The 56,119-nt window shown below is 61.9% G+C and carries 54 protein-coding genes (2 of these 54 cut by a window edge); 34 read left to right on the top strand and 20 right to left on the bottom strand.

Annotation, left to right across the window (positions count from 1 at the left end):
* The 5 genes in view from rnd to lhpI are tightly spaced (at most 9 nt apart) and all read left to right on the top strand, a layout consistent with a single transcriptional unit that may run on beyond the window.
* A protein-coding gene (rnd, locus tag ACT53S_RS07530; protein ID WP_476066485.1) for a ribonuclease D crosses the window boundary here: on the top strand, positions 1 to 887 show its 3' portion. 259 nt of this gene lie to the left of the window's left edge; only the last 887 of its 1,146 coding nucleotides appear in the window; its start codon lies beyond the left edge, outside the window; it ends in the stop codon at positions 885 to 887.
* A gap of 3 nt (positions 888 to 890) precedes the next feature.
* Complete coding sequence (locus ACT53S_RS07525; protein ID WP_476066484.1) at positions 891 to 1,388, top strand: GNAT family N-acetyltransferase; 498 nt, start codon at positions 891 to 893, stop codon at positions 1,386 to 1,388.
* A gap of 9 nt (positions 1,389 to 1,397) precedes the next feature.
* Positions 1,398 to 2,375, top strand: coding sequence for a small ribosomal subunit Rsm22 family protein (locus tag ACT53S_RS07520; protein WP_476066483.1), 978 nt, complete (start codon positions 1,398 to 1,400; stop codon positions 2,373 to 2,375).
* Complete coding sequence (locus ACT53S_RS07515; protein WP_476066482.1) at positions 2,372 to 3,382, top strand: DUF2891 domain-containing protein; 1,011 nt, start codon at positions 2,372 to 2,374, stop codon at positions 3,380 to 3,382. The genes ACT53S_RS07520 and ACT53S_RS07515 overlap by 4 nt, the downstream gene beginning before the upstream one ends.
* Positions 3,382 to 5,064: a cis-3-hydroxy-L-proline dehydratase gene (gene lhpI, locus ACT53S_RS07510; protein WP_476066481.1), complete on the top strand. Its 1,683-nt coding sequence runs from the start codon at positions 3,382 to 3,384 to the stop codon at positions 5,062 to 5,064. Before ACT53S_RS07515 ends, lhpI begins: the two co-directional genes overlap by 1 nt.
* 14 nt (positions 5,065 to 5,078) lie before the next feature.
* Here lhpI and ACT53S_RS07505 read toward each other — a convergent pair whose 3' ends face one another.
* A complete protein-coding gene (locus ACT53S_RS07505; protein WP_476066480.1) occupies positions 5,079 to 5,486 on the bottom strand; it encodes a DUF2000 family protein in 408 nt (135 codons plus the stop codon).
* Here ACT53S_RS07505 and ACT53S_RS07500 point away from each other — a divergent pair.
* Together ACT53S_RS07500 and ACT53S_RS07495 are read left to right on the top strand one after the other, a co-directional pair.
* Positions 5,485 to 6,387, top strand: coding sequence for an AraC family transcriptional regulator (locus tag ACT53S_RS07500; protein WP_476066479.1), 903 nt, complete (start codon positions 5,485 to 5,487; stop codon positions 6,385 to 6,387). The two genes, ACT53S_RS07505 and ACT53S_RS07500, sit on opposite strands and share 2 nt — an antisense overlap.
* Positions 6,388 to 6,467: 80 nt before the next feature.
* Positions 6,468 to 7,826 carry an esterase-like activity of phytase family protein gene (locus ACT53S_RS07495; RefSeq protein WP_476066478.1) on the top strand — a complete coding sequence of 453 codons (1,359 nt, stop codon included), beginning with the start codon at positions 6,468 to 6,470 and terminating at the stop codon, positions 7,824 to 7,826.
* 58 nt (positions 7,827 to 7,884) lie between these two features.
* Here ACT53S_RS07495 and ACT53S_RS07490 read toward each other — a convergent pair whose 3' ends face one another.
* The 5 genes from ACT53S_RS07490 to ACT53S_RS07470 form a co-directional block, all read right to left on the bottom strand.
* Positions 7,885 to 8,571: a glycoside hydrolase family 19 protein gene (locus ACT53S_RS07490; protein ID WP_476066477.1), complete on the bottom strand. Its 687-nt coding sequence runs from the start codon at positions 8,569 to 8,571 to the stop codon at positions 7,885 to 7,887.
* Between the two features lie 108 nt (positions 8,572 to 8,679).
* Complete coding sequence (gene ppx / locus ACT53S_RS07485) at positions 8,680 to 10,200, bottom strand: exopolyphosphatase (RefSeq protein WP_113378095.1); 1,521 nt, start codon at positions 10,198 to 10,200, stop codon at positions 8,680 to 8,682.
* A 12-nt stretch (positions 10,201 to 10,212) separates the two neighbouring features.
* Positions 10,213 to 12,405, bottom strand: coding sequence for an RNA degradosome polyphosphate kinase (locus ACT53S_RS07480; protein WP_142069666.1), 2,193 nt, complete (start codon positions 12,403 to 12,405; stop codon positions 10,213 to 10,215).
* A 61-nt stretch (positions 12,406 to 12,466) separates the two neighbouring features.
* Complete coding sequence (gene hdaA / locus ACT53S_RS07475) at positions 12,467 to 13,180, bottom strand: DnaA regulatory inactivator HdaA (protein WP_476066476.1); 714 nt, start codon at positions 13,178 to 13,180, stop codon at positions 12,467 to 12,469.
* Positions 13,181 to 14,335 carry an AI-2E family transporter gene (locus ACT53S_RS07470; protein WP_476066475.1) on the bottom strand — a complete coding sequence of 385 codons (1,155 nt, stop codon included), beginning with the start codon at positions 14,333 to 14,335 and terminating at the stop codon, positions 13,181 to 13,183.
* A gap of 241 nt (positions 14,336 to 14,576) precedes the next feature.
* Between ACT53S_RS07470 and purM the strand changes: the two genes are divergently transcribed.
* The 3 genes from purM (at position 14,577) to ACT53S_RS07455 (ending at position 17,343) form a co-directional block, all read left to right on the top strand.
* Entirely contained in the window at positions 14,577 to 15,650 is a 1,074-nt protein-coding gene (gene purM / locus ACT53S_RS07465; protein WP_476066474.1) for a phosphoribosylformylglycinamidine cyclo-ligase, read from the top strand.
* Positions 15,647 to 16,303, top strand: coding sequence for a phosphoribosylglycinamide formyltransferase (gene purN / locus ACT53S_RS07460; protein ID WP_476066473.1), 657 nt, complete (start codon positions 15,647 to 15,649; stop codon positions 16,301 to 16,303). Before purM ends, purN begins: the two co-directional genes overlap by 4 nt.
* Before the next feature lie 116 nt (positions 16,304 to 16,419).
* The gene (locus ACT53S_RS07455; RefSeq protein ID WP_476066472.1) at positions 16,420 to 17,343 is read left to right on the top strand and encodes an omptin family outer membrane protease; all 924 of its coding nucleotides are present in this window, start codon (positions 16,420 to 16,422) and stop codon (positions 17,341 to 17,343) included.
* Here ACT53S_RS07455 and ACT53S_RS07450 read toward each other — a convergent pair.
* The gene (locus tag ACT53S_RS07450) at positions 17,340 to 17,939 is read right to left on the bottom strand and encodes an NUDIX domain-containing protein (protein WP_476066471.1); all 600 of its coding nucleotides are present in this window, start codon (positions 17,937 to 17,939) and stop codon (positions 17,340 to 17,342) included. The two genes, ACT53S_RS07455 and ACT53S_RS07450, sit on opposite strands and share 4 nt — an antisense overlap.
* 2 nt (positions 17,940 to 17,941) lie before the next feature.
* The gene (locus ACT53S_RS07445; RefSeq protein ID WP_476066470.1) at positions 17,942 to 20,098 is read right to left on the bottom strand and encodes a molybdopterin-containing oxidoreductase family protein; all 2,157 of its coding nucleotides are present in this window, start codon (positions 20,096 to 20,098) and stop codon (positions 17,942 to 17,944) included.
* Between the two features lie 33 nt (positions 20,099 to 20,131).
* Between ACT53S_RS07445 and ACT53S_RS07440 the strand changes: the two genes are divergently transcribed.
* Positions 20,132 to 20,995, top strand: a complete 864-nt coding sequence (locus ACT53S_RS07440; RefSeq protein WP_113378087.1) for a 23S rRNA (adenine(2030)-N(6))-methyltransferase RlmJ — start codon at positions 20,132 to 20,134, stop codon at positions 20,993 to 20,995.
* Positions 20,996 to 21,025: 30 nt separating this feature from the next.
* Here the strand turns inward: ACT53S_RS07440 and ACT53S_RS07435 are convergent, their stop codons facing one another.
* Positions 21,026 to 21,967, bottom strand: coding sequence for a lysylphosphatidylglycerol synthase domain-containing protein (locus ACT53S_RS07435; RefSeq protein ID WP_476066469.1), 942 nt, complete (start codon positions 21,965 to 21,967; stop codon positions 21,026 to 21,028).
* A 238-nt stretch (positions 21,968 to 22,205) separates the two neighbouring features.
* Between ACT53S_RS07435 and ACT53S_RS07430 the strand changes: the two genes are divergently transcribed.
* Positions 22,206 to 22,961 (top strand): ribonuclease T2 family protein, encoded by a 756-nt coding sequence (locus tag ACT53S_RS07430; protein ID WP_476066468.1) that lies wholly within the window; start codon positions 22,206 to 22,208, stop codon positions 22,959 to 22,961.
* A 28-nt stretch (positions 22,962 to 22,989) separates the two neighbouring features.
* Positions 22,990 to 23,586 (top strand): glutathione S-transferase, encoded by a 597-nt coding sequence (locus tag ACT53S_RS07425; protein ID WP_142069684.1) that lies wholly within the window; start codon positions 22,990 to 22,992, stop codon positions 23,584 to 23,586.
* A 73-nt stretch (positions 23,587 to 23,659) separates the two neighbouring features.
* Here ACT53S_RS07425 and ACT53S_RS07420 read toward each other — a convergent pair whose 3' ends face one another.
* A complete protein-coding gene (locus tag ACT53S_RS07420; RefSeq protein WP_113378083.1) occupies positions 23,660 to 24,319 on the bottom strand; it encodes an outer membrane protein in 660 nt (219 codons plus the stop codon).
* Positions 24,320 to 24,686: 367 nt separating this feature from the next.
* Between ACT53S_RS07420 and ACT53S_RS07415 the strand changes: the two genes are divergently transcribed.
* The 5 genes from ACT53S_RS07415 (at position 24,687) to ACT53S_RS07395 (ending at position 28,942) form a co-directional block, all read left to right on the top strand.
* The gene (locus tag ACT53S_RS07415) at positions 24,687 to 25,445 is read left to right on the top strand and encodes an SDR family oxidoreductase (RefSeq protein ID WP_476066467.1); all 759 of its coding nucleotides are present in this window, start codon (positions 24,687 to 24,689) and stop codon (positions 25,443 to 25,445) included.
* Entirely contained in the window at positions 25,442 to 27,469 is a 2,028-nt protein-coding gene (uvrC, locus tag ACT53S_RS07410) for an excinuclease ABC subunit UvrC (protein WP_476066466.1), read from the top strand. The genes ACT53S_RS07415 and uvrC overlap by 4 nt, the downstream gene beginning before the upstream one ends.
* A gap of 118 nt (positions 27,470 to 27,587) precedes the next feature.
* Complete coding sequence (gene pgsA / locus ACT53S_RS07405; RefSeq protein WP_142069690.1) at positions 27,588 to 28,169, top strand: CDP-diacylglycerol--glycerol-3-phosphate 3-phosphatidyltransferase; 582 nt, start codon at positions 27,588 to 27,590, stop codon at positions 28,167 to 28,169.
* 1 nt (position 28,170) lies between these two features.
* Positions 28,171 to 28,425, top strand: coding sequence for a molybdopterin converting factor subunit 1 (moaD, locus tag ACT53S_RS07400; RefSeq protein WP_113378079.1), 255 nt, complete (start codon positions 28,171 to 28,173; stop codon positions 28,423 to 28,425).
* A gap of 37 nt (positions 28,426 to 28,462) precedes the next feature.
* On the top strand, positions 28,463 to 28,942 hold the full coding sequence (locus tag ACT53S_RS07395; RefSeq protein WP_476066465.1) for a molybdenum cofactor biosynthesis protein MoaE: 480 nt from the start codon (positions 28,463 to 28,465) through the stop codon (positions 28,940 to 28,942).
* On the opposite strand, the gene ACT53S_RS07390 is transcribed toward ACT53S_RS07395, so the two are convergent.
* The gene (locus ACT53S_RS07390) at positions 28,932 to 29,828 is read right to left on the bottom strand and encodes a branched-chain amino acid ABC transporter permease (RefSeq protein ID WP_476066464.1); all 897 of its coding nucleotides are present in this window, start codon (positions 29,826 to 29,828) and stop codon (positions 28,932 to 28,934) included. The genes ACT53S_RS07395 and ACT53S_RS07390 overlap by 11 nt on opposite strands.
* 58 nt (positions 29,829 to 29,886) lie before the next feature.
* On the opposite strand from ACT53S_RS07390, the gene ACT53S_RS07385 reads away from it, so the two are divergent.
* Both ACT53S_RS07385 and ACT53S_RS07380 read left to right on the top strand, forming a co-directional pair.
* Positions 29,887 to 30,438 carry a CGNR zinc finger domain-containing protein gene (locus tag ACT53S_RS07385; protein WP_476066463.1) on the top strand — a complete coding sequence of 184 codons (552 nt, stop codon included), beginning with the start codon at positions 29,887 to 29,889 and terminating at the stop codon, positions 30,436 to 30,438.
* A complete protein-coding gene (locus ACT53S_RS07380) occupies positions 30,435 to 30,977 on the top strand; it encodes a hypothetical protein (RefSeq protein ID WP_476066462.1) in 543 nt (180 codons plus the stop codon). Before ACT53S_RS07385 ends, ACT53S_RS07380 begins: the two co-directional genes overlap by 4 nt.
* Here ACT53S_RS07380 and ACT53S_RS07375 read toward each other — a convergent pair.
* Together ACT53S_RS07375 and ndk are read right to left on the bottom strand one after the other, a co-directional pair.
* Entirely contained in the window at positions 30,970 to 31,464 is a 495-nt protein-coding gene (locus ACT53S_RS07375) for an RICIN domain-containing protein (RefSeq protein WP_476066461.1), read from the bottom strand. The two genes, ACT53S_RS07380 and ACT53S_RS07375, sit on opposite strands and share 8 nt — an antisense overlap.
* 183 nt (positions 31,465 to 31,647) lie before the next feature.
* Positions 31,648 to 32,070 carry a nucleoside-diphosphate kinase gene (gene ndk, locus ACT53S_RS07370; RefSeq protein ID WP_062274915.1) on the bottom strand — a complete coding sequence of 141 codons (423 nt, stop codon included), beginning with the start codon at positions 32,068 to 32,070 and terminating at the stop codon, positions 31,648 to 31,650.
* A 150-nt stretch (positions 32,071 to 32,220) separates the two neighbouring features.
* On the opposite strand from ndk, the gene ACT53S_RS07365 reads away from it, so the two are divergent.
* Positions 32,221 to 33,087, top strand: coding sequence for a helix-turn-helix transcriptional regulator (locus tag ACT53S_RS07365; protein WP_476066460.1), 867 nt, complete (start codon positions 32,221 to 32,223; stop codon positions 33,085 to 33,087).
* Positions 33,088 to 33,129: 42 nt separating this feature from the next.
* The gene (locus ACT53S_RS07360; RefSeq protein WP_476066459.1) at positions 33,130 to 33,678 is read left to right on the top strand and encodes a YbhB/YbcL family Raf kinase inhibitor-like protein; all 549 of its coding nucleotides are present in this window, start codon (positions 33,130 to 33,132) and stop codon (positions 33,676 to 33,678) included.
* Between the two features lie 16 nt (positions 33,679 to 33,694).
* Here ACT53S_RS07360 and ACT53S_RS07355 read toward each other — a convergent pair whose 3' ends face one another.
* A complete protein-coding gene (locus ACT53S_RS07355; protein ID WP_476066458.1) occupies positions 33,695 to 34,378 on the bottom strand; it encodes a glutathione S-transferase family protein in 684 nt (227 codons plus the stop codon).
* Positions 34,379 to 34,512: 134 nt separating this feature from the next.
* Here ACT53S_RS07355 and ACT53S_RS07350 point away from each other — a divergent pair, with 134 nt between their 5' ends.
* From ACT53S_RS07350 to ACT53S_RS07330, 5 genes are all read left to right on the top strand, one after another.
* Positions 34,513 to 35,019: a DinB family protein gene (locus ACT53S_RS07350; RefSeq protein WP_113378070.1), complete on the top strand. Its 507-nt coding sequence runs from the start codon at positions 34,513 to 34,515 to the stop codon at positions 35,017 to 35,019.
* Positions 35,020 to 35,139: 120 nt separating this feature from the next.
* Entirely contained in the window at positions 35,140 to 36,198 is a 1,059-nt protein-coding gene (locus ACT53S_RS07345) for a GGDEF domain-containing protein (protein WP_476066457.1), read from the top strand.
* A 71-nt stretch (positions 36,199 to 36,269) separates the two neighbouring features.
* Positions 36,270 to 38,162, top strand: a complete 1,893-nt coding sequence (locus tag ACT53S_RS07340; protein WP_476066456.1) for an ABC-F family ATP-binding cassette domain-containing protein — start codon at positions 36,270 to 36,272, stop codon at positions 38,160 to 38,162.
* A 67-nt stretch (positions 38,163 to 38,229) separates the two neighbouring features.
* Positions 38,230 to 38,490, top strand: a complete 261-nt coding sequence (locus ACT53S_RS07335) for a type II toxin-antitoxin system VapB family antitoxin (RefSeq protein WP_476066455.1) — start codon at positions 38,230 to 38,232, stop codon at positions 38,488 to 38,490.
* Complete coding sequence (locus ACT53S_RS07330) at positions 38,477 to 38,869, top strand: type II toxin-antitoxin system VapC family toxin (RefSeq protein ID WP_476066454.1); 393 nt, start codon at positions 38,477 to 38,479, stop codon at positions 38,867 to 38,869. The genes ACT53S_RS07335 and ACT53S_RS07330 overlap by 14 nt, the downstream gene beginning before the upstream one ends.
* 39 nt (positions 38,870 to 38,908) lie before the next feature.
* Here ACT53S_RS07330 and ACT53S_RS07325 read toward each other — a convergent pair whose 3' ends face one another.
* Positions 38,909 to 39,358, bottom strand: coding sequence for a DNA polymerase III subunit chi (locus ACT53S_RS07325; RefSeq protein ID WP_476066453.1), 450 nt, complete (start codon positions 39,356 to 39,358; stop codon positions 38,909 to 38,911).
* A 19-nt stretch (positions 39,359 to 39,377) separates the two neighbouring features.
* Complete coding sequence (locus ACT53S_RS07320) at positions 39,378 to 40,874, bottom strand: leucyl aminopeptidase (protein WP_113378064.1); 1,497 nt, start codon at positions 40,872 to 40,874, stop codon at positions 39,378 to 39,380.
* A gap of 303 nt (positions 40,875 to 41,177) precedes the next feature.
* On the opposite strand from ACT53S_RS07320, the gene ACT53S_RS07315 reads away from it, so the two are divergent.
* The 6 genes from ACT53S_RS07315 (at position 41,178) to rsmA (ending at position 48,699) form a co-directional block, all read left to right on the top strand.
* Positions 41,178 to 42,344, top strand: coding sequence for an LptF/LptG family permease (locus ACT53S_RS07315; RefSeq protein ID WP_476066452.1), 1,167 nt, complete (start codon positions 41,178 to 41,180; stop codon positions 42,342 to 42,344).
* Positions 42,341 to 43,423 (top strand): LPS export ABC transporter permease LptG, encoded by a 1,083-nt coding sequence (gene lptG / locus ACT53S_RS07310; RefSeq protein ID WP_113378062.1) that lies wholly within the window; start codon positions 42,341 to 42,343, stop codon positions 43,421 to 43,423. The genes ACT53S_RS07315 and lptG overlap by 4 nt, the downstream gene beginning before the upstream one ends.
* Positions 43,423 to 45,756 carry an LPS-assembly protein LptD gene (locus tag ACT53S_RS07305; RefSeq protein ID WP_476066451.1) on the top strand — a complete coding sequence of 778 codons (2,334 nt, stop codon included), beginning with the start codon at positions 43,423 to 43,425 and terminating at the stop codon, positions 45,754 to 45,756. Before lptG ends, ACT53S_RS07305 begins: the two co-directional genes overlap by 1 nt.
* Positions 45,757 to 45,881: 125 nt before the next feature.
* On the top strand, positions 45,882 to 46,832 hold the full coding sequence (locus ACT53S_RS07300; RefSeq protein ID WP_476066450.1) for a SurA N-terminal domain-containing protein: 951 nt from the start codon (positions 45,882 to 45,884) through the stop codon (positions 46,830 to 46,832).
* A 17-nt stretch (positions 46,833 to 46,849) separates the two neighbouring features.
* Positions 46,850 to 47,872 (top strand): 4-hydroxythreonine-4-phosphate dehydrogenase PdxA, encoded by a 1,023-nt coding sequence (pdxA, locus tag ACT53S_RS07295; protein WP_476066449.1) that lies wholly within the window; start codon positions 46,850 to 46,852, stop codon positions 47,870 to 47,872.
* Positions 47,872 to 48,699, top strand: coding sequence for a 16S rRNA (adenine(1518)-N(6)/adenine(1519)-N(6))-dimethyltransferase RsmA (rsmA, locus tag ACT53S_RS07290; RefSeq protein WP_476066448.1), 828 nt, complete (start codon positions 47,872 to 47,874; stop codon positions 48,697 to 48,699). Before pdxA ends, rsmA begins: the two co-directional genes overlap by 1 nt.
* Positions 48,700 to 48,706: 7 nt before the next feature.
* Here the strand turns inward: rsmA and ACT53S_RS07285 are convergent, their stop codons facing one another.
* Both ACT53S_RS07285 and ACT53S_RS07280 read right to left on the bottom strand, forming a co-directional pair.
* Positions 48,707 to 50,899: a methyl-accepting chemotaxis protein gene (locus ACT53S_RS07285; RefSeq protein ID WP_476066447.1), complete on the bottom strand. Its 2,193-nt coding sequence runs from the start codon at positions 50,897 to 50,899 to the stop codon at positions 48,707 to 48,709.
* Positions 50,900 to 51,040: 141 nt separating this feature from the next.
* Positions 51,041 to 51,952, bottom strand: coding sequence for a LysR family transcriptional regulator (locus ACT53S_RS07280; RefSeq protein WP_476066446.1), 912 nt, complete (start codon positions 51,950 to 51,952; stop codon positions 51,041 to 51,043).
* Between the two features lie 97 nt (positions 51,953 to 52,049).
* On the opposite strand from ACT53S_RS07280, the gene betC reads away from it, so the two are divergent.
* On the top strand, positions 52,050 to 53,567 hold the full coding sequence (gene betC, locus ACT53S_RS07275) for a choline-sulfatase (protein ID WP_476066445.1): 1,518 nt from the start codon (positions 52,050 to 52,052) through the stop codon (positions 53,565 to 53,567).
* Positions 53,568 to 53,634: 67 nt separating this feature from the next.
* Here the strand turns inward: betC and ACT53S_RS07270 are convergent, their stop codons facing one another.
* Positions 53,635 to 55,818, bottom strand: a complete 2,184-nt coding sequence (locus tag ACT53S_RS07270) for a methyl-accepting chemotaxis protein (protein ID WP_476066444.1) — start codon at positions 55,816 to 55,818, stop codon at positions 53,635 to 53,637.
* 114 nt (positions 55,819 to 55,932) lie between these two features.
* A protein-coding gene (gmk, locus tag ACT53S_RS07265; RefSeq protein WP_476066443.1) for a guanylate kinase crosses the window boundary here: on the bottom strand, positions 55,933 to 56,119 show its final stretch. It continues 461 nt past the right edge of the window; only the last 187 of its 648 coding nucleotides appear in the window; the start codon falls outside the window, past its right edge; its stop codon occupies positions 55,933 to 55,935.

The following is a 56,119-nucleotide window of genomic DNA, read 5'->3' as shown; positions in this document are numbered from 1 at the left end:
TCCATCTCGGCGATCTGATCCCGCATCCGATCTTCGATACGCAGGTTGCGGCCATGGTCTGCGGCTTCGGCGACTCGGTTTCCTACGACCAGCTCGTGCAGAAGGTGAAGAACGTCCATATCGACAAGACCTCACGCTTCACCGACTGGAGCCGCCGTCCGCTCTCCGAAAAGCAGCTCGATTATGCGCTGGCCGATGTCACCCATCTGCGCGACGTCTATCTGAAGCTCAAAAAGCAGCTGGAAGCCGAAGGCCGCGCCGGGTGGCTGACCGAAGAGATGGCCATCCTGGAGTCGCGCGACACCTATGACCTGCATCCCGATCAGGCCTGGCAGCGGCTGAAGATGCGGCTGCGCAAGCCGACCGAACTTGCCGTCATGCAATATGTCACCGCATGGCGCGAGCGCGAGGCTCGCTCGCGCAACGTGCCGCGTTCGCGCGTGCTGAAGGACGACGCGATTTACGAAATCGCCCAGCAGCAACCGAAGGATGTGGAGGCACTCGGGCGCCTGCGCACCATTCCCAAGGGGTGGGAACGCTCGAGTTCAGGCGCGGCGATCATCGAGCAGGTGAACACCGCCCTCGCCCTGCCGAAATCGGAGATGCCGCACCTGCAGCGCCACACGCATGCGCCCGAGGGCACGCAATCGGCCGTCGAACTCCTGAAGGTTCTGCTCCGTCTCACATCGGAAAAGCACGGTGTGGCCGCCAAGGTCATCGCGAACAGCGACGACCTGGAAAAGATCGCGGCCGAAGGCGACAAGGCGGACGTTGCAGCTCTTCAGGGCTGGCGCAAGGACCTGTTCGGGGACCTCGCGCTAAAGCTGATTTCCGGCGGGGTCGGCCTGCGCTTCGTCGACAAGCGCGTCGAAGCGGTGGAGTTCTGATCCGTGCCGGCGCTATCCCTGCGCCGTGCGACGGAGGCCGACATCCCGTTCATCATGGAGACCGAGCGCAAGCCGGGCTACGACCAATTTATCGGGCGTTACAGTCTCGAAGAGCACGTTGCGCAGCTCGCTGACCCGGCTTTCGCCTATCTGATCGGCGAGACTGCCGAAGGTTCGGCGCTCGGCTTCGTCATTCTGATGGATCTCAACCGGCGCGATGGCAATGCCTGCGTCAAGCGCATCGCGGTCTCCAGCCCGGAAAAGGGCGTGGGCACGCCGCTGCTCGCCGGCGCCGTCGACTTTGCCTTCCGCGAGACCAATGCCCATCGCCTCTGGCTCGATGTGGTGAGCGGCAACTTGAGAGCGCAGTCCGTCTATCGCAAGGTCGGCTTCATCCAGGAAGGCGTGTTGCGCGAGGCGGCGCTGCTGCCGGATGGCAGCCGTTCGGATTTCTTTCTCATGTCCATCCTCCGCCCCGAATGGGCGGCACGGCGCGGCTGAGGACACCCCATGGAACTTCCCGCCCCTCTCCGCTTAGCCGTCGACCAGATGCTCTCTGGCGAGCCCTTGGAACGGCTTGCCAAGGCGAGCGCCATTCTCTCGGATCGCTATCGGCGCGAGGTGCGCGACGGGCGGTTTCACATCGATGATGCGCTGGCCGCCAAGGCCTATCTCGCGACCCGCCTTCCCGCCACTTTTGCCGCCGTTCGCGCGGCACTGGCCATGGTCGAGGATGCGGCACCGGACTTTCAGCCGGAGACACTGATCGATCTCGGCTGCGGCCCCGGCACCGCCCTCTGGGCGGCGGCGAATACGTGGGGCAGTCTGGCATCTGCCGAGATGGTGGAAGCGAGTGGCGCAATCCGCAGCGTCGGCGAAAAACTCGCCTCCTCCGGCAGCGTGAAAAGCCACTGGCAGGCGGGTGACGTGACGGGGAAGATCCCGGCGCTCGCTGCGGCTGACCTCGTGACGCTTGCCTATGTCCTGGACGAGTTGCCGCCGACGACCATCGCAGCCGTCACGGAAAAGCTTTGGGCGCTGACCAAGGGCATGCTGGTCATCATCGAGCCGGGCACACCGGCCGGCTGGCAGCGCATTCTCACAGTTAGAGATAAGCTCCGATCCCTCGGCGCCCATCTTGTCGCCCCCTGCATGCATTCTGACGACTGTCCGATCGTGGCTCCGGACTGGTGCCACTTCTCACGGCGAGTGGCGCGCTCACGCGTGCACCGGATGGCCAAGGGCGCCGAAGTGCCGTGGGAGGATGAGAAGTATATCTTCATCGCCGCGTCCCGGGAGCCTGTGTCACTCGTCGGCGACCGGGTGCTCGCTCCGCCGCGCGTCAATGGCGGTGTCGGGCGGGTCAAGCTCTGTCGCACCGATGGCACGGCTGCCGAGCTGACGCTCAGCAAACGCGACGGCGAGGCCTTCAAGGAGATCCGCCGGGCCGACTGGGGCGACCGGCTCGAGTTGGGAGATAAGGGATGACCACGCGGCTGACATCCGAGTTTGCCTCTCGCCTTGCGACAATCGCCCTCGGCCACGTCACCCGCGAATATCCCAATCATATCCTGCATGGGCTCGAAGGGCCGGAGGATGCGAAGACGCCGTCCGAGCTTCATCCGGTCTTTTACGGTAGCTACGACTGGCATTCCTGCGTGCATGGCTACTGGATGTTGGCGCTGCTCTTGCGCCTCCATCCCGAGATCCCGGAGGCGCAGGCGATCCGTGATCTCTTCGCCACGATGCTGGTGCCCGACAGGGTAGCCGGGGAATGCGCCTATTTCGACCGGCCGATGGCGCGCGGTTACGAGCGCCCCTATGGCTGGGGCTGGTTGCTGAAGCTTGCCGCCGAGTTGCACGCCCATGAGGAGGCGCGATGGGGCGAGGCGCTGTCGCCGCTGACGGAGCGCATCGTCCGGCGTTTCCGGGATTTTTTGCCGCTTGCCACCTATCCGGTTCGCGTCGGCACGCATTACAATACCGCCTTTGCGCTGAGGCTTGCCGCCGACTATGCCGAGACCGTCGGAGACGAAGCCCTCTTTGAACTGCTGCGCGCCACGGCGCAACGCTGGTACGGCGCTGACACCGCCTGCCCCGCCTGGGGAGAACCCTCGGGGGACGACTTCCTGTCGCCGGCTCTGATCGAGGCGGAATGCATGCGCCGGCTTCTGCCCGCCACCGAGTTCGCCCGCTGGTTTGATGGTTTCCTGCCTGACATCGCAGCCAGCCAGCCGCGCACGCTGTTTACGCCCGCCTCCGTTTCCGATCGCTCGGATGGCAAGATTGCTCATCTCGATGGCCTGAGCCTCAGTCGCGCTTGGTGCTGGTCATCGCTCGCCAGCACGCTGCCCTGCACGGACCCGCGCCGACCCGTGATGATCGAGGCAGCGTATGAGCATCTCCAAGCCGGGATCGCGCATGTGGCTGGCGACTATATGGGTGAACACTGGCTGGCGAGTTTTGCGGTCCTGGCGCTTTCGGAGACGGAATGATGAGCAGCCTCCATGACACCGTCGACATCAGTGGACGCGTGCTCGTCTCAGGCTCCGCCGAGGGCGAGGTGTTGTACACCGATACCGCGCTCAGCTTCTGGGGCGGTGCGGATGCCGTAACCGGCGAGATCATCGACCGGCATCACCCCTTGAGCGGCGAACGGTTGACCGGCCGCGTACTGGCACTGCCGACAAGCCGAGGCTCCTGTACCGGCAGCGGCGTGATCCTTGAACTGATCCTCAACGGAAAAGGGCCTGCCGCGATCGTGCTCGAACATCCCGAGGCAATCATCACGCTCGGCGTCATCGTCGCGGAGGAGGTGTTCGGGCGTTCAATTCCGGTGATTGCGGTCGGCAAAGAGACATTTGCCGCATTGAAGACAGCCAGGCGGCTCCGGATCAGCGATGCCGTTGCAGGGATTGGTTCGGACATCGCACTCACGGATCAGGACCAGGCCATTCTCGCAGGCGAGCGAGGCGAAGCGGCTGCCGTTGCCATGCGGATCGTGCTGCGGATGGCGGCGCTCGAGGGCGCGACGGAACTCATCGACATCACCCGCGCCCATATCGACGGCTGCATCTATACAGGTCCTGGCGGCCTCGCCTTCGCAGAGAAGCTCCGCGATCTCGGCGGTCGCGTCGTGGTGCCGACGACGCTGAATGCGATTTCGGTCGATCACCGGCGCTGGCAGGCGCAGGGTGTTCCGGAAGCGCTCGGGCGTCCGGCAGCGGCTGTGGCAGATGCCTATGTGGCGATGGGGGCACAAGCCACCTTCACCTGCGCGCCCTATCTGCTCGACGACCGGCCCGCGCGCGACGAGCAGATCGTCTGGGCGGAATCGAATGCCGTCGTCTATGCCAACAGCGTGCTCGGCGCACGGACGATGAAATATCCTGACTATCTCGACATCGCGATCGCGCTGACGGGCCGGGCACCCAAGGCGGGCTGTCATCTGCCGGAGGAGCGCGCACCGCAGGTCCGGGTCACCGTGCCACCGCTTGAGGGCGCCGATGACAGTCTCTGGCCGCTCATCGGCTATCTGATCGGGACCGTTTCGCCCGATGCCATTCCGCTGGTCGAGGGGGTGTCCGGGCACCGCCCTGATACGGATGCCCTGAAAGCCTTCGGCGCAGCGTTTGCCACCACCTCGGCGGCGCCGATGTTCCACATCGCCGGCGTCACGCCGGAGGCACTTGAGCCCAATTCATTCGCAGGCCTCGACCTTCCGACCATCTCACTCACCCACCAGGACCTGCTGCGGGCCTGGCAAGAGCTGAACGGCGCAGAGGCCGGCCCGGTACAGCTTGTATCGCTCGGAAATCCGCATTTTTCTGCCACCGAACTGGCCGCACTTGCCGCGCTCTGTCGGAACAAGACACGGGCTCCGCACGTGCCACTGGTCGTCACCTGCGGGCGCGCGGAGATGGCGAAGGCGGAGGCTTCGGGCGATGTCGCCGTGCTCACCGCCTTTGGTGTCACCCTCGTGAACGACACCTGCTGGTGCATGGTGACCGAGCCTGTCATCCCCGTCGATGCTGAGGTCATCATGACCAATTCCGGCAAATATGCCCATTACGGCCCGGGCCTCACCGGACGGGCCATGCGTTTCGGCAGTCTTGCGGCCTGTGTCGAGGCTGCCGTCACGGGCGAGGATCGCGGTACCTTGCCAGTATGGCTCTGAGCATCCCTTTTCACTCACGAATGCATCTTTGCGCCCTTGGTGATCTTGTCTGCGATCTTCCTCTCGGCGCGGAGCGCAAGACCTACAACAAGGGCCGTCTCAGGATCGAACTGGGCGAACACCGCACGGTTGTCGATGTCATTGCCGGTCGAGAACATCTCCTCGACATAGAGTGATGCCTTCACCTCACGCTCCAGGGCGCGACGATGGATCGTCCTGAGCGTTTCCCGGTCGCAAGACAACACCACCATTGGCTGGATGCAGAGGGCGTTGTAAACATGTCCGGCGGCATCGCGATATGGCTCGCCGATCAAGCTTGTGTTCGCGCCGACGATGCCGCTGACCAAAAAAGCGGTAACATTGAGTTTCTGCCAGATGAGCAGATCCTCTCTGAGGACGATGACGATTTTGGTGTCGAACATGAAGCACTCCATGGCGGGCTGGACGAAAACTGAAACCGGGCTAGCAGCCACGGGAGGTCAGCGTCTTGAACGTTCGTGCAGCACCGACGACACGCTGGTGACCTCCGAGGACAGCCACGGCATCGAACGCATCGAGGCTCGGTTTTACGGGAACCGCTTCTCGCCGCACCGGCACGATACCTATGCGCTCGGCCTGACCCTGAGCGGCGTCCAGACCTTTTCCTATCGCGGGGCCTCCCGTTTCAGCCTGCCGGGAAATGTCATCGTGCTGCATCCGGACGAAATTCATGACGGGAGTGCTGGAACAGATGCGGGACTGCGCTATCGGATGATGTATGTGCCGCCCGAACAGGTCCAGGCAGCCAGCCAGGAAGGCGCAGTCTCGCTGCCCTTCGTCTCAGAGCCTGTTTTGGATGATGCCCGTCTGGCGCAGGCGCTTGGGGAGGCACTGGCTGACCTCGACACCCCGATCTGCGACCTTGCCTATGCGGACCTGATGGCGCGGATCGCCGATGGCCTCGGTCGGAATGCCGGTGCCCAGCAGAAGATCGGACCAAGGGCCGAACGAGCGGTGCGCGCCGCGCGGGCCTATTTGCGGGACAATGTCAGCAAGATCATCTGGTCGGAAGAGCTCGAGGCCGTTACCGACCTCAACCGCTATTCTCTGGCGCGGCAGTTTCGCCTGGCGACCGGTACAAGCCCACATCGGTATCAGATCATGCGTCGCCTAGAGAACGCGAAACGGCTGATGCTGAAGGGTGTACCGCTTGCGGAAACTGCAGCCGAGGTCGGCTTTGCCGACCAGAGCCACCTGACCCGACACTTCAAGGCATCCTATGGCATTACTCCCGGGCGATGGCTTTCGCTCACCACAGGTCAGCCGGGCATTCACAGTCATTGAAATTTCACCTGATCGCAATCGGTGCGACATGAAGCCTGAATAGCACTCTGGCGTTTCCTCCTTCCCAACAAGGTGACGCCATGACCAAAGCTCTTCTGACGTCTGCTGCCCTCTTCGTTCTCTTCGTCTCCCAGGCCTCGGCCGAGGAGAAGGCCTTTCCGGCCAAGCTGGTGAATCAGGCCATCCTGCCGGCGAACACCATCATCGCCGCTCCGGCCGATGCGCCGGCCTATCTCAAGACCTCCGGCAAGTTCTCGACCGCTGACCGCAAGCGTGCGGACGCGCTCGGCAGCGTGCCCGGCAAGGACGGCGTTCGCCTGACCGGCCTTTCGCTGCCCTTCGACGGTCAGCCGCTGCAGGGTTTCTCCGGCATCAAGGCCATGCCCGACGGCAGCTTCTGGAGCCTGTCGGACAACGGCTTCGGTTCGAAGACGAATTCCACCGATGCCATGCTGATGCTGCATCACCTGACCTTCGACTGGGATGCCGGCACGGTAAAGGTCGAAAAGACCCTGTTCCTCACCGATCCCGACAAGAAGGCACCCTTCCCGATCACCATGGAAGGCTCGGACAAGCGTTATCTGACCGGGGCGGATTTCGACGTCGAATCAATCCAGCCGGTCGCGGATGGTTTCTGGGTCGGCGAAGAACTCGGTCCCTACATCCTGAAGTTCTCGACCGAGGGCGTGCTAACCGACGTCATCGCGACCAAGGCCGGCGAGATCGACGTGAAATCGCCCGACAATCCGACCATCGTCGTCCCGGCCAATCCGGCCGCCAAGATGCCGGCCTTCAACCTCAAACGCTCCGGCGGCTATGAGGGCCTCGCCATGTCCAGGGACGGCACGAAGCTCTATGGCCTGCTGGAAGGCCCGCTTTATCTCGAAGACGGCTCTGTCGAAAAGGCCGATGGCCTCACCGCACTGCGCATCATCGAACTCGACGCCGCCTCCAAGGCCTGGACCGGCAAGACCTGGCTTTATCCGCTTTCCGAAGGCGGCGAAGCGATCGGCGATTTCAACATGATCGACGAGACGACGGCGCTCGTGATCGAGCGCGACAATGGTGCGGGCGTGGCGACACAAGCCTGCGCCGATCCGAAGGCGCCGGCGGCCGACTGCTTTGCCGTTCCGGCCAAACACAAGCGCATCTACAAGATCGAGATGACGCAAGAGAACGCCGGCAAGGCGGTGCGCAAGATCGGCTATATCGACCTGATGAAGATCGAGGACCCCGACAACAAGAAGCGCCAGGGCGGCGGCGAGGGTTTTTACGACATGCCCTTCGTCACCATTGAGAATGTCGACGTCGTCGATCCGACCCACATCATTGTCGGCAATGACAACAACCTGCCGTTTTCGGCCGGTCGTGCGCTCGACAAGGCAGATGACAGCGAGTTCGTCCTGCTGGAAGTCGGTGATTTCCTCGCGGCGAAGTAACGCCTATCTTTATCACGCGAGCGCTCGGAAAAACCGGGCGCTCGCTTCCGAGGGTCCGTCAGGCGATGTTTTCGAGTTTCGGCAAGAGAGCTGCAACGCTCTTCAGCCGGCCGATAATCGGATCGTTGGCCGCGAGGTGCGCTTTCCGGTCGGCCAGCCCATTGGTCCCACCGTTCCAGGCCTTCACACAGCCGATGAAGTCGCCAGCGTCGGCATACTTGTTCAGGTTCTTCCACGACCAGAATGCGGACAGGAGGGCAGGTTGAACCTGTGCCTCACAAGCCATATCCGGATTGTTCACTAGGTCTAAGCCGCAGCGTTTTCCCACTTCCTTGTAGCCGTCGCGACCGGTGACCTGTGGCCCGCCACGCCCGATATAGGTAGAACCGTCGCTCGTGCCCGGACGGTTCCCCATTCGGTCGCCATAGATCTCGTCGAAGGCCTTCTTTTGCCAGCCGGGCTTCGTGCCAAATCTGTTTCTGACATCGTCAGCCGACTGGAAGCGGTTGGGCCAGACCGTGGCCATGCGCTCGGCCGTGTACCTGATGTTCTCGATCAGGCCCGGTATGGCGAACCCGCCGCATTCATGCTCGACATTGGCGAGCGCGTAGGCAAGCCTCGTTCTCGTCTCCGTAATCCCGGCCCTCGCAAGCGAGTCTGGGTCCTGTGCAAACGCTACGATGACAGGCTCTGGCGCCTTGGGAAACAGGGCCCGCCAATCTGATGCCGTCAAAACAAATGTCATGACACCCCTCCACCACCCGCATAAGTGGCAGAGTAAGTCGAACAATCGAATTTGGCGACGGCTTTTTTTGGATGGGAGACGCTTGGCGAAAAAACGAACGGCGAAACGCTACTCGAACACAAAGGCAAGCCGCTTGCCCGTCAACTTGGCGAGTTGCGTCAGGCGACCGTCCAGGCGTTCCCCGGCGAAGACCTCGTGGGCCTTGGGCACGACGAATTCGAGATCGAGCTCGGGATTGTCGGAGCGGCGGAAGGTCAGATCGTTCACGATGCCGGGCATGGAAGCCGAGAAGAGATAAACGACGCGCAGCATGCCGCCGACGAGCTTTGCCCGGTCGAGCAAGCGCTCGGTGGCGATTGCCGCGAGAGGGCCGGTCTGACCGTCGTCATGCAGGCCTTCGAAGCGATAGTAGTTGGTGAGCGCGATGAAGGCGCGTCCGGGATGGGTGATGCCGACGAAGGAGGAGTGGGCAATCACGTTCAGCGCCTGCAGCCCGCGATAATCCGGATGGGCGCGCCAGCTGATGTCGGCGAGCAGGCAGGCGGCCTGGCGGTAGCGACTTTCCTCTTCCGTTTCCTCGATATCGAAGAACGGCATCATGCGACCGGTCCAGTCGGCCAGTTCGCGGGCGTGTTCGGGCGAGCGAGCGCGCAGGATGGCCAGTTCGTCGGCCGCTTCCAGCAGCGGGTCGAGGGCCTGCTCCTCTTCCAGGAGCAGCGAATAGAGGTAGCCTTCGCGCACACCCTGGGCCGAGAAGCAGACGCTTTTCGGCCGCATGACCTCGATCACCTCGCGCAGCGCAATCGCACCAAAGGGGATTAGGTTGCGACGGTTCTTCGAGATCGAGGCCCAGGCAGGATCACGGGCGTTGGCACCAGAGATGATCTCATCGAGGAAAAAGGCGATCTCGTCATAGGGCAGCTCGTAGCCCTGCATCATGTGCAGCGGATATCTGCGGATCTCCATGTGCAACTTGGCGATGTTGCGCCAGGTTCCGCCGACGGCGTAGAAGGTACGCCCCTGTCCCTTGGAGAGAAATTTTGCTCCCAGGAGCAGCTTCTTGGCCATGGCCCGGGCCTTGGGCAGGGATCCGTCCACGGCTTCCGAGAGGCGCAGCCCCCCGAGCGGCAGGGTGATGCCTTTGCCGAAGGTCTTGCCGCTGATATCGATCAGTTCGAGCGAGCCGCCGCCGAGATCCCCGGCGATGCCGTCAGCATCGTGAAAGCCGCTGATGATGCCGAGCGCGGAGTACTTCGCCTCCTCCTCGCCGGTCAGGACGATGATCTCGTGGCCGAGGATTTCCTCCGCGCGTGAGATGAAATCGGGGCCATTGGAAGCCTCGCGTGCGGCTGCGGTGGCAAGCACATACATGCGTGTCGCCTGCGCCTGTTCGGACAGCGCCCGGAAGCGCCGCAGGGCGGCCAGCGCCCGCTCAACGCCCTGCTCGTCCATGCGGCCGGTCGTTGCGACCCCCTTGCCGAGACCGCAAAGCACCTTCTCGTTGAACAAGACCGTCGGGGCGCGCGACAGTCCCTCATAGATCACAAGGCGGATCGAGTTCGAGCCGATGTCGACGACGGAGACAGGGGCAATACCGGGAAGGCGCCCCTGCGCTTCAGATCTTGTCATGAGGTACCAGTGTTAGCGTTTCCTACCGGAAATCAGGCCGGCGATCAGTTTCGGTGCACTCGACTTCAAGGCTTCACCCCGGCCCGACAGGCTGGGATTGGTCATGAAATAGTGCTGGGCGTTGAAAGGTTCCTCACCCTGTCGCACCTCGATGCGGCGTGACGTTCCGTCGGCCAATATCTCGTAGCTCTGCTGGTTGTCAATCAGGTTGCCCAGCATGATCTGTGACAGCACCTGCTCATGCACCGTCGGGTTGATCAGCGGCACCAGAGTCTCGACGCGGCGGTCGAGGTTGCGCGGCATCATGTCGGCCGAGCCGATATAGACGAGCGCCTTGTCGGACGGCAGGCGATGGCCGTTGCCGAAGCAGAAGATGCGGCTGTGTTCCAGGAAGCGGCCGACGATCGACTTGACCCGGATGTTGTCCGAGAGGCCCGCCACGCGTGGGCGCAGGCAGCAGATGCCGCGGATGACGAGATCGATCTCCACGCCGGCCTGGCTTGCGGCATAAAGCGCATCGATGATCTCGGGGTCGACAAGGGAGTTCATCTTCATCCAGATCTGCGCGGGCCGGCCGGCCTTGGCGTGCTCGATCTCCTCGTTGATGTGGCGCAGGATGCGCGGGCGCAGCGTGTAGGGCGAGACCGCCAGCTTCATACCCTCTTCCGGCTCGCCGTAGCCGGTGATGAAATTGAAGACATTCGCCATGTCATGGGCGATCTTCGGGTTGCAGGTGAAGAAGGACAGGTCGGTGTAGATCTTCGCCGTGACCGGGTGATAGTTGCCGGTGCCGAGATGGCAGTAGGTCCTGAGCTTGCCGTCTTCGCGGCGTACGACCATCGACATCTTCGCGTGGGTCTTCAGTTCGATGAAGCCGAAGACGACCTGCACGCCAGCGCGCTCCAGGTCGCGCGCCCAGCGGATGTTCGCCTCTTCGTCGAAACGGGCCTTCAGCTCCACCAGCGCGGTTACCGACTTGCCCGCCTCGGCGGCATCGATCAGCGCGCGGACGATCGGGCTATCATTCGAGGTGCGGTAGAGCGTCTGCTTGATCGCCAATACGTCGGGGTCGCGGGCGGCCTGCAGCAGGAACTGCACGACGACGTCGAAACTCTCATAGGGGTGGTGGACGATCATGTCCTTTTCGCGGATCGCCGCCAGGCAGTCGCCGGCATGGTCGCGCACGCGCTCGGGGAAACGGGCATTGTAGGGCTCGAAGCGCAGATCGTCGCGCGGGGCCTTGCAGATTTCCGAGATGGTGTTGAGCGCGAGCAATCCGGGCAGGACCGCGACGCGGTTGTCCGGAACGTTGAGTTCGTGCACCACGAACTGGCGCAAGGCCACCGGCATTTCCGAGTCCACCTCGATGCGGATCACCGAGCCGCGGCGGCGGCGTTTCAAGGCCGTCTCGAAGAAGCGCACCAGGTCTTCCGCCTCTTCCTCGACTTCGATATCGCTGTCGCGGATAATCCGGAAAGTTCCGAAGCCCTTGACCTCGTAACCGGGATAGAGCCGGTTGATGAACAGGCCGACGACATCTTCCAGCGTGATGAAGCGGATTGTCTGGCCGATGTCCTGCAGTCGGATGAAGCGGTCGAGGGTGGGCGGCAGGCGCAGCAGCGCCGTCATGGGTTCGCCGGTTCGGCTCGAGCAGAGCTGTAGCCCCATGGAGAAGCCGAGATTGGGGATGAAGGGGAAGGGATGCGCCGGGTCGATGGACAGTGGCGTCAGCACCGGGAAGATCGAATCCTCGAAGGTGTTTTCAAGCCAGCGGCGATCGTCGTCTGACAGGGCGGCCGGACGGACGATGAGAATGTCTTCGTTGGCCAGATACTGCTGCAGGACAGCCAGCGACGCCTGCTGCTCCATCTGAAGATTGTCGATCTCCTTCAGGATGTCGTCGAGCTGTTCGGCCGGCGTCTTGCCGTCCGGGCTCTTGATGGCAATGCTCTGGCGCACCTGGCCCTCAAGACCTGCGACCCGGACCATGAAGAATTCGTCGAGGTTGGCGGCGGAAATGGACAGGAAACGAACCCGCTCCAAGAGCGGATGTGCCGTGTTCAGCGTTTCCTCCAGAACGCGGCGGTTGAACTGCAGCCAGGAGAATTCCCTGTTGATGAAGCGCAGCGGACTGGTCAGCAATTCCTCGGAGGACGACACCTCCGTCACGGTTTCGCCATCCGTACCCTGTGCTGCGCTGTCCATGATTCGCCCCTCCATTATCGGTGATGCCGAGTATAACAATTTAACGACAGATCTGTGACAGCTAGTCGCGCCCGTCTGCCGCCTCGAGCATTTCCAGAACCTCGGCCGCAAGAGCCCGGCTGATCTTGGCACGGCGCGCCAGGGCGAGCTTGTCCATTCGATCGACCACCGTCTGGGCGGCCGCGAAGGACCGCTCCATGCGGCTGACGATATAGCCGACAATCTTGTCATCGATGTAAAGCTGGCGATCGGCAAAGAGCTTGGTGATCAGCTGGCCGAGGAGCTCCTCGTCGGGGGCGCCGATCTCCACGACGGTGGCGGCCTTCAGACGCGACTTCAGATCCGGAAGGGCAACATTCCAGGACGGGGGGAAACTGCGGGAGGTGATCAGAAGCGTCGTGCCATGCTGGCGCACGGCGTTGATGACATGAAAGAGCTCGACTTCGTCGAAGCCGCGCCGATCGGCATCCTCGAAGAGCACAGGTCCGTCCGCTGCCGCTTCAGAGGCCCCCTCGCCCGCCTGAAGGACGATGTCCTTCGCACCGCTGACATCCCGAAAAATCTGGGCCAGATGCGATTTTCCCGAGCCTTCCGGCCCCGTGAGGATGACCACCGGCGCCGGCCAGTCCGGCCAGGCATCAACGATCGACACGGCTGCGGCCATGCGCTCGGAGACGAGAAGGTCATCCCGACCGGTCGCAGACCCATGCTCGAAGGCGAGCGGCAATTGTTCGGCGGCTCCGCGTTTTTCGGGAGCCATCTTGGCGTCAGTCATTCATGCCTCTGGCACGTCTCTCGAGCTTGGGGGAGCGATCTCGGCCACGGTGGGGGAAGGAGGCGCAATCGCGACCGTCGTTCCGTAATAGAGATCGCTTTCAAGATAACGCGAGATGGCAAAACGAACAAGCACGCCAACCGCAGCCGCTGCCGGCACCGCGACAAGGACGCCGACGAAGCCGAAGAGCGCGCCGAAGGCGAAGAGGGCAAACATCAGCCAGACCGGGTGCAGGCCGACGCTTTTGCCCACCAGTTTGGGCTGCAGGATGTTGCCTTCGATGAACTGGCCTAGGAAGAAGATGCCGGCGATGACGCCGATCCAGATGAAATCTGGCCAGAATTGCACAAGGGCGACGCCGAGCGACAGAAGCAGGCCCACGGTCGAGCCGACATAGGGGATGAAGCTGATCATTCCGGTGAAGAAGCCGATCAGCAGGCCGAAGTTCAGGCCGGCGACCGACAAAGCGATCGCATAGAAGATGCCGAGGATCAGGCAGAGCGAACCCTGGCCGCGCACGAAGCCTGCGATCGTGTTGTCGAGTTCGGTGGCGAGCTGGCGCACGGTCGCGACCTGGTTGCGCGGCACCCAGCTGTCGACCTTCTCGATCATATGGTCCCAGTCGAGCAGAAGATAGAAAGCGACGACAGGGGTGACGACCAGAAGGGAGGCGATGTCGAGCAGCGCCTTGCCGGAGTTCCAGATCTGCTCGATCAAGGTGCCGATGAAACCGACGCCCTCGCTCAGATAGCGGGAGAAGTTTTCCCTGATCGTGCCCATCTGACCATCGACCCAATCCGGCAGCCAGGACGCGTTAGAGGTGGCGATGAAGCTTTGCAGCTGGGTCACATAGCCCGGCACGCGCTGGATGAAATCGTTGAGCTGGCTTGCGAGGACCGGAATGATGATCATCAGCGAGAGCACGAAGACGACGACGAAGGAGACGAGAATGAGGATCGTCGCCATGAGGCGGCTCAAGCCGACACGCTCGAGCCTGTCAGCAACCGGGTCGAGGAAATAAGCCAGCGCCATGCCCGCGATGAAGGGCAAGAGAACCGACGAGAAGAGCATCAGAAACGCGACGAAGAAGGCGAGAGCCAGCAGCCAGAACAAAACCTGGCGGCGCAGGCCGATTGCACTGATGTAGCGAGCCATGTCCGTCTCCGCTCTCGAGGTTACCGGTCGTCTTCCAGCCCGCCCGGGATGCTGCGGTGCCGCACTAGGAGATAGGTTACCGGCAAAGGCTTGGTCAAGGAGCGCGGTCGAATCCACCACGCCATGTGGGGGTATGCGCCGAGAATGGGTAGGAAATCGTGTGCTTTTCCGGCTCTCTGCTTGCATCGGGGGCCTCTTCATGCCATGGCCCAGCCAAACTCTCTCAGGATCGGAGGCAGGCATGAGCCAGGCTGGCAAGAACGGGTTGACCTATAGCGATGCGGGCGTCGACATCGATGCCGGCAACCTGATGGTCGAGAAGATCAAGCCGGCCGTGAAGTCGACCCGCCGCCCCGGCGCGGATGGCGAGATCGGCGGTTTCGGCGGCCTCTTTGACCTCAAGGCCGCAGGCTTCAAGGATCCGATCCTGGTGGCCGCCAATGACGGCGTAGGCACCAAGCTGAAGATCGCCATCGACGCCAATATCCACGACACCGTCGGCATCGACCTCGTCGCCATGTGCGTCAACGATCTCGTCGTCCAGGGCGCCGAGCCCCTGCTCTTCCTCGACTATTTCGCCACCGGCAAGCTCGACCCCGACCAGGGTGCGGCGATCGTGCAGGGCATCGCCGCCGGCTGCCTTGAAGCCGGCTGCGCGCTGATCGGCGGCGAAACCGCCGAAATGCCGGGCATGTACTCCAAGGGCGACTATGACCTCGCCGGTTTTGCCGTCGGCGCTGCGGAACGCGGCGAACTGCTGCCGGCCGGCGACATTCCCGAAGGTGACGTGATCCTCGGACTCTCGTCCTCGGGTGTGCATTCCAACGGTTTCTCGCTGGTGCGCAAGATCGTCGAAGTCTCGGGTCTCGCCTGGGATGCACCTGCGCCCTTCGCCGACGGCAAGTCGCTGGGTGCTGCCCTTCTGACGCCAACGCGGATCTATGTGAAGCCGCTCCTGAAGGCGATCAAAGAAACCAAGGCGCTGAAGGCGCTCGCCCATATCACCGGCGGCGGTTTCCCGGAGAACATCCCGCGCGTGCTGCCGAAGCATCTCGCGGCTGAAATCGATCTGTCTTCCTTCCAGGTTCCGGCCGTCTTCTCCTGGCTCGCCAAGACCGGCGGCGTTGCCCAGAACGAGATGCTGCGGACCTTCAACTGCGGCATCGGCATGATCGTCGTCGTTTCCGCCGAGAAGGTGGACGAGGTCACCAAGGTGCTGGAAGCCGAGGGTGAGACCGTTGCCCGTCTCGGCCGCATGATCGCCCGCGAAGAGGGTGCGCATGGCGTCACGTACAAGGGTACGCTCGCCCTATGAGCGGACCACGCAAACGCGTCGTCGCCTTCATCTCCGGCGGCGGGTCGAACATGCTGGCGCTGGCCAAGGCCTCAGAGGCGGCCGATTACCCGGCCGAAATCGTCGCGGTCTTCTCCGACAAGCCGCAGGCCGGCGGGCTTGCCAAGGCACAGGCGCTCGGCATTCCGACACGCGTTTTCGAACGCAAGGCCTATGGATCGAAGGCCGAACACGAGGCGGCGATCCTCGCGGCACTCGCCGAGATCGGTCCGGACCTGATCTGTCTTGCCGGTTATATGCGCCTGCTGTCGGGTGACTTCATCCGCCCACATGAGGGCCGGATCCTCAACATCCACCCGTCCCTGCTGCCGCTCTTCCCCGGCCTGCACACGCATCAGCGGGCAATCGATGCCGGCATGAAGGTCGCGGGCTGCACGGTGCATTTCGTCACCGAAGGCATGGACGAAGGCCCGGTCATCGCGCAGGCGGTCGTGCCGGTGTTGATCGACGACACGGCAGAGACGCTTGCGGCGCGGGTTCTCACCGTCGAGCACCAGACCTATGCGGCGGCGCTGAAGCTGGTCGCTGGTGGACAGGTCAAGATGCGCGCGGACGGTAGCGTCGAGCGGTTGTCCTCGGACACCGATCCTACTGCGAGGCTGATCAGCGCCTGAGGCCACGTGCGGCGAAATAAAGTCACAGAAGCAACCAGTAGCAAACTCTTAACCATAAATATGCGACCGTTCCGCAACTTAGCGTTACGGTCGGATTTATGCATATGTCAAAGAATTTGCTGGGCTTCACCCTCGGAAGTGTTTTGATTTCCGCCTTTCCTCTCTCCGCTCAGGACGGGTCTTTTTCCGGCAGCAGCGGTCAGGTCACCTACTTCGCCGGCGTCGGCCTCGCCAACATCAAGGCCGGCGAATATGTCTACGACGGCGACCACAAGCTCAGCCAGCTCGACTGGGAGAGCAAGGGTGTGAAGACGGGCACCATCGGGGCGACGATGGAGCTCGGGTACAGCTGGCGCATCAAGGGGCAGATCGATGTCGGGCTGGGCGGCAACGGCTTTATGGAAGACCGTGACTGGATGGACCCGAATTACTCCGGGTGGACGGACCAGTCGTTGCACGACGACACGAAACTAGACCGCTACGTGAACCTGCTGATCGAAGCCGACCGCGCCATGGTCGACACCGGCTCGACGCGGCTCGGGCTGGGTGGCGGTGTCGGATACACGAATGTCAAATGGACGGCGCGCGGCGGCAGCTACATCTACACGGATGTGACCCTGCATGACACGGTCGGCAACTTCGCCGATGGCGAAAAAGGCATCACCTACGAGCAGCGTATTCCAACCCTTTTCCTGAGCGCGAATGCCGAGCAACAGATCGGGAAGTTCAAACTTTCCGGCACGCTGCGCGGCGGCGCCAGCATCGGGTACAAAGATGTCGACGATCACTGGATGCGGAACCTGCATTTCGTCGAGGAGATGAACATAGCCCCCATGATGGCGGCAATGATCAGCGCGGATTATCAAATCATCCCATCAGCAGCCCTTTATGTCGCCGGGGATTTCCAAAAGATCTTCAAGACCCGTGGCGACACAGAGGTCCGCGACACGGTGAGCGGCGCCACGGGAAGCTCTGAGAATTCCGCGGCCGCCGAGTACCAGTCGCTCACAATCTCGGCCGGCGTCAAAGGCGTTTTCTAGGGGCCGACAGGCTCTCGCCTCAACGCCGCCCACTGCAGCAGCATGATCGTCTTGGCGTCGACGATCTCGCCGGCGTCCACCATGTCGAGAGCTTCCACAAAGGCCAACTCGACGACTTCGAGATCCTCTTTTTCGTCGTCGAGGCCACCACCGTCAGCAACACGGTCGGCATCGGCGACGGTGGCGTAGAAGCCGTGGAGTTTTTCGGTGACAGACCCCGGCGACATGAAGGCTGCAAAGGCGGGTATGGCCTTTTCGACCTTGTAGCCGGTCTCTTCGAGCGCTTCGCGCAGCGCCGCCTGCAAAGCGGTTTCACCGTCATCGATAAAACCGGCCGGCGCTTCGAGCAGATAGGGGTGGTCGCCGCTCAGATGCGCCGCGATGCGCAACTGGCGGACCAGGGTCACGGTGTCACGCTCGACATTGTGCAGGAGAATGGCCGAGGCATTGCGGCGGTCGAAGACTTCCCAGGAGAGCCTGTGCGGTGCCCTGCCCTCACGGAAGAAATCGAAGCTGATGCCGCGCAGGTGGCTCCAGCCCTTCCACAGCGTCTTGTCTTCCAGGATCGCAATCCTGGCCTTGTCGAAAATGCTCATATTTATGCTTTTCTCATCCAGACCTTGTTGTCGTGGAAGGCGGCACCGCCATGGGGTGCTGCCGGGTCGGCGCCGGTCAGGACGTTGATGCCTTCACCGTCGAGGTGTGCCTTGTTCGGCCAGAGGCCCTCGGCCACCAGAACGCCCGGCTTGACGGCATCGGTGATCTTGGCGTAAATGCGCAGCTCTCCCCTGAGATTGCCGAGTTGGACGATGTCACCATCGGCGATGCCGAGGCTCTGGGCATCGGCGGGGTTCACCATGACCTCAGGGCGGCCTTCCTTGTCGCGCGAGGTCTTGGTCTCGGCGAAGGTGGAGTTGAGGAAGTTGCGCGCCGGAGAGGTCGCGAGCCGGAAGGGATGTTCGGCATCGGCAAGTTCGATCAGGTCGACCTGATCGGGATAGACGGGCAACTGCTTGACGGGACCGAGCGAGCCGAGCCTTGCCGGCGGCTTGTTCGGTGCGGGTGTGTTTTCCCAATCCGGCTTGAAACGGAACTTGCCGTCGGGATGGGCAAAGCCGTTCAGGTAATGGGCGTCCTCGAAGGCCGGCTGGCAGTCAAGCCATTTGTCCTGAAGCAGTGTGTCGAAATCCGGCTTGCCGCTGACGGCGAGCATGTGTTCGATATGCTCCCGCTCGGTCTTGCCGAAGCCGGGACGATCGGCGACGCCGAGGCGCTTGGCCAGTTCCTCAATGACGAATAGATTGGTGCGCACCAAGGGCGGCGCAACGACCAGCTTGGGCCCGAGCAGAATATGGCTCTGGCCGCCGCCGCGATAGATGTCGTCGTGTTCGACGAACATGGTGGCGGGCAGGACGATATCGGCCAGTTCCGCCGTCTCGGTCATGAACTGCTCGTGCACGGCGACGAAGAGGTCGTTGCGCAGGAACCCCTCTCTCACCAGCCGCTGTTCGGGCGCGACATTCGCCGGATTGGTGTTCTGAATGATCAGCGCATCGACGGGGCCGCGATGGCGCAGCGCCTCGGCGTCCCCTGTCAGAACACGACCGATCTGCGACTGGTCGAGCATACGGATCTCAGGGTCGACCATGGCGGTGCCCATCAGTTCCGCCTTGTTCAGCTGAAAAATATCGCTGTTCGAGTGGAAGGCACCACCGCCCACATATTGCCAGGAGCCCAATACGGTTGCGAGCGACAGGGCCGCGTGCATGGAAACTGCACCATTGCGGCTGCGGGTGAAGCCGTAGCCGAGGCGGAAATAGGTCTTTTTCGTCTGACCGACATGGCGGGCAAAGGCCTCGATCTCCTTCACCGAAAGGCCGGTGATCGCCGAGGCCCATTGCGGCGTCTTGTCCTTGAGATGCGTTTCCAGTCCTGCCGGATCATCGGCGAATTTCGCCATGTATTCCCGGTCGGCATAGCCATCGCGGAAGGCGACATGCATGGCGGCGCAGGCGAGCGCCGCATCCGTGCCGGGCTTGAGGATCAAGGCCATGTCGGCTTGTTTCATCGTCGGATTGTCGTAGATGTCGATGACGACGATCTTCGCGCCACGGTCTTTCCGCGCCTTGATGGCCTGGGTCATCACATTGACCTGGGTGGCGACCGCATTGGTGCCCCAGATCACGACGCAATCGGAGACGGCCATTTCGCGCGGATCGGGGCCGCGCAGCGTGCCGGTGCCCATGACATAGCCGGTCCAGGCCATGTTGGTGCAGATCGTGCCGAAGAAGCCGGAATACTTCTTGGCGTGGCGCAGGCGCTCGATCGAGTCGCGCTGCACGAGGCCCATGGTGCCGGCGTAGAAATAGGGCCAGACCGCTTCCGAGCCATGGCGCTGCTCGGCCTTGACGAAGGCGTCGGCGATCTCGTCAAGGGCGGCTTCCCAGGTCACGTCCTGCCACTGGCCTGCCCCCTTGGCCCCTGCCCGGCGGACCGGTTTCATCAGGCGGTCGGGATGATACAGCCGCTCGGCATAACGCGCGACCTTGGCGCAGATGACGCCTGCGGTGTAGCTGTTCTCGGCGGCCCCGCGCACACGGCCGATGCGGCCGTCCTCCGTCAGTTCGACGTCGAGGGCGCAGGTGGATGGACAGTCATGCGGACAGGCCGTATGACCGAGCGACCGGTTTCGGATGGGGCTCTGAATGTTCATGGGCCGGTTATAGGCCATGGCCGGAACGCTCAAAAGCCCCATTCGAACAAATCATCGACGCCATCGGAACCGCACATGAATTATCGCCATATCTATCACGCGGGCAATTTTGCCGATGTGCTCAAGCATCTCGTTCTGTCGCGGCTGATCGTCTACCTGCAGCAGAAAGACAAGGCGTTTCGCGTGCTCGATACCCACGCCGGGATCGGGCTCTACGACCTGTCGTCGGAAGAAGCGCAGAAAACCGGCGAATGGCTCGAAGGCATCGGCAAGGTGATCGATGCGGAACTGCCGGAAAAGATCGCCGAGATCATGGCGCCCTATCTGGATGCAGTGAAGGCGCTCAATCCAGGCCGCGAGACCGACGGTCCTTTGCAGAGGTATCCGGGTTCGCCAAAGCTCGCGCGAGACCTCTTCCGACCGCAGGATCGGCTGTCGGCGATGGAACTGCATCCCGAGGATTCGCGCGTGCTTTCCCGACTGTTCGAAGGCGATTTCCAGGTGCGGGTGACCGAACTCGACGGCTGGCTGACGCTGAATGCGCATCTGCCGCCGAAGGAAAAGCGCGGCATCGTGCTGGTCGATCCGCCCTTCGAGAAGGAGGGCGAATACGAACGGCTGGTCGACGGCCTTGCCAAGGCGCATCGTCGCTTTGCGAATGGTGTCTATTGCCTGTGGTATCCGATCAAGAAGGGCGCCCCCATCAAGGAGTTCCACGAGGCGCTACAGGCGCTTGAGATCCCCAAGATGCTCTGTGCCGAACTGCATGTGAAAAGCGATCGCGATCAGACAGGCCTATCCGGCACCGGACTCATCATCGTCAACCCGCCCTACACGCTGAAAGACGAGATGCATCTGGTGTTGCCGGAGCTCAAGCGGCTGATGGCACAGGATCGCTATGCCTCGCATCGCTGCTTCTGGCTGCGCGGCGAAGAGTGAGCGGGGCCGCGCATGGATGCGCGGCGACTGTCAGGCTGGCGGCGGATCGGCACGTGAAAGTTCGGAGCGCTCGAACAGCAGAATCACCAGCAGGGCGACCGCGAAGGGCACGATCAGGTAGAACAGCCGGAAGACCAGAAGGGCGGCGATGACATCGGCCGGATCCATGTCCGGCATACCGGTGACGAAGAGTAGCTCCAGCACGCCAAGGCCACCCGGCGCATGGGAGATGAGGGCTGCCGAGAAGGAGACCAGGAAAATCCCGAGCACCACCAGGAAGCCGGGATTTCCGACCTCCGGCAGCGCGAAATAGATGATGCCGGCTGCACCGATCAGTTCCAGCGGCCCGACGACCAATTGCTGCAAGACGAGACCGGGGCGCGGATAGGCCAGCACGAAAGAGCGGATCTTCAGCGGCCGCAGATGAAGCATGCTGCCGATCGCGTAGAGCGCGACCAATGCGAGCAGCACAACGCCCGTGGTCCGCGATGCTGCCATCGGCAGGACATCGACGAAACGTTCGGTGATATCCGGCTTGAGCATCAGAACGAGCCCCATCAGCAGAACTGTTCCGAGCGCGAAGGTGAAGGAGCAGATGGCAACGAGGCTGCCGACCTCGGCGCCGGTCAAGCCACGGGAGGAGTAGGCACGGTAGCGAACGACGGCACCCGACAGGACCGAGGCGCCGACATTGTGCGAGAGCGCGTAGGCGGTGAAAGACGTAACCGTGATGAAGAGCCAGCTGACGGATCGGCCGATATTCTGAAGCGCGATCCGGTCGTAACCCGCAAGCGCCGCATAGGCGAGTACGGCCGAGAGCACGGCCAGCAGCCAGTTCATCGAGCCGATGCGCGAGAGGCTGTCGCCGATCTCGTCCAGGGAGAGTCCGCGAAGCTCGCCGAGTAGCAGCCAGACGGAAAACACAATCGTCGCGAGGCCGATGCTCGGCCACAACAGTCTCTTCAACTTCATCGCATCATATCCCGGTCGTTTCCCCCTCTTTCCGACGCGCCCGCGCATCCTCGAATAGACCGACACAGAATGCCGGACAGCCGTTAACCGCTCTTGACCGCCCGACACGATTATCGCCAGGGTGCACGACATGCGACCACGGAGGGATCGTTCATGATCAAAATCGCGTCAGAGCTATCCGGCTTCGAGCATCAGGCAGTCCGTTTCCTTGCGCGGTCAACCGGTTGTCGAGACTGAAATGCGAAGAACCGCACCCATCGCCGCAATCCTCATCACGCTTGCAGTCGCCGCAGCGTCATGGGTGCTGGACGGCTCACACCCGCGAAACGCGGACTTCGCCGCGGGCACACCCGCAAACAGGCCGGCTGAGGCATCCGCGCGAGCCGATAAGGCAACGAAGCCACGGCCCAAGGGACAGACACCCGGCAACTTCGACTTTTATGTCCTGTCTCTCTCCTGGTCCCCGACCTATTGCGACAGCGATGCCGGCCGGGGCAATCGCGTCCAATGTGGAACTGGAAAACGGTTCGGCTGGGTGGTGCACGGGCTCTGGCCGCAGAACGAGCGGGGTTATCCGCAGGATTGCGAGAGCACAGAAGGCGACCGCGTGCCCGACAGCATTGCGCGGGAGATCATGGACATCATGCCGGGCATAGGGCTGATCGGCCATCAGTGGCGCAAACACGGCACCTGCTCGGGGCTTCCCATGGCCGACTATTTCGCGCTGGTCCGACAGGCCTATGACACGATCCGGATACCGCCGCAGGTCTCAAGCGTGCGGCAGCCTTTGCAGATATCGCCGGCAGCACTCGAGCAGGCATTTATCCGCAGCAATCCGGGACTGGCCGGCTCGGCAGTGGCGGTCACCTGTGATAGTCAGAGAGTCGATGAAGTGCGGATCTGCCTCGACACGACGCTGGCGTTTCGCGCCTGTCCGGAGGTGGATCAGAGATCGTGCAAGCGATCCGACCTCATCCTCCCGCCCCAGCCCTGACCCGCAACAAGAGCCACAGGAAACCGTCATGAAGCTGCTCTTCGCGCCCGCCTCGCCCTATTCCTCGAAAGTCCGCATGGCCGCCCGCTATCTGGGCATTCCCCTGGAAGATGTGAGGGTCAACACCGCGGAGAATCCGCCCGAACTGATCGAGAACAATCCGCTCGGAAAAATCCCGACGCTGCTGACCGACAAAAATGAAGCCATCTTCGACAGCCGCGCCATCATGCATTTCCTGCACAGGACGGCCGAGAAGCGTCTCTATCCGAAAGACAAGGACAAACGGACGGACGCCGAAGTTCTGGAGGCTCTCTGCGACGGCATCAGCGACTGCCTGCTGGCCATCGTCTACGAGCGGCGGTTCCGTCCGCCGGAATTGGTGAGCCAGGACGTGATCGACCGACAATGGGCCAAGATCAACCGGAGCCTCGACCATCTGGACAGGAACCTGCCGAAGACTGGCAAGAAGCTGCACGGAGGCCATTTCGCGCTCGCCGCAATGCTCGGCTATCTCATGCTGCGCTTCCCGGGCGAATGGGAAAAGGGCCGGGCGGCGCTTGCCGAATGGCCGGCGACCTTCGCCAAGCACTTCGAACCCTATCCGGCCTTGCGCCCGAAGGCCTGAGCAATCGCCCCAAAACGGCACAATAAAAAAAGCCGGGCGAACCCGGCTTTTCTTGTCTCTACTGATCGGTGGATCAGAACTTCACGCCCATACCGACCTTGACCGAGTGGTCGTCGAAGCCGCGCGAAACGGTGCCGGTGCTAAGATCGAAATCACGCTTCTGGTAGTCGCTGTAGCGGTATTCAACACGGGCCGTGACGTTGTCGGTGACGAAGGTTTCGACACCCGCGCCGACCGTGTAGCCAGCTGCCAGCTTCTCATCGTTCGACGCACCGTTTTCGAGCTTGTGGTTGGCAACAGCCACACCAGCCGTACCGTAGACCAGGAAGGGGTTCAGGTCGTAGCCGACGCGGCCGCGGACCGAACCGTTCACACCCTGGGTACCCTTGATCGAGGCACCGCCGTCAGAACCAGCCGAACCGTCTTCACCAGCGTAGCTGAGGTCGGCTTCAGCGCCGTAAACGATCGAGCCGCTCTGCATGTTGTAGCCGCCGTAGATCGAACCGCCGAGGCCGTTGGCATCACGGCCGTCGGTCGAGCTGGTGAACTTGCCGAAGTCATAGGTGGCTGCGCCACCGAGGTAGGCGCCCGACCAGTTGCCGCTCGGAGCAGCGACGTCGTTTGCCATCGGCGGGGCTTCCGGAGCCTGGTAGATCGCGTCCGCGGCCTGGGCGGCCTGGAAAGCGGCGAAAGTGGTGGCAGATGCCAGAAGGATGATCTTGAGGTTACGCATACTAGTCTCCTTTACAGTTCCGGGCCGCACTTCACTCAGAACCAACGGCGGCCTGAACGTTATTGGGTATTCCCTGCCCGTTCCGAATGTATAAATGGCGAGCAATTGAGGAATAGAAAGAGCCGAAATGTGAATTCATTGTGGCACACGGGTGGCATAATTAGGATGTTGCTTGAATGACACAAACGATTCGTTAACCATAACAAATAGTTTACGTTACTGGCGCAAGTATATTTAAACTTACACTCAGACTTTACTTCGGAGCGAGCCAGATGACCGTGGGACATGAAAGTGGCCGAGACGGTTTAAATATCGCGATGGCGCCATATATGCAGCGCATCACTCCGATCGAACAAGGTTAGAACGCATGCAAACCGGCATCCCCAGGACCGCTCTCGTCACCGGATCTGCCAAAAGACTTGGCCGGGCAATCGCGGAAGACTTGGCCGCCCATGGCTATGCCGTCGCTTTGCATGCCAATGGTTCACTGGCCGAGGCGGAAGCCGTGGCTACCGATCTGCGCGCCCAGGGAAAAAAGGCTGTCGCGCTGAAAGCCGATCTCGGTAACATTTTCGAGACCGCCGACCTGATCGGCCAAGCGGAGGCAGAACTTGGGCCGATCGGGGTGCTGGTCAACAATGCGTCGGTGTTCGAGGACGATACCGCTCTCGCCTTCGACGCGGAGACATTCGGCCGCCATTTCGACCTGCACGTGCGGGCGCCCGCCATCCTGAGCGCATCACTCGTTCAGGCCCTGCCCGAAGATCGGTCCGGGCTGATCATCAACATCATCGACCAACGGGTTCTGGCGCTGAAGCCGACCTTCTTCTCCTATACGCTTTCCAAGGCGACGCTGTGGACCGCAACGCAGACCATGGCGCAGGCTTATGCCCCCAGGGTCAGGGTTAATGCCATCGGCCCGGGGCCCACGCTTATTTCGGAGCGACAACGGCCGGAGGATTTCCAGGCGCAGGTGGACAGTCTCCCACTGAAGCGCGGTCCTTCCCTCACCGAATTCGGCCGCACCATCCGCTTTCTTTTTGACACGCCGTCGATCACCGGCCAAATGATCGCCTTGGATGGAGGCCAACATCTGATTTGGCACGGTACGGAGATCAATGAATGAATGGAGGAAAGCTGCCCGACGGCGGCATTCTCTATGATGGGACGGAAGAGGACGACGAGGAGGTCCTCGTCGAGGCCGAGCCGGTGCGTGCTGGTGTCGAGATCGACTGGCATGTGGACGGACTGGACGAAACCGGACTGACAGGCGCCGAATTGATCGGCGAGTTCGTCAAGCGGCTGCCCAATTCTCCGGGCGTCTACCGCATGCTGAACAAGGACGGCGAGGTCATGTATGTCGGCAAGGCGCGCAGCCTGAAGAAGCGCGTCAGCAACTATGCCCAGGGTCGACTGCATTCGAACCGCCTGACGCGCATGGTGCGCGAGACCGTGCACATGGAGTTCGTCACGACCCGGACCGAGGTCGAGGCGCTGCTGCTGGAAGCGAATCTTATCAAGCGCTTGCGGCCGCGTTTCAACGTGTTGCTGCGCGACGACAAGAGCTTTCCCTATATCCTGATCACCGGCGACAGCCGGGCGCCTGCGCTCTACAAACATCGCGGCGCCCGTGCCCGCAAGGGCGACTATTTCGGCCCCTTCGCCTCCGCGAGCGCCGTCGGACGCACGATCAATTCGCTGCAGCGGGCATTCCTTCTGCGCACATGCACCGACAGCGTGTTCGAAAGCCGGACTCGGCCCTGCCTGCTCTATCAGATCAAGCGCTGTTCGGGCCCGTGCACGCATGAGATCAGCGACGAGGGTTATGGCGAACTGGTGCGGCAGGCGAAGGACTTTCTCTCCGGCCGCAGTCAGAACGTCAAGGAATCGATTGCGCGCGCCATGAACGAGGCGGCCGAAGAGCTGGACTTCGAACGCGCCGCCGTGTTTCGCGATCGCCTCGCCGGGCTCTCTCACGTGCAAAGCCATCAGGGCATCAATCCGGCCGGAGTGGAAGAAGCCGATATCTTCGCCATCCATCACGAGGGCGGGCTCTCCTGCATTCAGGTCTTCTTCTTCCGTGCCGGGCAGAACTGGGGCAATCAGGCCTACTTCCCGAAGGCGGATCCACAGTTGACCGGGGCCGAAGTGCTCAATTCCTTCCTGGCGCAGTTCTATGACGACCGACCCTGCCCTCGCCTGGTGCTTCTGTCGGAGCAGGTCGAGGAGCAGGAGCTGCTTGCCACAGCGCTTGCTGAGCGGGCCGGTCACAAGGTGGCGATTTCGGTTCCGCAGCGCGGGGAGAAAAAGGACCTGGTCGACCATGTCGCCGCCAATGCGCGGGAAGCACATGGCCGCAAACTGGCGGAGACTGCCTCGCAGTCGCGGCTTTTGGCGGGGCTCGCCGAGACCTTCCAGCTGCCCTACGTGCCGCGCCGCATCGAGATTTACGATAACTCGCACATCATGGGCACCAATGCCGTCGGCGGCATGGTGGTCGCGGGGCCGGAAGGCTTCGTGAAGGGGCAGTATCGCAAGTTCAACATCAAATCGACCGACATCACCCCGGGCGACGACTTCGGCATGATGCGGGAAGTGATGACCAGGCGCTTCTCGCGGCTGCTGAAGGAAGAGGGCAAGCCCGACCGCAGCATAGCCCCCGAAGACGGGGCAGATGCACCCTTCCCCGCCTGGCCGGACGTGATCCTGATCGACGGCGGCCAGGGGCAGATGACCGCCGTGCGCAAGATCCTCGAAGACCTCGACATCACCGACAGCGTGATCGCGATCGGGGTGGCCAAGGGCGTCGACCGCGATGCCGGGCGCGAGCGCTTCTTCGTCAAGGGCAAGCCGGACTTCACGCTGCCGCCGCGCGATCCCGTGCTCTACTTCATCCAGCGCATGCGCGACGAGGCACATCGTTTTGCGATCGGGTCACACCGGGCACGGCGCAAGAAGGAGATGGTCAAGAACCCGCTGGATGAAATCGGCGGGATCGGCCCGACCCGCAAGCGGGCGCTTCTGCAGCACTTCGGGACGGCGAAAGCCGTGTCGAGGGCGGCAGTCAGCGACCTGATGGCAGTTGAAGGCATTTCGGAAGCCGTGGCCCGGCTCGTCTACAATCATTTTCACGAAAGCGGCGCCGACTGACCGGAAACGACGTGCCCTCGGCCGCATTCATGATAAAAGGCGTTCAGAAATCTTGAGTTGACGGCCCCGACCGAAAGTCCTCATCTACCGACGCAATTCCATCCAAAGACAGGGCATCATGGCTTCGCGCGCATACAACATTCCCAATCTCCTGACCTACGCCCGCATCCTGGCCGTGCCGCTGATCGTGCTGTTCTTTTTCATCGAGGGACGGCTGCAGAGCTCCGACTTTGCTCGCTGGGCCGCGCTCGCGCTCTTTATCGTGGCGTCGATCACCGACTATCTCGACGGTTATCTGGCGCGGATCTGGAACCAGACCTCGAATATCGGCAAAATGCTCGATCCGATCGCGGACAAGCTGCTGATCGCCTCAGTCCTGCTGCTGATGGCCGCCGACGGCACCATTGCCGGCTGGTCGCTCTGGGCCGCCATCACCATCCTCTGCCGCGAAATCCTTGTCTCCGGTCTGCGTGAATATCTGGCCGCGCTGAAGGTCAGCGTGCCGGTGACCCGTATCGCCAAGTGGAAGACGACGGCGCAGATGTTTGCGCTCGCCTTCCTGCTCGCCGGTCCGGCCGGCGACAAGGTCCTGCCCTACACGACCGAGATCGGCATCAGCCTGCTGTGGATCGCCGCGATCCTGACGATCTATACCGGCTACGACTATTTCCGCGCCGGTGCGAAGCACATGGTGGATTGAGATGACCAAGCTCGTCTATTTCGCCTGGGTCCGGGAGCGGATCGGCAAGGGCGAGGAAGACCTGGACTTGCCGGACGACGTGAAGACGGCCGGCGACCTGGTCGCCTGGCTGGCAACCCTCGGCGACGAATACGCCGAGGCCTTGCGTTTTCCGAAGGCGATCCGCGTTGCGGTGAACCAGGAGCATGTCGAGCATGACGAACTGATTGCCGGCGCCCGCGAAATCGGCATCTTTCCGCCGATGACCGGCGGCTGATGGCACGCCGCCGATCGCCGGCCGGAGGATGCTGCCGATGAAGAGCCCTGCCCCAAAGATCCGGGTCCAGCATGAGGATTTCGACGCGGCTGCCGAAAGCGCCCTCATGATCGCCGGCCGGGCCGATATCGGTGCGCTGGTTTCCTTCGTGGGCTTGTGCCGCGACGAGGCCGGCACACTGGCCGCCCTCGAATTAGAACATTATCCTGGAATGGCCGAGGCGGAGATGACCCGGATCGCCGATCTTGCGATCGAGCGCTTCTCCCTTCTTGGCCTCACCGCTATCCATCGCTTCGGTCGCATCGAAGCCGGCGGGCAGATCGTGCTGGTCATCGCCGCCGCACCGCATCGCCAGGCCGCCTTCGACGGCGCCAACTTCGTCATGGACTTCCTGAAGACCTCCGCCCCTTTCTGGAAAAAGGAACATGGCACGGACGGCCAGGCCGGAGGGTGGATCGCGGCCAAGGATGCGGACGACAGCGCACGCGACCGCTGGCACAATCCAGTCAAGGAATGACGCGTTCCCGCCGGCTCAGAACCAGCAGGAAGACGAGGATCGCGATGATGACGGCATCCCGCCAGATCATCGGGCCGTAGGCGGTCCAGAGCGTTTCGGCCAGCCCCACTCCGGCAGCACCGATTGCTGAATGCAGCGGGCGGAAGTAACCGCCAACGGCGGCAATCAGGACCACTTTCAGCCCGAACATCAGACCTGCTCCGAAATCCATCGTACCGTAAAGAACAGTGGCGGACAGGCCGGCACAGGCGGCGCACGCAGCAGCGGCCAGCAACGAGACAACGAAGACGCGGTCTGCATCCACGCCCAGCAATCGGGCGGCAAATGGATCCTGGCAGACGCCCTGCCAGAGGCGACCGGCACGGCTCAGCGTGAGAACGAGATGGCCGACCAGAACCAACGCTGCCATCAGCGTCGAATGCAGGAGTTGGACGACCGTCATTCCCACCGTGAAGCCATCGAATTCGGCGAAGACGATCTGCCCCTGCCAAAGCGGCGGTAGCCAGAGGCTGCGTGTATCGAGCGCCAGGCGCGCGCCCTCCGAGATCAGGATGAGGAAGCCGAGCGAGGCGACGATGACGCTGTTGGCCGAACGCCGGTGCAGCGGAAGCATGAGGTAACGGGCGCTCGTCCAGCCGGCGAGCAGCGCGTAGGCGAAGCCGGCCAAGAACCCGAGCAAAAGGGAAGCCGGGAGAATGAGATAAAGGCGACCCCAGCCATAATCGACGAACAGAAGGCAGATCTGGCCGGCGAGCGCGACCAGGGCGCCGAAGGTGATGTCCGGGCGGCGCGTGACCCCGAAAGCGAGCGCATAACCAAAGGCGAGGCAGGCATAGAGGCTCGCCACCGGGATTGCGTTCAAGATCTGCTGCAGCAAGTAGGCCATCATCCCTCCGCTGCCTTTTATAACTGGCAAAATCCGTTTTACCAGTTATATTGTGGCAATGAGCTTTTCCTGGACACCCCATCGTTTCGTCGGCGGCGCGCTGGCGCTCGACGTCGCCAACAGCGTCATCCTCCGGCATGACGCAGAGGCGCGGCGCGATCGTTTTGCCGTGGCGGAGCAGTTGCAAGCCTTCCCCGAGGCGGCAGTTCGCCTGTCGGCCGAGCGTCAGGATTTCCCCGATCTTCGCACCGTATCCGAAGCGCGACGGGGCGACTTTTTGCGCTTGCGCGAGGCGATCGACGATTATTTTCGCGGTCGGGTTCTGGGAGAGGAAAACAGATTGGCGCTGGCGCAGTTGCTGGAGCAAATCGCGACGACGCTCAGGGCCGCAGAGGATGAACGATCGCTCGACCAGGCGACCGCCCGCTCCGCCTTGCGGCTGATCTGCGAACCCGATCCCGACCGCATGAAGATCTGCGGCAATTGCGGCTGGCTGTTTCTCGACCGAAGCAAGAACCGGAGCCGCACCTGGTGCGACATGGCTGTTTGCGGCAACCGGGTCAAAGCGAGCCGTCACTACATTCGAAAGAAGACGGAGACAGTGCCATGACGGCAAAGACGTTGCTCACCATCCTTGCTGCCTTTGCGACCATCGCGATCCAGCCGGCCTGCCAGCGCGAAGACGTGAACGAGCCGCTAAAACTCAGCGGCAAAGTCTTCATCTTCAACTATCGCGTCGCGCGGGCAACCTATGTCGTGACGCTCGCCCGCAATGGTCCACTGCCGGAGGAGAGTTACGCGCTGACGACGTTCGAGAACCCGGCCGGCGGCGCGCCGATTGACACGCGGACGAAGATCTTTCCCTTCTGGGAAAAGGTGGCGCTGGAAAGCCCGCCGGTACATTGCGTCGTGAAGGGCAAACCCTATGCGATCTCGATCCGGGTGGTGGACAAGGACGACAAGGTCCTCCAGGCGATCGACACGACGCTGACCTCTACGGAAGATCAGACCATCATGCCGGACAAACCGTTGGTCGTCGGGCCGATCTATTCGCCCAATCCAGACGTCTTTCGCGCCGACGGAACGCGCGACTTCTCGCCCGATACAGACTGCCCCGCTCCGGCGCCTGGGAGCGCCGCGATCAATTGACGAGCGTCCAGAGCTGACCGGAGTAATTGCCACAGGGGCGCATCTGCGCATACCGGTCCAGCATGCCGCCATTGGCGATGTCGAGGCAGTAGCGATTGCCGAGGAACTGGGTGGTGAGGCGCATATGTTCGCCCGAGGCGGAAATCTGCCAAAGCTGGCCGGAATAGTTTCCGCATGGCCGCATCTGGACCATATAGGCGGGATCGCCGCCATTGACGACATCAAGGCACATGGTGTCGCCCATGGCTTCGTTGCGGATCCGCACCCACTGCCCTTCCGACGTCACATGCCAGCGCTGACCACTCGACTCCTCGTTCACGCCGGTCATCATGGCGAGGTCCTGAAAGGGTCCACCGTAGACGATTTCCAGCCGCTGGTTTGGCCCGGTGAATTGTGTGGAGAGGCCGATCGCGTCCGCCATGGCGGCGCCGGGTACGACGACGAGCGCAAGCGAAACAAGGAGAGGAAAACAACGGAAATGCAGCACGGCAGCGGACCTCTTTCGTGGGACTGGAGGCCTGAGTCTAGCGAGACATCGTCGCCGGCGCCTGCCCAAAGTCTGCAGACATTTGGCCGCTTTCCTCCGCACAGATACGAAAAAACCGGGGCGTTTCCACCCCGGTTTCGTGAGTCGTATCAATGCGCTGAGGCCGAAACCTCAAAGCGTGATTCAGCCGACGATCTCGGTGTCGGAGAACCAGTACTTGATTTCCTGGGCGGCGGTTTCCGGAGCGTCCGAACCGTGAACCGAGTTCTCGCCGATGGAGAGAGCGTGGGTCTTGCGAATGGTACCTTCATCGGCGTTGGCCGGGTTGGTGGCGCCCATGATTTCGCGGTTCTTCAGGATGGCGTTTTCGCCTTCGAGAACCTGAACGACGGTCGGGCCGGAGGTCATGCCTTCAACCAGTTCGCCGAAGAAGGGGCGTTCCTTGTGAACGGCGTAGAAGCCTTCGGCTTCGCGCTTGCTCATCCAGACGCGCTTGGAGGCGACGACGCGCAGGCCTGCGTCTTCCAGCATCTTGGTGATGGCGCCCGTGAGGTTGCGCTTGGTTGCGTCCGGCTTGATCATCGAGAAGGTGCGTTCAATCGCCATCTGTCTCATCCTTGTTGGTGTCTGAAGGGAAAGTGGGCGGTATCTACAAGGCCCGAATCACGAAGACAAGGGGTATGGACGAATTTCACGCCGACGTCATAATCACGCCCGCGAAGCACGCGGCGCAAAAAACCGACAGGAGTATTCGCATTGAACGACGACGCTTTCGTCCGGATCGCGCGGTTCACGCATGTCGCACCCGCGCTCGGCGCGCATTGCTTCATCGTTCAGGCGACATCCGGCGCCTTCCGCCACCTGCGCGCCGACCAGCCCGGATTGATCGTCGTCCGGCGCGGATGCAAGCGCGTCTCGTCCGACCGGACCGACCTCAAAGCCGGTCCCGGCGAGGCAATCGTCCTTCCCATCAACGGGGAATGGACTGTTTACAACGACATCGCCAGGGGTGGAGACTATCGGGCAGAGGCTTTCATGTTCTCTCCCGAACTCGTTGATGCCTATACGGATCCGGCTCGCGCACCTCTGCGCGAGGCTGCGGTTTTCCAGCCGGATCCCGCATTCGAAGAGGCGCTGCAGCGGGTCGGGCAAACACTGGTCCACTCCACCCAACCCGACACTCTCTGCCGCCATCTGCTGGGCGAGATCATCGTCAGGCTGGATGCGCTCGGGATGAACCTGCGTCCCGCAGCCGGCGTCGGCCTGCACGATCGCGTTCGCGCCCTGATCAGCGGCGACCTCGCCACAGAGTGGAGCGCAGGGCGCGTGTCTTCGGCGATCGGGGTCAGTGAAGCAACGCTTCGACGCAAGCTGGCGGCCGCCGGGACGAGCCTGACCGACATCATCGCGGACGTCCGCATGACACGCGCTGCCAGTCTTCTTCAGGCCACGGAGCTGCCGATCAACCGCGTGGCGCTCGAGGTGGGTTACGAATCCGCATCCAAGTTCGCGGCGCGTTTTCGCGAGCGCTTCGGTCTCGCCCCGCGCGACATCCGCGTGTCGGCGACAGAGATTGCGCGACATGGAGCCGAAGATGATCGGGTCGGAGCCGCAGCCGAATAGCCGAACCTCTAGAATGGGCTTCCAACATCGAAGGAGCCCATCATGATCAGACCCGCATTCGCCGCCACGATCCTCACACTGACCGTTTTCGCCGACCAGGCGCAGGCGGCGGACTTCAGCCTGTCGAGCCCGGGCATGCAGGATGGCGGTGCGCTGCCGGCAGCGCAGGTGGCGAACACCTTCGGCTGCAGCGGAGAAAACATCTCGCCCGCGCTGCAATGGAGCAATGCGCCTGCCGGTACGAAAAGTTTCGTCGTGTCGCTCTACGATCCCGACGCGCCGACGGGCTCCGGCTTCTGGCACTGGGTGATGTTCAACATTCCTGCCGATGTGACCGCGCTGCCCGCCGGTATTTCACCCGAGGCGGGAGCGCCGGCTGGGGCAGTCCAGAGCCGTGCCGATGCCGGTTACCCGGGCTTCCTCGGCGCCTGCCCGCCCGAGGGACAGACCCATGCCTATGTGTTCACGGTGACAGCCCTGGACACCGACAAACTGGACCTCGATGCTTCGGCCAGCGGCGCGCTGATCGGCTTCATGACCAATGCCCATGCGCTGGCCAAGGCATCACTCACCTTGAAATACGGGCGATAGGCAGTGCAAGGCCGGTTCAGGCCACCTGCCGGCCGACGCCGTCATGCAGTTCCAGGCAGCGCTCGAACCAGCCCAGAACCGGATCGCCATCGGGAAGATGGACCGAGCCGGTGGTGATGCGCAGCCACTGCAGAGCGCCGAACAGGATGTAATCGGCAAAAAGCGGCGAATGGCCACCGATGAAGGGCTGGAAGCGTAGCATGTGGCGCAACGGCTGAAGCTGACCCGGAAGCGCGGCAATGGCTGCCGCGCGCTCGGCATGGACGTCTTCGAGCGCCCTGCCCAGAAATTTCTCGCGTGTGGTGCGGAAGTAGTCCTGATCGACAGGGCCGAGCATCTGATGGATGTCGTAGACCGCGATGCGTGTAATCGTGGGGTGGACCATGTGCTGCACATAGCCCTCCACCAAACGGGCAGCCGCCTTGCCACCCTCGCCGCCGAAGAGGCTCGGATGCTCCGGATAGGTCTCTTCCAGATAAAGCGCGATCTGGAAACTGTCGGACACAAGCTGCTCCCCGTCCCGCAGGATGGGCACAGTCTTCGAGAAGCCGTCTTCTGCCTTCGGGATATCGGTGAAAGGCAGTGGCCGCTCTTCGAAGAAGAGCCCCTTGTGATGCAGGGCCATGACGATCTTCCAGCAATGGGGCGAAAATGGGCGGTTCGTATCCGTACCGCAGAGCGAGTAAAGCGTCAGAGACATGGGGGTCCTCATTTCATTTGCGCCAGACAAAACCATTCGGGACGGCGAAGCAAATCAGGAATTTTCATAGGATTCATCACCCCTATTTGCAGATGTATCCCTTAAGGTGCGCCCGTTCAGGAGAGGAGCAAGCGATGGAAAATCTGAAGATGATGGCCGCCTACAACCGGTGGGCCAATGGGCTTGTCTATGATGCGGCCGCGACATTGTCGGAGGATGAGTTGCACCGCGACACCGGCGCCTTTTTTGGATCGATCTTCGGCACTCTCAGCCATCTGGTAACCGCCGACCGCGTCTGGCTCCATCGTTTCACGGGCGAAGGCCCGCGTCCGACAGCGCTCAACGAACGCCCTTGCGCGACCTTTGCCGAGTTACAGGCGGTGCGGAAGACAGAAGACGCGCGGATTATCGCTTATGTCGAGAGCCTGACGGCAGAGCGACTGGAGGCGCAAATCTCCTATACGCCTGTGTCCACACCGGGTCTGATCCAACACAGACTTTCTCCGGCTCTCAGTCACATGTTCAACCACCAAACCCACCATCGCGGTCAGGTGCATGCCGGATTGACGGGCATGGGCAAGCCGTCGCTTGCCATCGACCTCATCTACTTCCTCCGGCAGGAGGGGCAGGCATGGCTTTAGCCGCGCAAACTATCGATTAACCGAATTCGGCTCTCCGGCGGGCCCATAAACCTTTTGCCAAAGGTTATACCCGACCCTGCCTGCTCAACACTGGTATATGGGCGGACGACAGGGGCTTTCATGCAGGAGAACATCGCGGCGGTACCACAGCAGGCCGAGAGACCGGGCGCTAACGCCTTGCAGAAGATTATGGCCGTGATGTTGCGGCACGAGATCTCAGCCCTGCCCCGCAATTTCGAACTGGTCTACGAGGCCCTGAGCGGTGGCCATCCCGATCTCACCCATGACCTCGCCGCTCTCGGCGCGAGGCCGAGTCAACATGCTCTCGACCAGCTCGGCCTCAAGTACCGTTTGTCCGGCCATTGCGGCGCGACGGCAGAGAGATTGCAAGCAGACGCGCTGACAGCGCTGTCCTCCATGAAAGACAAATTGGCGCTGGGGCTCAGCCAGAAGCGCAGTTTTGCCCGTTCCGTCGAGACGGCCGCCGCGTCGATCCGCGCGGATGCGGATGTCGGCATCGAGCAACTGCTCGGCGAACTGGACCTCCTGGCATCCATTGCCCGGGAGATGGTGAAGGCGGAAACGCTATTGGCCCAGGAGGTCGCCCAGGGACTGGACACGCTTGAAGCAGCCGACAGGGCGATGCAGGCGGCCAAAGCCATGACGCTTCGGGATCGGCTGACCGCCCTGCCCAACCGGGCGGCCTTCCTCCAAAAACTGACAGAGACCCATGCCGCGAGCTCGCCCGCCCATCCCAGCGCTCTGATCCTGATCGAGATTTGCGACCTTTCCCACCTGCAACACCAATACGGCGACGAAGCGACGGCAAAGCTGGTGAAGGGGCTCGCCGGGATCTTCCGCAAGGCAATCAAGAAACACGACTATATTGCCCGTATCGAGGCAGATACCTTCGCCCTGATCTTTGATGGCATCGATGCCGACGATGCACACAGCATCGCGGAGCGACTGTTCACGACCGCCGAAAACAATCTGGTCTTCGCCAGTGAAACCGGCCACGACGTGGGCGGACTGCCGCTCGCGCTAGGCCATGTGGAGGGTTACGAGGCGACCGATCCGCTGCAGTGGCTGGCCCTCGCCAAGACCGCAACGCAGATCGCCCGGCAGAATCCGCGCCAGCCGATCATCGGTCACAAACCAAGCCGTCGGGCTGTGGCCTGAGCATCCGTCCAGACCGGGCATGACGGCACCGGCAGCTTGCGTTTGACCGGCAGATCGGCCAAAAGCCAGACATGATCACGATCAACGACATTTCCGCCCGCATCGCCGGAAGGCTGCTTATCGACCATGCGACAATCGCGCTGCCGGCCGGGACCAAGGCCGGTCTCGTCGGCAAGAACGGAGCGGGCAAGTCGACGCTGTTCCGCATCATCACCGGCGACCTCTCGGCGGAGACCGGCAATATCTCGATCCCGAAGAATGCGCGGATCGGTCAGGTGGCCCAGGAAGCACCGGGCACCGAAGATTCGCTGATCTCGATCGTGCTTGCCGCCGACAAGGAGCGGGCAGCACTTCTCCTCGAAGCGGAAACGGCGACCGATCCGCATCGGATTGCCGAAATCCAGACGCGGCTTGCCGATATCGGGGCCCATTCGGCGGAAGCGCGGGCGGCCACCATCCTGTCCGGCCTCGGCTTCGACCACGAGGCGCAGCTGCGCCCGGCGTCATCCTTCTCCGGCGGCTGGCGGATGCGCGTGGCGCTAGCCGCCGTGCTCTTCGCCGAACCGGACCTGTTGCTGCTCGACGAACCGACCAACTATCTCGACCTTGAAGGCACGCTGTGGCTCGAGGACTATGTGCGCCGCTATCCGCACACCGTCATCATCATCAGCCACGACCGCGACCTCCTGAACACCGCCGTCAACTCGATCATCCATCTCGACCAGAAGAAGCTGACCTTCTATCGCGGCGGCTATGACAGCTTCGAGCGGCAGAAGGCCGAGAACGACGAATTGCAGATGAAAGCCAAGGCGAAGAACGACGCCGCGCGCAAGCATCTGCAGAGCTTCATCGACCGCTTCCGCGCCAAGGCGACCAAGGCCAAGCAGGCGCAAAGCCGCATCAAGGCGCTGGAGCGTATGGGCACGGTGGCAGCCGTAATCGAGGACCATATCCATCCGATTACCTTCCCCAAACCGGAGAAACAGCCGGCGTCCCCGATCGTGGCTATCAGCGGTGGCGTTGTCGGATATGAACCCGGCAAGCCGATCCTGAAGAACCTCAACCTCCGAATTGACAATGACGACCGCATCGCGTTGCTCGGCTCGAACGGCAACGGCAAATCGACCTTTGCCAAGTTCATTTCAGGCCGGCTGGAAGCCCAAGGCGGGCAGTTGAAAACGGCGTCGAGCCTGAAGATCGGCTTCTTCGCGCAACATCAGCTCGACGATCTGATCCCCAACGAGAGCCCCGTCGCGCATGTGCGTCGGTTGATGCCCCTTGAGCCGGAAGCCAAAGTGCGTGCCCGCGTTGCGCAGATGGGGCTGGCGACCGAGAAGATGGAGACGGCAGCCAAGGATCTCTCCGGTGGAGAAAAGGCCCGACTTCTGATGGGGCTTGCCGCGTTTCACGCGCCAAACCTCTTGATCCTCGACGAACCGACCAACCACCTCGACATCGACAGCCGCAAGGCGCTGATCGAGGCGCTGAACGACTACGAAGGCGCCGTGATCCTGATTTCCCATGATCGCCATCTGATCGAGGCGACCGTCGACAGGCTTTGGCTCGTCAACAACGGCACCGTTACCAGCTTTGACGGCGACATGGAAGAATATCGCAGCCTGATCATTGCGGCCGGCAAGAAGCCTGCTGAAAAAGATAAGGCCGAAACGGCAGCCAGCGACCAGGTCAACAAAGCGGAGCAGCGCAAGGCCGCCGCCGACAAGCGCGCGAGCCTGGCTCCGCTGAAGAAAAAGATCAACGAAGTCGAAGCCTTGACGAAGAAGCTGGAGACTTTGATTCAGGCACTCGACAAGGAACTCGCCGATCCTGCGCTTTACGAGAAGGCCCCGGCCAAAGCCGCCGAAAAGGCAAAACAACGCGGCGAAGCTGCCGCCAAGCTATCGGCTGCAGAGGAACAGTGGTTGGAGCTCTCAGCCGAGTATGAAGAGGGCATGGCCGGCTGACCGGCACCTTTCTTGTTGGAACCTCGAATATACACTATCTTGATGGCGTATATTCAGAGGTGACGCCATGCCGCTTTACGTGCGCGACGAAAAGGTGAACCAACTCGCCGAACAGGCGCAGAAAATCCTGAAGGCCCCGACGAAGACGGACGCCATCCGCCAGGCGCTGGAGCGCGTGGTGCAGGAGTACGAACAGCGCCCATCCCTCTCCGAGCGACTTCAGAAGCTGCGAAAAAAATACAACATGCCGACCTATGAGTCCCTGGACCCCTTCGACGAGAAGGCGTTTCTAGACGAGATGTGGGGCGACAACGATGTTCATCGATAGCTCTGCGCTTGTAGAAATTCTCACAGATGCACCGCAGCGTCAGGAACTGCTCGACCGCATGGCAAACGCGCCGACGCGATTTTCGACGTCGCCAACGGTCGTATATGAAACAACCGTAGTAATAGCGTCGCGAACCAGGAAGACTGTCGAGGAGACGCTCGCTCTCGTGGATGAATTTCTCTCGGAAGTGAACGCCGAAATCCTGCCTGCCACCCGGGATACGGCGATCACGGCGCTTGATGCGTTCTCACGCTATGGCAAGGGCCGACATCCGGCGCGCCTGAATTTCGGAGACTGCTTTTCCTATGCAGGCGCCAAGGCCGCCGGTGCGCCGCTGCTTTATGTGGGCGAAGACTTCCGCCGCACCGATCTCGCCTGATCGAGATGCCCCCTTACACCAAACATAGCATTTCAGACGTCACGCCTTCTTTTCCCAACGTCCCTCCGGCGTCTGCTGCCAATAAGTCAGGGTGTGGCCCTCGCCTTTCAGCTTTTTCCACTGGCCGCGTGCGGCCTCAAGTTGGGTCGCGTCGTAGCCGTCGAAGACGAAGACGACGCGATCATAGTCGAGCGTTTCCGGCGGCTCGGCTCCGTCCACGAGGAAGCGGACGCTGGCGGCGTTCAGGTTTTCAGGCTGCATCGTCAGGAGCACGGGCTGGCATGCGGGAGATGCACCCTCGTCGGTGCCGTGCGGCAGGAAACTGTCATCACGGTAAACCCAGAGATGGGCATCGAGCGCATCGCGCCGCTCCGGGTCACGGGTCTGCACCGCGACCGTCCAGCCGCGCTCCACGCTCTTTTCGAGGAGCGGTGGGAGCGCGTCTTCCAGTTTCGATTCGGTCAGATGGTAGAAGAGAACTTCAGCCACATGCGTTTCCTTGAAGCGATCACGCTTCGTAATTCGCCCGAACCAGTTCGTCGAGCAGGCGCACGCCGTAGCCGGAACCCCAGGACTGGTTGATTTCGTCCGTCGGCGAGCCCATGGCCGTGCCGGCGATGTCGAGATGGGCCCAAGGCGTGTCCTTGACGAAGCGCTTGAGGAACTGGGCGGCGGTGATCGAGCCGGCATGGCGTCCGCCGGTGTTCTTCATGTCGGCAAACTTGGAATCGATCATCTTGTCGTAGTCCTTGCCAAGCGGCATCCGCCATAGACGTTCATTGGTCGTGAGGCCGGCGGCCAGAAGCTTCTCGGACAGTGCATCGTCATTGGAGAACAGGCCGGCATGCAAGTTGCCGAGGGCCACCAGGATCGCGCCCGTCAGCGTCGCCAGATTGATCATGAAAGCGGGCGCAAAGCGTTCGTTGCAGTACCAAAGCGCGTCACAGAGCACGAGACGACCTTCGGCATCGGTATTGATGACCTCGATCGTCTGGCCGGACATGGAGGTGACGATGTCGCCGGGGCGCTGGGCGTTACCGTCCGGCATATTCTCGACGAGGCCGATGATGCCGACGACATTCGCCTTGGCCTTGCGGGCGGCCAGGACGTGCATCAGACCCGTGACGGCAGCGGCCCCGCCCATGTCGCCCTTCATCTCTTCCATGCCGCCGGCCGGCTTTATCGAGATACCACCGGTGTCGAAAACGACGCCCTTGCCGATGAAGGCAATCGGTTTATCCTTTGACTTGCCACCCTTCCACTGCATGACGACGAGACGTGGCGGACGGACCGAACCCTGGGCGACCCCGAGCAGCGCCCCCATGCCGAGCTTCTTCATTTCCTTTTCCGTCAGGATCTCGATCTCGACTCCAAGGTCTTCCAGCTCCTTGGCCTTCGCGGCAAATTCGAGCGGACCCAGTATGTTGGCGGGTTCGTTGACGAGATCGCGTGCCAGGATGACGCCGTCTGCAATGGCGCGGGCTTCCGCAAAGGCCTTCTTGGCACCGGAAGCATCCTGCGTGACAATCGTCACCTTCACCGTCTTTTCCGCCTTGGCCTCGTCGTCGTCGCCCTTCTTTTTCGTCTTGTAGGTATCGAACGTGTAGGCACGCAACATCATGCCGAGGGCGAAATCGGCAGCAGCCTTCGGGGAGACTGCATGTCCCGGCACATCGAGAAAGATGGTGGCGCTCTCGGCACCCTTCAGGTTTGCCACGGCGCTGCCGCCGGCCTTCAGCCAGTCATGCGCGGTCAACTGTTCCGCCTTCCCCAGACCCAACACCACCAGCCGATCGGCGTCGGAGCCATGTGGGGCAACGATGTCGAGGACCGACGAGGCCTTGCCGCTGAATTTGGCCACTTTGGCCGCCCGCGCATAGACCGCGGCAGGATCGACATCGGCAAGGCCAGATGGCGTTTCCGCTTCCACCGTTTTCAAGGCGATGGCGAGGCCCACGCTTCCGGAATGCGACTTGGCGAAGGAAATGGCGAGTTTTGTCGACATGAGATTTCAATCCTGGCATCGGCTGTCAATTTGTGCGCCGATCATGGTCTTTTCGACCACGATGGCAAGACGCAGACGTGTCTTTGTTGACACCGTCCCCTGAATGCGTCCCGTCCGGGCAGGCTTCACCTGCTGGAGCCCAGGGGCTTCGGGCAAGCGTGTCCGTTTTGTCGCGGTCCGGCAAAAAAGCGGAACATGAAGCCGGGGAAAATCTGCCGCGTCGGTCGCCAAATCGCCGCAAGCATCGTAGAGAAGGCCAGATACCGCCCTTCGCGCGTTTTCGCAGGGGTCCCAGGGAACCGCATGAAGATACTCGAACAATACATCCTGCGACGTGTCGTCCTGATGTTCCTCACCGCGTTGATGCCGGTGCTGGCGATCATCTGGACCACCCAGGTATTGCAGCGTATCAACCTCGTCACAGATAGCGGACAATCGGTCGGGTCGTTCATGAAGCTGGCGACGATGATCCTTCCGACGCTGATCTCGACGGTTTTTCCCTTTGCCCTCGTCATAGGCATCACCCAGACGCTGACGACGATGAACAACGATTCCGAACTGGCAGTGGTCGATGCCGCCGGCGGACCCCGTTCGATCATGCGGCGCCCGCTCGTCCTGCTCGGGATCGCGCTCAGCCTGTTTTCCTTCATGATGGTCAGCTTCGTGGAACCGGCAATGCGGGTGAACGTGCGCACGATGATATCGTCGGCCTATGCCGACCTGTTGTCATCGGTCATCGAAGAAAAGACCTTCCGAAAGGTAGAGGAAGGGCTCTATGTCCAGGTTTCAGAACGCCAGGCGGGCCGCGGCCTAAAAGGTCTGCTGATCGCGGATTCCCGCGATCCCGCCTCGCAGATGATCTATTACGCCCGAGAGGGCGCGGTGGATGAAAGCGGCAAGACGCTGATCATGCAGGACGGTGAAGTCCAGCGGAAGGCGCCAAACGGTGATGTCACCGTTATTCGGTTCGATCGCTATGCCTTCGATCTGTCAGACATGTCCCAGGAGAATGGTCAGGCGAGGCTGGGCGCGAAGGACAGATCGCTTTTCGAGCTGTTGGATCCGGATCCGATGGATCCTGCCTACAAGCGCAAACCGGGGGACTTCCGCGCCGAACTGCATCGTCGTCTGAGTTCGGCGCTGTTCCCGATTGTTTTTACGCTGATCTCGCTGATGATGTGCGGCGATGCCCGTTCGCACCGCGAAGCGCATCTGCATCCGATGGCATCCGCACTGATTGCCTCACTGACGCTGTTCTGGGCGCATAACTATGCCAAGTCGCTGGCCGAAGATCAGGCATACTTCGTGCTCGTGCTCTATGCCATTCCGCTCCTGGGCGGTGGTCTGTCACTGTATTACCTGATTGCGGACAAGCGCCCGCAACTGCCGAAGCCGGTGTCCCATCTTCTGGCCCGCGGAATGGCCATGGCACGCCAGCGTATGGGTCAAGATGCAGGGAGTCCGGCATGATCCGAACTCTCGGTCTTTATTTCTTCCGACGCTATATGATGACGACGCTCTGGTTCTTTCTCGGCGTCATCAGCATCACCTTCCTGATCGACTTTACCGAAACCTCCAGCCGCTTCGACAGCCTGCCTGGATATTCACTCGGCGGTGTCCTGTACCTCACCGCTTTGCGCCTGCCGCTCATTCTTCAGCAGACCGTGCCCTTCATCGGCCTCTTTGTCGGCATGGCAACGTTGATCAGCTTCAACCGGAAGTCCGAACTTGTGGTCGCCCGTGCGGCCGGGATTTCGGTCTGGCAGTTCATGGCGCCGTTCGTCATCGGGGCAGCACTGGTGGGTCTGGCAACGACGCTTGTCATCAACCCGCTTGCAGCCTGGGGTCAAAGGCAGGGGACGCAGATCCAGTCGGACTGGCGCGAGACGGCAGCCCGCGCCAAGCCGCAGCCGATCCCGTGGCTTCGTCAGAGCAGCGGCGACACCGACGTGGCCATCGGCGCACAGAGCGTGCTCGAAGACGGTACGCTTCTGGTGGATGCGGTGCTGCTGCATTTCGACAAAGAGGGACGAATCGTCCTTCGGCAGGATTCCCGCACAGCGAAGTTGGAAGATGGTTACTGGATCCTTACCGACGTCACCGAGTCCCGTCCCGGGGAGATCCAGAAGAGGCTCGCCGAGGCTCGGGTGCCGACAAACTTGAATGCGGAGTTTGTCCAGCAGCGACTGGTGCCTCCGGACACCGTTGCTTTTTATGATCTTTTTCGGAAAATTGAGGTCGCCAAGTCATTTGGGGTCTCTCCCAACGCACTCGAAACCCAATTTCATTCGCTTCTGTCGCTGCCGTTTCTCATGGTCGCCATGACGCTGATTGCGGCAACCGTGTCACTCAAATTCAGCCGGATCAACCAATCCAGATCGGTGATTCTCGGTGGAATATTGTCAGGCTTCGTGCTTTATGTTGTGACAGTGCTCGTCAGGGCATTCGGAAGCAGCGGCGTCATGCCGCCGTTTGTTGCGGCCTGGGTACCAGTTGTCGTAGCGATGGCATTGGGGGCAACGATTCTGCTTCACAAGGAGGATGGTTAGTGGCGGTAAAAGACCGCGCGAATATCAGGAGGCTCACAGGAGCCCTGCTGACCGGTGTCGCTGTGTGCGCAATGTCGCTCCCCGCGCCCGTCGTGCATGCTCAAAGCCTGTCGGCGCCGGCTTCCGGTTCCGTTGCTACGCCTGAAGACGCGAAACTGCTTCTCGCAGCCAATGAACTGCTCTACGACCGTGACGCGGAACGCGTCGTGGCGAGCGGTGCTGTACAGATCAATTATAACGGCTACCAGATGGTCGCCCGGCAGGTTGTCTATGACCAGAAGACGGGCCGGGTGACCGCTGCCGGCAACATCGAACTGGTGGAACCCGGCGGCAACCGCGTCTATGCGGATTCGCTCGACGTCACCGACAATTTCTCCGACGGCTTCCTGCGCTCACTGCGCGTCGAAACGACCGACAACACGCGCCTGGTCGCCGAAACGGCAGAGCGCGTCGGCGGAACGCAGATGATCCTGCACAAGGGCGTCTACACGGCCTGCCTGCCCTGCGCCGAAAATCCGAGCCGACCGCCCATCTGGCAGGTCAAGGCGGAGCGGGTTATCCAGGACGGCAAGAAACATACCGTGCGGCTGGAAAAGGCCCGTTTCGAACTCTTCGGCCATTCGCTGGCCACGCTGCCCTTTATCGAAGTTCCGGACAATACGGTGAAGCGCAAGTCGGGCTTCCTGTTCCCGGAATTCAAATCGGGCGAAAATGTCGGCTTCGGCATCGCAGTTCCCTATTACATCGCCATCGCGCCGGATCGCGATGCGACGATCACGGCAACCGGCTTCACCAAACAGGGCGTGCTCCTGGAAGGCGAGATCCGCCAGCGCTTCGAGAAGGGCCAGGCCAATCTGCGCGTCGCCGGCATCAGCCAGATGGATAGCGAAGTCTTCAGCGCCAACACCAGCGACTCCGCACGCGACACGCGCGGCCTGATCGCGTCCAAGGGCGATTTCAAGATCAATCCGCGCTGGAGCTTCGGCTGGGACGTGATGTTCCAGTCGGACAACAACTTTGCCCGCACCTATGCCATTGATGGGCTGAACAGCTCCACCAACACCAATACGGTCTACCTCACCGGCATCGGCGAGCGTAACTTCTTCGACATGCGCGGCTATTATTTCGACGTGCAGGATGCCGATATCAACGATACGGCCGAGAAGAAGCAGGCAACCGTCCTGCCGACTATCGACTACAGCTATTACGCACCGGAACTCGTTGCCGGCGGCCAGTTGTCGGGAACGATGAATTTCACGTCCCTGTCGCGTTTCTCGGAAGAAGCCGCGAATATAGACGGCGTTGCCGGCAATGATCTCTATCGCGGCCTGAAGGGCAACATGAACCGTCTGTCCGGCGACCTCGAATGGGAACGGACCTTCGACGGCCCCGGTGGCCTGCAGATCACGCCACTTCTGGCGGCGCGCGGCGATGTCTACGGGCTCGCTATGGATGACCCGGCGGACTATGCCGGTTACACGTCCGACGACGCACCAACCCGTTTCATGGTCACCGCCGGTGTCGAGCTGCGCTATCCGTGGCTTGTGACGATGGGCAACAGCACGCATATCATCGAGCCGATCGCACAGATCTATGCCCGCAACGACGAGCAACTGGCAGGCGCCCTTCCGAACGAAGACGCGCAGAGCCTTGTTTTCGACGCCAGCAACCTGTTCTCCCGCAACAAGTTTTCCGGCTTCGACCGCGTCGAGGGCGGCACCCGGGCAAATGTTGGTCTGCGTTATACCGGCAGCCTCGACAACGGCATCGGTCTGCGGGCGGTCATCGGGCAATCGTACCACATTGCGGGCCTGAACTCCTATGCGACGGACGACCTGCTCGCCGTGGGTTCGGATTCGGGTCTGGAAACGGACGTTTCGGACATCGTGGCCTCTGCCGGGGTTGAACTGCCGATGGGGCTTTCTGTCAGCACCGGCGTGCGTCTGGATGAGAAGACGCTCGAACTTCGGCGCACGGACGTGAATGCGACCTATGCCAATGACCGTCTGACGACGAGCGTGACCTATACCCAGGTCGCTGCACGTCCCGACTACAGCTTCGATGATGATAACCAGACGGTGACCGCCAGCTCGACGGTGAAGATGACCGAGTCCTGGTCAGTCTTCGGTTCGGTGAACTATGACATCGATGCCAATGCGTTCAACCGACGCAGTGTCGGCATCTCCTACGCCGACGAGTGCACCACCTTCTCCGTCTTCTATTCCGACAAGACAGACCCGGACGACGAAACGGCGAACGATTGGACGATCGGCGGCAAGCTGGTGTTCCGGACGCTTGGAGAGGTCAATCTCAGCGACATCGCCATCCAGTAGCACCAGAGACACCGCTCCGGAGTCATTGTTTTGCCGCATGGATTGTACAAACCATGCGGCAGTTTTAAGATCCGCATGACAAAGAACGTCCGGCAAATCCCGTTTGTCCGGAGAAAGGATATGAGATGGCCACAGCGAAAAACGGCATCAGCCTCCTGCTCGCCGGCGTCATTGCACTGTCGCTGAGCGTGTCCCCGGCGCCACTCGGCGGCGGTGAGGCGATGGCGGCAACCTCGGTTGTCGCTGTGGTGAACAAGACCGCGATCACCAGTGGCGATGTGGCCCGTCGCGTGGCGTTCCTGCGGCTTCAGCGCAAGAGCGGCAATCTGCAGAAGCTCGCCAAGGAAGAACTGGTCGAGGAAGCGTTGAAGCGCGAGGAAATCGCACGCGTCGGCATGTCGGTGAGCACGGCGGATGTCGATGCATCCTTTGCCCGCTTTGCCGCCTCGAACAAGATGTCCGTGGAACAGCTCAATGCGATCCTTGATCGCGCCGGTGTAACGCCTGCCCACTTCAAGGCCTTCATCGCCGTTTCGATGAGCTGGCCGCGTCTCGTGAATGCGCGTTATGCCGGAAGCGGGAGCAGCAAGCTTTCGAACCAGGAACTGGTGACCCGCCTGCTGGAGAACAAGCAGAAGCCTGTCACAACAGAATACATTCTCAAACAGGTGATCTTCGTCGTGCCCGCATCGAAGAAGGGTATCGTGGGTAAACGAAAGGCAGAAGCCGAAAAATCGCGCGCCTCGTTCCCGGGCTGTGATCAGGCGATGCAATTCGCAAAGAACTATCTCGACGTTTCCATCCGCAATCTCGGCCGTGTCATGGAGCCTGAGCTGCCGCCGGAATGGAAGCCTCTGATCGAAAAGGCCAAAGGCGGAACGACGGGGACCCGGGTCACGGACCGGGGTGTCGAATATCTCGCGATCTGCAACCAGCGTCAGGTTTCAGACGACGTGGCTGCCGAAATCGTGTTCCGCGCCGAAGACCTCGGCAAGGAGAGGAAGGACGGCGAAAATCCGAACTCGGCCAAGTATCTCGAAGAACTGCGCTCCAAGGCCCAGATCGTGATGCAGTGACGGCGGAAGGCCGAAACATGACCGACGCCCTTCTTCCGCTTGCCCTGAGCCAGGGGGATCCTGCAGGCATCGGACCCGACATCGCCCTGCAAGCCTTTGCAAAACGCGCCGCACTTGGCCTCCCTGCCTTCGTCTATATCGGCGATCCGGAGGTGCTGGCAATTCGAGCGCGCCAACTCGATATCAATGTGTCGATCGCTGAGACGGATATCGAGGGGGCCGTGGCGCGGTTCGCCGACAGCCTTCCAGTCTTGCCGATTGCGACTGGAAGTGACGTTCTGGCCGGCGAACCGCATGTTGCCAATGCGCGCGGGACGATCGCCGCGATCGAAACGGCGGTCGATCTGACACTGAAGGGCAAGACACGCGCTGTCGTGACAAATCCGATTGCCAAGTCGGTGCTTTACGAAGCCGGCTTCGGTTTTCCCGGTCATACAGAGTTCCTGGCCGATCTCGCCACTCGGGCGACCGGGCAAGCCGTGAAGCCGGTGATGATGCTGGCCGGCCCTAAGCTGCGGGCGGTCCCGGTGACCATCCATATTCCGATCAGGGACGTCCCCGGCGCGCTGACCGAAGATGCCATCGTGGAGTCCTGCAAGATCGTCGCCGCCGATCTGGCCCGGCGATTCGGCTTGTCCCATCCACGGCTTGCCGTGGCCGGGCTTAACCCGCATGCGGGCGAAGGTGGGGCCATCGGCAGCGAGGACGACGATCTGATCCTGCCAGCCGTCCGCCGGCTTCGTGATGCCGGTGTCGACGCCTTCGGTCCTTTGCCGGCAGATACGATGTTCCACGACGAAGCCCGCACCCGGTATGACGTCGCAATCTGCATGTATCACGATCAGGCGCTGATTCCGGCCAAGGCGCTTGGCTTTGATGACAGCGTCAACGTCACGCTCGGCCTTCCCTTCATCCGCACCTCGCCCGACCACGGCACCGCTTTCGGTCTGGCCGGTACCGGCCTTGCGCGTGAGCAGAGCCTCGTGGCAGCACTCAAGATGGCCGATGCAATGAGCCGCCTTTCGAAAGACACACCCTGATGGCCGCTCTCGACGGATTGCCGCCGTTGCGCGACGTGATTGCGCGTCACGGACTCGACGCCAAGAAATCGCTCGGACAGAACTTTCTGCTCGACCTCAACCTGACGCAGAAAGTTGCGCGGACTGCAGGGTCTCTGGAAGGGGCCACGGTGTTCGAAATCGGACCGGGCCCCGGCGGATTGACGCGTGCCATCCTGGCGCTGGGGGCTGAGAAGGTTATCGCCGTCGAGCGGGATGCCCGGTGCCTGCCGGCGCTGGCCGAGATCGAGGCGCATTATCCTGGGCGGCTTGGGGTGATCGAAGGTGATGCGCTCAAAACAGACTTCGAGGCCCTGGCAGCCGGCAGACCCGTGAAGATCATTGCCAATCTCCCCTACAATGTCGGTACGCAACTGCTGGTGAACTGGCTGTTGCCGCGCCAATGGCCGCCGTTCTGGTCGTCGCTCACCCTGATGTTCCAGAAAGAGGTCGGCCAACGGATCGTCGCCCGCGAGGATGACAACCACTATGGGCGGCTCGGCGTTTTATGCGGCTGGCGCACGGAGGCCCACATGGCCTTCGACATTCCGCCGCAGGCGTTCACGCCGCCACCGAAGGTGACGTCGACAGTCGTTCATCTCGAGCCGCGCCAGACGCCCCTTCCCTGCGACCCGGACAAACTGGAGCGAGTTACCACTGCGGCTTTCGGCCAGAGGCGCAAGATGCTCCGGCAAAGCGTGAAGTCTATCGGCGGCGAGGCACTGCTTGCCCGGGCGGAGATCGATCCGCAGCGGCGGGCAGAGACGCTCAGCGTCGAAGAATTCTGCCGTATCGCCAATCTGCTCTAGCAAGCGATCAAGCCGCCTGGCGGGTGGTGCGACCGGCCCCTTTGTCGTTCGGAAGACGAAACAGGGCGATCTGCGCGTTGAGCCGGTCGGCTTCCGTCGCAACGCTTGAGGTTGCCGCACTTGCCTCCTCCACCATGGCAGCGTTCTGCTGGGTCACCTGATCCATCTGGCTCACCGCCTGGCTGATCTCTTCCAGCGCCGCTTTCTGCTGATGGGCGGAGGAGACGATCGCGGCAACACGGTCGTTGATCTTCAGCACGTGATCCTCGATGCCCCTCAAGGTCTCGCCCGTCTCCCGGACCAGGCGAACGCCGGCTTCCACCTCCTGCGCGGAGCGGGAAATCAATGCCTTGATCTCACGGGCCGCCGTGGCAGACCGCTGGGCGAGTTCGCGAACCTCCTGGGCGACCACCGCAAAGCCCCGGCCGCTTTCGCCTGCCCTTGCCGCCTCTACACCCGCATTCAGGGCGAGAAGGTTGGTCTGGAAGGCAATCTCGTCGATCACACCGATGATCTGTCCGATCTGCCCTGAGGAATGCTCGATATGATGCATGGCCTTCACGGTATCACTCACCACGGCACCGGAGCGCTGGGCGGTCTGGGTCGCCTCACGCACCAGTATGCCCGCCTCGTCCGCCCGCTGGGCAGCGCTTCCAATGGCGGTGGTGATCTCATTGATGGAGGCCGCCGCTTCCTCGAGCGCTGCCGCCTGTCGTTCGGTCCGGCGCGCCAGATCGTCAGCGGCCAGCTGCAACTCCTGCGAACCGCCGTGAAGATGCCCTGTGCTCTGGCGAATGGTTGCCATGATCCCGCACAGCCGGTCCATCGAGCCATTGAAATTGGTGCGCAAGGCGTCGAGGTTCTCGGCAAAGGGGCTTTCCAAACGGAAACCGATTTCGCCGCTCGAGAGCGCGTCCAGACCCAGAGCCAGTTGCTCGACGGCGAAGGCAATTTCCGCGGCGCGCTCGGCACGTTCCTGCTCGGCCGCCTTTTCTGCCGAACGCTTGATCCGTGCGGCTTCCTCTTGTTCGGCGATGTCCCTCAGCATCCGATCCTTTGCAAGGGCGATGTACTGCCCGACGGCCGAGCCCATCTGCCCGATTTCATCTTTGCTGTTGGAGCGGATCAGATCGACCTCGATTTCGCCGGCGGCCAGTTTGTGCATGGTGCGGGTCAGCGACCGCAAGGGGCGCACGACGGTCAGCGACAGGGAGACAGCAAGCAAGGTAGCGAGCAGCAGGACGCCGCCGGTGATGCCGGCAACCTTCAGCAGGTGCCGATACTCGTCGTCGGCGATCGCGCTGCTGTCGGTGACAATATCCGCCAGCGTTTCGTTCTCAAGCTCCTTCAGTCGCTCGATCCTGCGGGCAGATCGTTCGAGCCATTCCTGGTCATCGAAGCCCGTGAGGTCTGCGGCAAGGCCGGCCTTCATCATCGCCGCACGGATCTTCTCCACCGCTTCCGAATCGGAAGTGTGCAGCGACTGGGAATAGTGATCACGCTGACCATCGGGAACGAGATCGAGATACTGATCGATCATCGATTGCTGCGAGCCGAACATGCCGATGAAATCGAGGTAATGCGCCTCGTTGAACTTCCCGTCAGCAATGAAGCTGTGGCCCAGATTGCGTTCCTGTCCAGCCACTTCCTTGGCATGCATCAGCAGACCATAGGCCATCATCTTGCCCACGACGCCCTTGGCGCCGGCTTCCAGCGAGAATTCCTGCGAGATGTTCATCAGGTTTCTGACGAGCTTGGTGTAATAGGTGAAGGCTTCAGTCTGCGGGATGGCGAGCGCATCGACCTGGGAACGGATCGATGAGAGTTCGCCCAGCACCTGCTCCAACTCCTGCTCGTGACGCGTGAGTTCCGGGTCGCCCTCGGCGCGAATGTCGGACCGGATCTTGCCGAAACCAGCCAGGTGGCCATCGGTCGTCGCCCGAACCTTTTCAAGTTCCGCCCTGTGCTGTTCTCCCTTCGTCGCCAAAAGACCGACAGCCTCGGCACGCTCGGCCTGCAGCGCATGGATGAAGTCGCCGATCGCCCCGAGGTCGGCGCTGACCACCCCCAACTGGCGGGCGTTCAGGAAGGCCTGGTAGGTCGTGCTGATTTCGACGAAAGCAAGACCGGCCAGTGCTAGCAGAGGAATGGCAAGGGCAAATGCGAGACGCCAGGTTACCGAGATATCGGTCAAGCGCATTTCTGTCTCCAGATCATCCTGTGCGTGTCAATGCGACGCGCAACTTTAGCGGTAGCAAAGGATGAGCCTGAAGCGGTTAAATATTAGCTACAAATAACTTACGCAACTTAGCCAATACCGATTTTTGCGCCATTGCGGCATCTACGTGGACATCTCCATTGCCGGACCTGTCTCGTTCTGCAACCAGCCGCCGAGGCGGCCGACCACACCTTCCCGCGATGCGCCCAGTAACCAGTATCCGCGATCGGGCACATCGACGGCCTGCCCGGTGGCAACGAGAAGACCAGCCTCCAGCAACTGATCGATGATGCCGAGCCATCCCAGGGCCATGCCCTGCCCGGCCAAAGCCGCCTGCACGACCATGGAATAGGTGTTGAAGCGGAGGTCGCCAGTGGACGCATTCGAGACGTCGGACGCGCTGACGGCCGCCGTATAGGATCGCCAGTCGAGCCAGGGGGATCCCGGATCGGCCTCGAGATGGATGCGCGGCGGTGCCGGCTTTGCGGCGTGGGGATCCCCCGTCATCCTTTCCCTGATCGCCGGCGCGCAGACCGGCACGACCCGCTCCGGCATCAGAAGAACGGCGTCCTCGACGAAGTCGGATCGCTTTCCGAAGGCGACCGCGAGGTCGGCTTCGTCGCGCCAGTCCGGTGCCAGACGCTGCGAGGCTACGATCTGCAAGTCGATCTCGGGATAGCGCAGGCGAAAGGCGGGCATGCGGGGTATCAGCCAGAGACTGGAGAAGGCGTAATCCGTCGCGAGACGGATGACCGGACGGCGGCGTGCCTGCCGAATATCCCGCTCGATCGCATCAATGTCCTGCACCGTCCGCTCCGCGACCTGCAGGACGCGCCGTCCCTCGTCCGTCAGGCTCACGCCCCGATGTTGCCGCTTCAGAAGTGGCACGCCAAAGCGTTGTTCGAGCAGGCGGACCTGGTAGCTGACGGCCGGCTGGCTCAGCCCCAGCGCCTGTGCGGCAGCAGAGAGGGAGCCGCGCCTGGCGATCTCGACCAGCAAGCGCATCCAGCCGAGGTCCACAGGTCCTTCAGGCATCAAAAATCCTTATGTCAGGCATCGAAAAACTCAGACTACACAGCAGCCAGTCGGCATTCTTCAATAAGTCCAAGCAATAGTACAGCAGGGGAGATCAATGACTGCGCGCCCAAACATTCTGGTTCTGATGGTCGATCAGTTCAACGGCACCCTGTTTCCCGATGGTCCGGCCGATTTCCTGCATGCACCCCATCTGAAAGCGCTCGCGGCACGTTCGGTGCGTTTCGCCAACGCCTATACGGCAAGCCCGCTCTGTGCGCCGGCGCGTGCCTCCTTCATGTCCGGGCAATTGCCCAGCCGCACACGCGTCTATGACAATGCAGCGGAATTCGCCTCCGACATCCCGACCTTCGCCCACCACCTCCGGGCGGCCGGCTACCAGACCAGCCTTTCCGGCAAGATGCATTTCGTCGGACCGGATCAGTTGCACGGTTTCGAGGAGCGGCTGACGACCGACATCTACCCCGCCGACTTCGGCTGGACGCCGGATTATCGCAAACCCGGCGAGCGGATCGACTGGTGGTATCACAACCTCGGCTCCGTCACGGGCGCGGGCGTTGCCGAGATCACCAACCAGATGGAGTATGATGACGAGGTGGCCTACAACGCTACGCGCCGGCTCTACGATCTCTCACGCGGCCATGACGAGCGGCCCTGGTGCCTGACCGTCAGCTTCACCCATCCCCACGACCCCTATGTCGCGCGCCGCAAATACTGGGATCTCTATGAGGACTGCCCGGCGCTCGATCCGAGCGTGCCGGCCATTCCTTATGAGGAGCAGGATAGCCATTCGAAGCGCCTGATGGATGCCTGCGACCACACGGCCTTCGACATCACCGACGAGCATATCCGGCGCGCCCGCCAAGGCTATTTTGCCAATGTGTCCTATGTCGACGACAAGATCGGTGAAATCCTGGACGTTCTGGAACGGACGCGGATGGCCGACAATACCGTCATCCTCTTCGTCTCGGATCATGGTGACATGCTGGGTGAGCGCGGATTGTGGTTCAAGATGAACTTCTTCGAGGGCTCTGCCCGCGTGCCGCTGATGATCATGGTCCCTGGCCTTGACGGGCGGCTCGTGACGACCCCGGTTTCGACGCTTGACGTCACGCCGACGCTCGCCGGTCTTGCCGGAATCGATGTTTCGGCGCTGGCTCCTTGGACCGATGGCGAAGACCTGATGCCGCTTGCAAGAGGCCTGGGCGGCCGCGGGATTGTGCCGATGGAATACGCGGCCGAGGGGACCGTCAGCCCGATGATCGGACTTCGGGACGCGCGTTACAAGCTGACGCTCTGCCAAGCGGATGAACCCATTCTCGTAGATCTGGAGGCCGACCCTTACGAACTCCAGAACCTTGCGGCCGAGCCCGCCGCGCAACCGATTTTCAATCGACTTGCCGAAGAAGCGCGTGGGCGATGGGATCTGACCCAGTTCGACGCGGCCGTACGAGAAAGCCAGGCGCGGCGGCACGTGGTCTATACGGCCCTACGCAACGGTGCCTATTTCCCTTGGGACTACCAGCCGCTGCAGAAGGCGTCCGAGCGCTATATGCGCAACCACATGGACCTCAACATCCTCGAAGAAAGCCAGCGGTTTCCAAGAGGCGAGTGAAAGGAATGCGCCCGTTTCCGACACCTCGGGAGCGGGCGCTCCGATAACCGCCACGACGACGGACAGTTCAGGCGACGCGCCGTGCGGCGCCGGAAGGGTGCCCAGTGCGGAATATGGCGACCTGCTCGGCAAGCCTGTGAGCCTCAACACCCAGGGAGTGTGTGGCCGCAGTCGCTTCTTCCACCATGGCCGCGTTCTGCTGGGTGACCTGATCCATCTGGTTCATTGCGGCGTTGATCTCGCCGATCGACGCGGATTGCTCACGGGACGCCCTGACAATCTCGACGATCTCCTGGTTGATGCGGGAGACGTTGCCTTCGATCTTCCGAAGTGCATTGCCCGTCTCCCCCACTAGATGAACGCCAAGCTCGACCTCCTTGCTCGACCGCTCGATCAGCGCCTTGATTTCCCGTGCAGCCGTCGCCGAACGCTGGGCGAGCTCACGAACCTCCTGGGCGACCACCGCAAAGCCCTTGCCGGCCTCTCCGGCGCGTGCTGCCTCGACACCGGCATTGAGCGCCAGAAGATTGGTCTGGAAGGCGATCTCGTCGATAACCGAGATGATCTGGCCGATCTGGCCGGAAGACTGCTCGATCTGGGAAATCGCTTCCACGGTGTTGGCAACGACGGTTCCCGACTGCATGGCATCGGATGCTGTGGTTTCGACGAGCTTGCCGACGGCTTCGGCCCTGCGGCTCGAATTGGATAGGTTGTTGGTCACTTCGCTCAGGGATGCCGATGCCTGTTCGAGGGCTGCCGCCTGGCGCTCGGTCCGTTGTGAGAGTTCATCAGCCGAACTGCGCAACTCGTCGGACCCACCGCGGATCGTATCGGAACTCAATGCAATGGTCTCGACGACCTGGTGCAGCTTGCCCATGGACTCGTTGAAGTCGCTGCGAAGACGCTCCAGATCCCCGGCAAAGGGCTGGTGGATCCTGTAGCCTGTCTCGCCGCGGGCGAGGGCCGCCAGACCGGTCGCCAGTTCGCCAACGGCCTGGGCAATCTCGGCAGCGCGCTCGGCCCTCTCCTGCTCTGCGGCCCTTTCCCGCGCCCGCTTCTCAACCTCGGCCCTTGCCTGCTCGTCGCGCTGACGTTCGGCCTTGATCTTGCTGTTTTCGACACAGTTGCGGATCGCCGTACCCATGCGACCGATCTCGTCCTGCCCTTCGGAATGGATCAGGTGGACATCGATTTCGTCCCGCGCCAGGCGTTCGACAGCGTCGGTCAAGAGGCCGATCGGACGAATGACCGTGTAGGACAGAGAGCTGACGATGACGAAGGTCAGGATGAAGCCGAGCAGCGTAGCGCCTCCGACCGTGACCAGCCGCCACCACGCCGCTTCTGCCAGCGCCGCCGAGCCTTCGCCGACCCGCTTGACCAGCGCTGATTCAACAAGCTTCAACTGCTCGATCTGCTTTGTCGCCAGTCCGAACCAGGTGGGAGCGTCCAGACCAGTCAGGGGAGCGGACACGCCTCCGGAAACGAGGTCTGACCGGAAGGCCTCCAGGTTTGCGAGGTGCTCGCTGGCGAGGATCGGCTGGTATTCGCTGCGCAGATCCACCGGCAGCAACTGCAGGAACTTGGCAAGCAATTCCTTCTGCGCACCACCCAGACCGACAAAGGTCATGAAACGCGCCGGATCGAAGGCGCCGGCGCTGATGAAGCCGTTGCCCATGCCGCGTTCCTGGCCGGCCAATTCCTTGGCATTCATGATCAGGCCGTGCGCGACCAATGGCCCGGCCGCCCCCTCCGGCGCATTGGCCAGCGAATAGTCCTGAGCCAGCGACATGAGGCCGGCAATGGTGGTGGTGTAGTGGCCGAAGGCCTTCGGACCAGCAATCTGCAGCTGGTCCACCTGAGTACGCGTCTCGGAAAGGGCCCCGATCGCTGTCTGGACTTCACCCGCCTTGGCCGCGACAGCATCGCCCGCAACCGTCTCCACGGACTTCAGAAGCTCGGTTACCACCTTCGTATCGTCAGCGGTCTTGTCGCGCGCCGCCTGCAGGGCGTCCTTGCCCTTCGCTCCCTTCGAACCGAGAAAGCCGGCCGTCAACCCTCGCTCAACCTGAAGGTCATGCACCAGGTCACCGATCGCGCCCAGTTCGCCTGATACCGAGACCATCCTGCTTGCCTGCTCGTAGTCGCGGGCCGCGTCCCGGACCTCCAGACCAGCGAAGGTCACCGTGGCCAGAACCGGAAGACAAAGCGCTGCCAACAGCCGCCACTTGATGGCAATATCAATAATTCGCATAGGCAACCCCGATGTCGCGCAAAAGGAATATTCCCGACGCGCCACCCTAAGGAGTTGCAGTTAATTTTAGCTAAATCTTACTCATCTAAAAATTGACCCACCTCTTGACAATCGTCAAGCGATCAACCCCTCGACGAAGTCGAAGAGGCCATGACGGCGGTCGCGGCGCAGGCGTTCGGCCTTGACGATCGACTGGACCGCATCGAAGGCCGAATTCAGGTCATCATTGACGATCACGTAGTCGTATTCCCGCCAATGGGCGATCTCGGCGCGAGAATTGTTCAGGCGGGTCTGGATGACC

The organism is Allorhizobium sp. DMC15, from assembly GCF_056314065.1.
This window is presented reverse-complemented; position numbering and strand designations above follow the sequence as displayed.

Excerpts from the sequence above, each read along its gene's own strand:
- ACT53S_RS07520 (WP_476066483.1), top strand. The coding sequence starts at position 1,398 with ATGGAACTTCCCGCCCCTCTCCGCTTAGCCGTCGACCAGATGCTCTCT.
- ACT53S_RS07515 (WP_476066482.1), top strand. The coding sequence starts at position 2,372 with ATGACCACGCGGCTGACATCCGAGTTTGCCTCTCGCCTTGCGACAATC.
- lhpI (WP_476066481.1), top strand. The coding sequence starts at position 3,382 with ATGAGCAGCCTCCATGACACCGTCGACATCAGTGGACGCGTGCTCGTC.
- ACT53S_RS07500 (WP_476066479.1), top strand. The coding sequence starts at position 5,485 with ATGAAGCACTCCATGGCGGGCTGGACGAAAACTGAAACCGGGCTAGCA.
- ACT53S_RS07505 (WP_476066480.1), bottom strand. The coding sequence starts at position 5,486 with ATGTTCGACACCAAAATCGTCATCGTCCTCAGAGAGGATCTGCTCATC.
- ACT53S_RS07495 (WP_476066478.1), top strand. The coding sequence starts at position 6,468 with ATGACCAAAGCTCTTCTGACGTCTGCTGCCCTCTTCGTTCTCTTCGTC.
- ACT53S_RS07490 (WP_476066477.1), bottom strand. The coding sequence starts at position 8,571 with ATGACATTTGTTTTGACGGCATCAGATTGGCGGGCCCTGTTTCCCAAG.
- ppx (WP_113378095.1), bottom strand. The coding sequence starts at position 10,200 with ATGACAAGATCTGAAGCGCAGGGGCGCCTTCCCGGTATTGCCCCTGTC.
- ACT53S_RS07480 (WP_142069666.1), bottom strand. The coding sequence starts at position 12,405 with ATGGACAGCGCAGCACAGGGTACGGATGGCGAAACCGTGACGGAGGTG.
- hdaA (WP_476066476.1), bottom strand. The coding sequence starts at position 13,180 with ATGACTGACGCCAAGATGGCTCCCGAAAAACGCGGAGCCGCCGAACAA.
- ACT53S_RS07470 (WP_476066475.1), bottom strand. The coding sequence starts at position 14,335 with ATGGCTCGCTACATCAGTGCAATCGGCCTGCGCCGCCAGGTTTTGTTC.
- purM (WP_476066474.1), top strand. The coding sequence starts at position 14,577 with ATGAGCCAGGCTGGCAAGAACGGGTTGACCTATAGCGATGCGGGCGTC.
- purN (WP_476066473.1), top strand. The coding sequence starts at position 15,647 with ATGAGCGGACCACGCAAACGCGTCGTCGCCTTCATCTCCGGCGGCGGG.
- ACT53S_RS07450 (WP_476066471.1), bottom strand. The coding sequence starts at position 17,939 with ATGAGCATTTTCGACAAGGCCAGGATTGCGATCCTGGAAGACAAGACG.
- ACT53S_RS07445 (WP_476066470.1), bottom strand. The coding sequence starts at position 20,098 with ATGGGGCTTTTGAGCGTTCCGGCCATGGCCTATAACCGGCCCATGAAC.
- ACT53S_RS07440 (WP_113378087.1), top strand. The coding sequence starts at position 20,132 with ATGAATTATCGCCATATCTATCACGCGGGCAATTTTGCCGATGTGCTC.
- ACT53S_RS07435 (WP_476066469.1), bottom strand. The coding sequence starts at position 21,967 with ATGAAGTTGAAGAGACTGTTGTGGCCGAGCATCGGCCTCGCGACGATT.
- ACT53S_RS07430 (WP_476066468.1), top strand. The coding sequence starts at position 22,206 with ATGCGAAGAACCGCACCCATCGCCGCAATCCTCATCACGCTTGCAGTC.
- ACT53S_RS07425 (WP_142069684.1), top strand. The coding sequence starts at position 22,990 with ATGAAGCTGCTCTTCGCGCCCGCCTCGCCCTATTCCTCGAAAGTCCGC.
- ACT53S_RS07420 (WP_113378083.1), bottom strand. The coding sequence starts at position 24,319 with ATGCGTAACCTCAAGATCATCCTTCTGGCATCTGCCACCACTTTCGCC.
- ACT53S_RS07415 (WP_476066467.1), top strand. The coding sequence starts at position 24,687 with ATGCAAACCGGCATCCCCAGGACCGCTCTCGTCACCGGATCTGCCAAA.
- uvrC (WP_476066466.1), top strand. The coding sequence starts at position 25,442 with ATGAATGGAGGAAAGCTGCCCGACGGCGGCATTCTCTATGATGGGACG.
- pgsA (WP_142069690.1), top strand. The coding sequence starts at position 27,588 with ATGGCTTCGCGCGCATACAACATTCCCAATCTCCTGACCTACGCCCGC.
- moaD (WP_113378079.1), top strand. The coding sequence starts at position 28,171 with ATGACCAAGCTCGTCTATTTCGCCTGGGTCCGGGAGCGGATCGGCAAG.
- ACT53S_RS07395 (WP_476066465.1), top strand. The coding sequence starts at position 28,463 with ATGAAGAGCCCTGCCCCAAAGATCCGGGTCCAGCATGAGGATTTCGAC.
- ACT53S_RS07390 (WP_476066464.1), bottom strand. The coding sequence starts at position 29,828 with ATGGCCTACTTGCTGCAGCAGATCTTGAACGCAATCCCGGTGGCGAGC.
- ACT53S_RS07385 (WP_476066463.1), top strand. The coding sequence starts at position 29,887 with ATGAGCTTTTCCTGGACACCCCATCGTTTCGTCGGCGGCGCGCTGGCG.
- ACT53S_RS07380 (WP_476066462.1), top strand. The coding sequence starts at position 30,435 with ATGACGGCAAAGACGTTGCTCACCATCCTTGCTGCCTTTGCGACCATC.
- ndk (WP_062274915.1), bottom strand. The coding sequence starts at position 32,070 with ATGGCGATTGAACGCACCTTCTCGATGATCAAGCCGGACGCAACCAAG.
- ACT53S_RS07360 (WP_476066459.1), top strand. The coding sequence starts at position 33,130 with ATGATCAGACCCGCATTCGCCGCCACGATCCTCACACTGACCGTTTTC.
- ACT53S_RS07355 (WP_476066458.1), bottom strand. The coding sequence starts at position 34,378 with ATGTCTCTGACGCTTTACTCGCTCTGCGGTACGGATACGAACCGCCCA.
- ACT53S_RS07350 (WP_113378070.1), top strand. The coding sequence starts at position 34,513 with ATGGAAAATCTGAAGATGATGGCCGCCTACAACCGGTGGGCCAATGGG.
- ACT53S_RS07345 (WP_476066457.1), top strand. The coding sequence starts at position 35,140 with ATGCAGGAGAACATCGCGGCGGTACCACAGCAGGCCGAGAGACCGGGC.
- ACT53S_RS07340 (WP_476066456.1), top strand. The coding sequence starts at position 36,270 with ATGATCACGATCAACGACATTTCCGCCCGCATCGCCGGAAGGCTGCTT.
- ACT53S_RS07335 (WP_476066455.1), top strand. The coding sequence starts at position 38,230 with ATGCCGCTTTACGTGCGCGACGAAAAGGTGAACCAACTCGCCGAACAG.
- ACT53S_RS07330 (WP_476066454.1), top strand. The coding sequence starts at position 38,477 with ATGTTCATCGATAGCTCTGCGCTTGTAGAAATTCTCACAGATGCACCG.
- ACT53S_RS07320 (WP_113378064.1), bottom strand. The coding sequence starts at position 40,874 with ATGTCGACAAAACTCGCCATTTCCTTCGCCAAGTCGCATTCCGGAAGC.
- ACT53S_RS07315 (WP_476066452.1), top strand. The coding sequence starts at position 41,178 with ATGAAGATACTCGAACAATACATCCTGCGACGTGTCGTCCTGATGTTC.
- lptG (WP_113378062.1), top strand. The coding sequence starts at position 42,341 with ATGATCCGAACTCTCGGTCTTTATTTCTTCCGACGCTATATGATGACG.
- ACT53S_RS07300 (WP_476066450.1), top strand. The coding sequence starts at position 45,882 with ATGGCCACAGCGAAAAACGGCATCAGCCTCCTGCTCGCCGGCGTCATT.
- pdxA (WP_476066449.1), top strand. The coding sequence starts at position 46,850 with ATGACCGACGCCCTTCTTCCGCTTGCCCTGAGCCAGGGGGATCCTGCA.
- rsmA (WP_476066448.1), top strand. The coding sequence starts at position 47,872 with ATGGCCGCTCTCGACGGATTGCCGCCGTTGCGCGACGTGATTGCGCGT.
- ACT53S_RS07285 (WP_476066447.1), bottom strand. The coding sequence starts at position 50,899 with ATGCGCTTGACCGATATCTCGGTAACCTGGCGTCTCGCATTTGCCCTT.
- ACT53S_RS07280 (WP_476066446.1), bottom strand. The coding sequence starts at position 51,952 with ATGCCTGAAGGACCTGTGGACCTCGGCTGGATGCGCTTGCTGGTCGAG.
- betC (WP_476066445.1), top strand. The coding sequence starts at position 52,050 with ATGACTGCGCGCCCAAACATTCTGGTTCTGATGGTCGATCAGTTCAAC.
- ACT53S_RS07270 (WP_476066444.1), bottom strand. The coding sequence starts at position 55,818 with ATGCGAATTATTGATATTGCCATCAAGTGGCGGCTGTTGGCAGCGCTT.